Annotated in this window: 30 protein-coding genes (1 of these 30 running past the window's edge); 26 read left to right on the top strand and 4 right to left on the bottom strand. The window is 62.3% G+C overall.

Annotated elements, in window-relative coordinates:
• The 8 genes from mftF to eutC all read left to right on the top strand — a co-directional run.
• On the top strand, positions 1-102 hold the 3' portion of the coding sequence (gene mftF / locus FEZ60_RS13050) for a mycofactocin biosynthesis glycosyltransferase MftF (protein WP_095887928.1). The gene continues 1296 nt to the left of window position 1, outside the view; only the last 102 of its 1398 coding nucleotides appear in the window; the start codon falls outside the window, past its left edge; the stop codon is at positions 100-102.
• The gene (gene mftG, locus FEZ60_RS13045) at positions 99-1586 is read left to right on the top strand and encodes a mycofactocin system GMC family oxidoreductase MftG (RefSeq protein ID WP_095886674.1); all 1488 of its coding nucleotides are present in this window, start codon (positions 99-101) and stop codon (positions 1584-1586) included. The genes mftF and mftG overlap by 4 nt, the downstream gene beginning before the upstream one ends.
• A gap of 73 nt (positions 1587-1659) precedes the next feature.
• Positions 1660-2967, top strand: coding sequence for a helix-turn-helix domain-containing protein (locus tag FEZ60_RS13040; protein WP_033236962.1), 1308 nt, complete (start codon positions 1660-1662; stop codon positions 2965-2967).
• Between the two features lie 209 nt (positions 2968-3176).
• A complete protein-coding gene (gene adh / locus FEZ60_RS13035) occupies positions 3177-4700 on the top strand; it encodes an aldehyde dehydrogenase (RefSeq protein ID WP_172936254.1) in 1524 nt (507 codons plus the stop codon).
• A 58-nt stretch (positions 4701-4758) separates the two neighbouring features.
• Positions 4759-5331: a DUF779 domain-containing protein gene (locus tag FEZ60_RS13030; protein ID WP_172936253.1), complete on the top strand. Its 573-nt coding sequence runs from the start codon at positions 4759-4761 to the stop codon at positions 5329-5331.
• Positions 5332-5449: 118 nt separating this feature from the next.
• The gene (eat, locus tag FEZ60_RS13025) at positions 5450-6907 is read left to right on the top strand and encodes an ethanolamine permease (protein WP_045071238.1); all 1458 of its coding nucleotides are present in this window, start codon (positions 5450-5452) and stop codon (positions 6905-6907) included.
• Positions 6904-8316, top strand: a complete 1413-nt coding sequence (locus FEZ60_RS13020) for an ethanolamine ammonia-lyase subunit EutB (RefSeq protein WP_045070874.1) — start codon at positions 6904-6906, stop codon at positions 8314-8316. Before eat ends, FEZ60_RS13020 begins: the two co-directional genes overlap by 4 nt.
• Positions 8313-9086 (top strand): ethanolamine ammonia-lyase subunit EutC, encoded by a 774-nt coding sequence (gene eutC / locus FEZ60_RS13015; RefSeq protein WP_095886672.1) that lies wholly within the window; start codon positions 8313-8315, stop codon positions 9084-9086. The genes FEZ60_RS13020 and eutC overlap by 4 nt, the downstream gene beginning before the upstream one ends.
• Before the next feature lie 15 nt (positions 9087-9101).
• Here the strand turns inward: eutC and FEZ60_RS13010 are convergent, their stop codons facing one another.
• A complete protein-coding gene (locus FEZ60_RS13010) occupies positions 9102-9977 on the bottom strand; it encodes a glycosyltransferase (RefSeq protein ID WP_172936252.1) in 876 nt (291 codons plus the stop codon).
• A 186-nt stretch (positions 9978-10163) separates the two neighbouring features.
• Here FEZ60_RS13010 and FEZ60_RS13005 point away from each other — a divergent pair, with 186 nt between their 5' ends.
• The 6 genes from FEZ60_RS13005 to FEZ60_RS12980 all read left to right on the top strand — a co-directional run bounded on the left by FEZ60_RS13005 (position 10164) and on the right by FEZ60_RS12980 (position 18520).
• Positions 10164-10709: a hypothetical protein gene (locus tag FEZ60_RS13005; protein WP_033236954.1), complete on the top strand. Its 546-nt coding sequence runs from the start codon at positions 10164-10166 to the stop codon at positions 10707-10709.
• 219 nt (positions 10710-10928) lie between these two features.
• Complete coding sequence (locus FEZ60_RS13000) at positions 10929-12278, top strand: MFS transporter (protein ID WP_172936251.1); 1350 nt, start codon at positions 10929-10931, stop codon at positions 12276-12278.
• 166 nt (positions 12279-12444) lie between these two features.
• On the top strand, positions 12445-14082 hold the full coding sequence (locus FEZ60_RS12995; protein WP_095886669.1) for an AMP-binding protein: 1638 nt from the start codon (positions 12445-12447) through the stop codon (positions 14080-14082).
• Between the two features lie 3 nt (positions 14083-14085).
• Positions 14086-15753 carry a helix-turn-helix domain-containing protein gene (locus FEZ60_RS12990; protein ID WP_172936250.1) on the top strand — a complete coding sequence of 556 codons (1668 nt, stop codon included), beginning with the start codon at positions 14086-14088 and terminating at the stop codon, positions 15751-15753.
• Positions 15754-15860: 107 nt separating this feature from the next.
• Positions 15861-17360 (top strand): aldehyde dehydrogenase family protein, encoded by a 1500-nt coding sequence (locus tag FEZ60_RS12985; protein ID WP_033236968.1) that lies wholly within the window; start codon positions 15861-15863, stop codon positions 17358-17360.
• Positions 17361-17407: 47 nt separating this feature from the next.
• Positions 17408-18520: an NDMA-dependent alcohol dehydrogenase gene (locus FEZ60_RS12980; RefSeq protein ID WP_033236951.1), complete on the top strand. Its 1113-nt coding sequence runs from the start codon at positions 17408-17410 to the stop codon at positions 18518-18520.
• Between the two features lie 36 nt (positions 18521-18556).
• On the opposite strand, the gene FEZ60_RS12975 is transcribed toward FEZ60_RS12980, so the two are convergent.
• A complete protein-coding gene (locus tag FEZ60_RS12975) occupies positions 18557-20020 on the bottom strand; it encodes a hypothetical protein (RefSeq protein ID WP_172936249.1) in 1464 nt (487 codons plus the stop codon).
• Between the two features lie 107 nt (positions 20021-20127).
• Between FEZ60_RS12975 and FEZ60_RS12970 the strand changes: the two genes are divergently transcribed.
• The 4 genes from FEZ60_RS12970 (at position 20128) to FEZ60_RS12955 (ending at position 25892) form a co-directional block, all read left to right on the top strand.
• Positions 20128-22362 (top strand): MMPL family transporter, encoded by a 2235-nt coding sequence (locus FEZ60_RS12970; RefSeq protein ID WP_045070865.1) that lies wholly within the window; start codon positions 20128-20130, stop codon positions 22360-22362.
• Positions 22363-22473: 111 nt separating this feature from the next.
• Positions 22474-23904: a hypothetical protein gene (locus FEZ60_RS12965; protein ID WP_095886667.1), complete on the top strand. Its 1431-nt coding sequence runs from the start codon at positions 22474-22476 to the stop codon at positions 23902-23904.
• Positions 23901-25265 carry a PQQ-binding-like beta-propeller repeat protein gene (locus tag FEZ60_RS12960; RefSeq protein WP_172936248.1) on the top strand — a complete coding sequence of 455 codons (1365 nt, stop codon included), beginning with the start codon at positions 23901-23903 and terminating at the stop codon, positions 25263-25265. The genes FEZ60_RS12965 and FEZ60_RS12960 overlap by 4 nt, the downstream gene beginning before the upstream one ends.
• 366 nt (positions 25266-25631) lie before the next feature.
• Positions 25632-25892 carry a GlsB/YeaQ/YmgE family stress response membrane protein gene (locus FEZ60_RS12955; protein WP_045070861.1) on the top strand — a complete coding sequence of 87 codons (261 nt, stop codon included), beginning with the start codon at positions 25632-25634 and terminating at the stop codon, positions 25890-25892.
• Between the two features lie 83 nt (positions 25893-25975).
• Here the strand turns inward: FEZ60_RS12955 and FEZ60_RS12950 are convergent, their stop codons facing one another.
• On the bottom strand, positions 25976-26704 hold the full coding sequence (locus tag FEZ60_RS12950; RefSeq protein ID WP_092801705.1) for a GTP pyrophosphokinase family protein: 729 nt from the start codon (positions 26702-26704) through the stop codon (positions 25976-25978).
• Between the two features lie 67 nt (positions 26705-26771).
• Positions 26772-27371 carry a TetR/AcrR family transcriptional regulator gene (locus FEZ60_RS12945; RefSeq protein ID WP_033236945.1) on the bottom strand — a complete coding sequence of 200 codons (600 nt, stop codon included), beginning with the start codon at positions 27369-27371 and terminating at the stop codon, positions 26772-26774.
• A 98-nt stretch (positions 27372-27469) separates the two neighbouring features.
• Between FEZ60_RS12945 and FEZ60_RS12940 the strand changes: the two genes are divergently transcribed.
• From FEZ60_RS12940 to FEZ60_RS12905, 8 genes are all read left to right on the top strand, one after another.
• Entirely contained in the window at positions 27470-29059 is a 1590-nt protein-coding gene (locus tag FEZ60_RS12940) for a carboxyl transferase domain-containing protein (RefSeq protein WP_045070858.1), read from the top strand.
• A gap of 5 nt (positions 29060-29064) precedes the next feature.
• Entirely contained in the window at positions 29065-31104 is a 2040-nt protein-coding gene (locus FEZ60_RS12935) for an acetyl/propionyl/methylcrotonyl-CoA carboxylase subunit alpha (protein WP_172936247.1), read from the top strand.
• Entirely contained in the window at positions 31104-32267 is a 1164-nt protein-coding gene (locus tag FEZ60_RS12930; protein WP_033236942.1) for an acyl-CoA dehydrogenase family protein, read from the top strand. The genes FEZ60_RS12935 and FEZ60_RS12930 overlap by 1 nt, the downstream gene beginning before the upstream one ends.
• Positions 32268-32278: 11 nt before the next feature.
• Positions 32279-32773: a MaoC family dehydratase gene (locus FEZ60_RS12925; RefSeq protein WP_033236966.1), complete on the top strand. Its 495-nt coding sequence runs from the start codon at positions 32279-32281 to the stop codon at positions 32771-32773.
• Positions 32770-33588, top strand: a complete 819-nt coding sequence (locus tag FEZ60_RS12920; protein ID WP_033236941.1) for a CoA ester lyase — start codon at positions 32770-32772, stop codon at positions 33586-33588. Before FEZ60_RS12925 ends, FEZ60_RS12920 begins: the two co-directional genes overlap by 4 nt.
• A 12-nt stretch (positions 33589-33600) precedes the next feature.
• The gene (locus FEZ60_RS12915; RefSeq protein WP_172936246.1) at positions 33601-34356 is read left to right on the top strand and encodes a CoA transferase subunit A; all 756 of its coding nucleotides are present in this window, start codon (positions 33601-33603) and stop codon (positions 34354-34356) included.
• Positions 34353-35003, top strand: a complete 651-nt coding sequence (locus FEZ60_RS12910; protein WP_317823415.1) for a 3-oxoacid CoA-transferase subunit B — start codon at positions 34353-34355, stop codon at positions 35001-35003. The genes FEZ60_RS12915 and FEZ60_RS12910 overlap by 4 nt, the downstream gene beginning before the upstream one ends.
• 495 nt (positions 35004-35498) lie before the next feature.
• Positions 35499-57671, top strand: a 22173-nt coding sequence (locus FEZ60_RS12905; RefSeq protein ID WP_172936245.1) for a non-ribosomal peptide synthase/polyketide synthase, incomplete at its 3' end; no start/stop codon positions are given.

Below are 57671 nucleotides of genomic sequence, written 5' to 3'. Positions count from 1 at the left end.
TTGTTCAAACGGGCCGACGACGTCGCGTACGGATTCGGCCTGTGGCGTGGTGCGATCGAGGCGCGCGACCTGGCGGCATTGAAGCCCCGAATCACCAAGTGAGCGTTCCGGATCGCGCAGACTTCGTGGTGGTCGGTGGCGGCACCACGGGCTGTGTGGTCGCGGCGAGACTCAGCGAGGACCCGGCCGCGCAGGTGCTTCTTCTCGAGGCAGGAAGTGGATATCGTTCGACGGTTGATCTTCCGGGTGTCCTCGATGATCCGTATTTGCTCCCGGTGGGACCGGCTAGTGAACACACCTGGACGTATCCGGTCGAATTGACGCCAAGTCGACGTGCCACCGTCTCGCGTGGGCGAACTCTCGGTGGGAGCGGCGCGGTAAATGGTGCGTACTTCGCGAGGGCCACGCGCACAGATTTTGACCTCTGGCCCGATTCCTGGAGTTACGAGAAGGTGCTGCCGTACTTCCGGAAGTCGGAGACCGATCACGATTTCGGCGGGCCGTATCACGGTGACAATGGTCCAATTCCGGTGCGTCGGCGCCAAGTCGACGACATGCATCCATTCAGCAGTCGGTTCCATGACGCGGCACTTGCAGCGGGTTTCCCCGAGGACGCCGACAAGAATGCGCCGGATTCGAACGGCGTCGGCCCGGTCCCGTTGAATATCTCGGACCACCGTCGTATCAGTAGTGCGGTCGGCTACCTGTTGCCGGCGATGGGGCGTCGTAATCTCACCGTCGATGTCGGTGTCACCGTGCTGCGGATCGTGTTCTCCGGGACGCGGGCGGTGGGCGTCGATGTCCTCGACGGCACAGCGTTGCGGCGCATCCGCGGGCGCCACATCGTGGTGTGCTCCGGCGCGGTTGCCACGCCGCTCCTGCTCCTCAATTCCGGCGTCGGATCGGCTGATCAGCTTGTGGCTCATGATGTTCCGGTGGTGGTCGACCTTCCGGGCGTGGGGCAGGGTTTTGTCGATCACCCGGAAGTGCTGCTGCCTTACCGGTATTCGGTTCCGGAGGCATTGCGGCCGCAGACCCCGGTGCTGGAAATGGCTCTGAACGACGCGGACCTCGAAATACGTCCGTACACAGCGTCGTTCACAGATTTGGTACCCGGAATTCCACAGATGGATCATGGGATCGGAGTGGTGCTGATGGCTCCGCGCAGCCGCGGAACCGTCGAGCTCGATCCGAAGGCGCCCGGTGGATCGCCGCGGATTCGATACAACTACGTCGACTCAGCGCACGATCGTCGAGTCCTCCGGCGGGGAATGCAGATCGCGGAGGACCTGCTCGAAACCATTGCGAAGACCGGGATGATCCGGCGGCCCGAGATCGAATATTCGGACGAGTGGATCGAATCGCGGTTGGGCACGTCGCTGCACATGTCGGGAAGTTGCGTCATGGGTTCGGAGTTCGATCCGGATGCGGTTGTCAACGATCGATGCAGTGTCCTCGGCGTCGAGGCACTCAGTATTGTCGACACATCGATCATGCCGGTGATTCCCACTCGCGGTCCCCATGCAACTGCGGTGATGCTGGCTGAACGAGCAAGTGAACTGGTGCGTGACGCTGCGCGGGCGTGAAGAGCAACCGACCATCTTCACCATTGTGATGTGATCGGCACTACAGTGGCAGGGGAGCGGAGGAACGCAGAATATGGCACGTGAACAGGCTGTGTACGGCAACCCGTGGGTAGCAGTGCGGCCCGGAGATGACGTAGCGGTGCTGGCACGTCGACTGTCGAGTGCCCATCAATCCTTTATCGACGCCCACGACGGGGCTGCAATAGCGGACGATTCGCGCGTGCGGTCCGTTGTGCTCGAATCCTGGATGCGTAGTCGAAACAAGGGCGTCGATCCTGACGTCGTCGGTGCTCCGGAGATGCTCGAGGGGCTGGATCTCGAGAGTTATCGCTCGTCCCATCCCATGTCTCTCATCCGGCCGGTGGTTCGAAAACTGCTGGTAGAGGATGCAGCGGATACAGGCCTGCTGATCGCGATCAGCGACGCACACGGTCGGTTGCTCTGGGTGGAGGGCGACAGTGCCGCCAAGGACCGGGCACTGTCGATGAATTTTGTCGAAGGCGCCGACTGGAGTGAAGACCGCGTCGGCACCAATGCTCCGGGGACGGCACTCGCGCTCGATCATTCGGTGCAGATTTTCGGTTCGGAGCATTTCAACCGCACCGTGCACGACTGGAGTTGTTCGGCCGCGCCTGTCCACGACCCCACCACCGGACAGATTCTCGGCGCCATCGACATCACCGGTGGACCTCGGGTTGCCGTCCCGGAAGTGTTGTCGTTGATTCGTGCAACGGTGGCCGCCGCCGAATCGGAACTGCGGTTCCACCTGCTCAACTCGCCGATTCCGCTCACTGCCTCAGCTCCGAGGCTGGAGACGTTCGGCGGCGGACGGCCGACTCTCGTACGTGGCGGTGAGCGGATTCCGGTCTCACAACGTCATGCCGAGATCCTGCTTCTGCTCGCGGAACATCCGGAAGGGCTCAGCGCCGATCACCTTGCGGTTCTCCTCGACGAAGGTGAATTGGACGGTGTCACTGTTCGCGCCGAGATGTCTCGCCTTCGTAAGGTTTTCGGCGCCGATCGGTTGGCGTCGAGGCCCTATCGCATCATTACCGAGTTCGCCACCGACGTCGACGACGTCCGCAAGGCTCTGGATCGCGGTGACGCAGCGACGGCCTTGCGCTTGTATTCCGGCCCGGTCCTGAGTGGATCCACCGCTCCGGGCATCGACGCAATCCGGGACGAACTGCGCACTCGGGTTCAGGCCGCGCTTCTTCGCGGCGGCGACGCCAACCTTCTCGCCAAATGGACCACGTCGGTACATGGCCGGGAGGATTCGGTCGTCTGGGAGGCGTACCTGTCGACGCTCGACCCGAAATCTGCACTGTATTCGCAGGTCAAGGCAAAAATTGATCTTCTGGACCGGCAACTCGGACTCTGAGGAACGGGCGCGTTGCACCGACCGAACGGGCGCGTTGCACCGACCGAACGGGCGCGTTGCACCGACCGAACGGGCGCGTTGCACCGACGCAACGTAGTTGCAACGTTGCAACTCCTAGTGTTGTGAATCACACCCCGCCGGGGGGTGGGACTGCAGTCACCGATCTCGGGACTGTGCCCAGGAAGATCACGTTTACATAGGAGCTTGCAATGACCGTGTACGCCCGCCCAGGTACCGCCGACGCGATCATGTCCTTCCAGTCTCGATACGACAACTGGATCGGCAACGAATGGGTTGCTCCGGTCAAGGGTCAGTACTTCGAGAATCCGACGCCGGTGACCGGACAGAACTTCTGCGACGTGGCACGTTCCACCGCGGAAGACATCGAGCTCGCTCTCGACGCAGCACACGCGGCGGCACCGGCCTGGGGCAAGACCTCTGTTGCCGAGCGCGCAATCATCTTGAACAAGATCGCCGATCGCATGGAGGAGAACCTCGAATCCATCGCGCTTGCCGAGTCCTGGGACAACGGCAAGCCGATTCGTGAAACCCTCAACGCGGACATCCCGCTTGCCATCGACCACTTCCGCTACTTCGCGGGAGCGATTCGCGCACAGGAAGGTTCGCTCTCGGAGATCAACTCCGACACCGTGGCGTACCACTTCCACGAGCCGCTCGGTGTAGTCGGTCAGATCATTCCGTGGAACTTCCCGATCCTCATGGCCGTGTGGAAGCTGGCTCCCGCACTTGCTGCCGGAAATGCCATCGTCCTCAAGCCTGCCGAGCAGACGCCCGTCTCGATCCTGCACCTCATCGGCATCATCGGTGACCTGCTGCCTGCCGGTGTTCTCAACATCGTCAACGGATTCGGCGTCGAGGCCGGCAAGCCACTCGCATCGAGCCCGCGCATCAAGAAGATCGCGTTTACCGGTGAAACCACCACCGGACGCCTGATCATGCAGTACGCGTCGCAGAACCTGATCCCGGTCACCCTCGAACTCGGTGGCAAGAGCCCCAACATCTTCTTCTCCGACGTGCTCGCCGCCAACGACGACTACCAGGACAAGGCGCTCGAAGGCTTCACGATGTTCGCGCTCAACCAGGGCGAGGTATGCACGTGCCCGTCGCGTTCGTTGATCCAGGAAGATATTTTCGACGACTTCCTCGCAACGGCTGCCATCCGCACCAAGGCTGTGCGCCAAGGTGATCCGCTCGATACCGACACCATGATCGGCGCGCAGGCCAGCAACGATCAGCTCGAGAAGATCCTGTCCTACATCGAGATCGGCAAGGCCGAAGGCGCCAAGGTCATCACCGGCGGCGAGCGGGCTCAACTGGGCGGCGACCTCTCCGGTGGCTACTACGTGCAGCCGACGGTCTTCACCGGCAACAACAAGATGCGCATCTTCCAGGAAGAGATCTTCGGCCCGGTCGTATCCGTCACGTCCTTCAAGGATTACGACGAGGCCATCGAACTTGCCAACGACACCCTCTACGGTCTCGGCGCCGGCGTCTGGTCGCGTGATGGTGGAGTTGCCTACCGTGCGGGCCGTGACATCCAGGCCGGCCGAGTGTGGACCAACACGTACCACCAGTACCCGGCACATGCCGCCTTCGGTGGATACAAGCAGTCCGGTATCGGTCGCGAGAACCACCTGATGATGCTCTCGCACTACCAGCAGACCAAGAACCTCCTGGTCAGCTACGCGCAGAAGGCTCAGGGATTCTTCTGATCCTCGCTTCGCGCACCAGGTAAAGACAACACGAGAATACGAACACACGGAGGCTGGAATGGACGCTACTGATGTCACCGCAACTGATGACACGGCAGGCGTCGTTCCACCCCGTCTCGTGACCACCGCTGGGGCGGCTGATCTTCTGCGCCGCCTCAGCGGAAACCACGGCGAACTGATGATGCACCAATCCGGTGGATGCTGCGACGGCAGCGCACCGATGTGTTATCCCGCAGGCGAATTCATCGTCGGTGACCGTGACGTACTGCTCGGCGTCATCGATCTGAGGCTTGGGGTCGGTGAGGTTCCGGTCGACCTGCCCGCGGGTGCGGATGCCGTTCAGGTCTGGATTTCCGGATCCCAATTCGAAGCGTGGAAGCATACCCAGCTGGTTCTGGACGTTGTGCCCGGTCGTGGCAGCGGTTTCAGTCTGGAGTCTCCTGAAGGGTTCCGATTCCTCAGTCGAGCACGGGCTTTCACGCAGCAAGAGAACGATGCGCTCAACTCGTCCGCGATCTTGGTCGGCGCGCAGTGGGAGGCCGGGGTGCGTCCCCTTCCGCCAACAGTTCCTCAGGTTGTGGCCGAAGCGGTGGACGCTTGCCCGGTTCCGGGCATGGCCGGCCGAGCCTGAGCGTTTTACAGTCCCGTCATCACCGCGGCGATTGCCAGTTACTTCTCACCCATACTGTTGAGCCACGCGGCGCCGGGCACTGGCGTCGTTGAATTCTTGACCGATTCAGAGGATGGACATGTCTCTTTCCGAGCACGTGCCGGACAAGTCGACGGGCGCGCACCACGACGGCGCCGATTTTCATGCAGAAGACAATTCGTATCTCGAAAAACGAACACTCCGCAAAGGCACGGCAGGATGGGTGCTGCTGGCCGGATTGGGAGTCAGCTATGTGATTTCCGGCGACTATGCCGGATGGAACAACGGACTGGCCGAGGGCGGATTCGGCGGTCTGTTGATTGCTGCAGTTGTCATCGCCGGCATGTACTTGGCGATGGTGCTGGGCATGGCCGAGATGTCGTCGGCTCTCCCGGCTGCTGGTGGCGGGTACACGTTCGCCCGTCGTGCCTTGGGTCCGTGGGGTGGATTTGCCACCGGCACTGCGATTCTCATCGAGTATTCCATCGCACCGGCTGCCATTGCGACGTTCATCGGTGCGTACGTCGAGTCGCTCAATCTGTTCGGAATCACCGACGGTTGGTGGGTCTACCTCGCGGTGTACGCGATCTTCATCGGCATTCACCTCACCGGTGCCGGTGAGGCGCTCAAGGCGATGTTCGTGATTACCGCCATTGCTCTCGTCGGCCTTGTCGTCTTTGCGGTTTCCGCTGTGGGACTGTTCGATTCGTCGAATCTCACCGACATCGCCGTCGATACTTCCGCGGCCGGGTCGTCGTCGTTCCTGCCCTTCGGGTTGATCGGAATCTGGGCGGCAGTTCCCTTCGCGATCTGGTTCTTCCTTGCGGTGGAAGGTGTTCCGCTCGCAGCCGAGGAAGCGCGCGAGCCGGAGAAGAACGTCCCGCGCGGCATCATCATCAGCATGCTGATCCTGATCGTCACGGGCGCAGCCGTTCTGTTCCTGGCGACCGGCGCATTGGGTGCCGACGCGTTGTCCACGTCCGGAAACCCGCTGGTCGAAGCGCTCGGTGACAGTGGCGCCGCCAAGGTTGTCAACTACATCGGGCTCGCCGGCCTGGTCGCGAGTTTCTTCTCGATCATGTACGCGTACTCCCGTCAGACCTTTGCGCTCTCGCGTGCCGGATACCTGCCCAAGAACCTGTCGGTGACGAACAAACGCAAGGCCCCGACACTTGCGCTCGTAGTCCCCGGAGTCATCGGGTTTGCCCTGTCGCTCACCGGAGAAGGCGCGATGCTGCTGAACATGGCGGTGTTCGGCGCGGCTGTCAGCTACGTGCTGATGATGGTGAGCCACATCGTGCTTCGCAAGCGGGAGCCGAACATGCCCCGTCCGTATCGGACTCCCGGCGGAATTGCCACCACTTCATTTGCTCTTGTCGTCGCAGCGATATCCGTGGTCGCCACGTTCCTGGTCGATCCGATCGCAGCACTTCTCACGCTCGTCGCGTTCGGTGTTCTCATGGCCTATTTTGGTCTCTACAGTCGACATCATCTTGTTGCCAACTCGCCGGACGAGGAGTTTGCTGTACTTGCACAGGCGGAAGAAGAACTGGAATGAGCATGTACCACCAACAGGTTTCGGGCACGACTTACTCGTTCGAGAGTCTCGTCGACCTCATGGCCAAGGCGACACCACTTCGATCAGGTGACGAACTGGCCGGTTGCGCGGCGCACTCCGACGCGGAACGCGCTGCTGCCCAGTGGGTTCTGGCAGATCTTCCGTTGAAAGTATTTCTGGAAGATCTCCTGGTTCCGTACGAGGACGACGAGGTCACTCGGCTCATCATCGACAGTCACAACCGTCTGGCGTTCCAACCGATCGCGCACCTGACCGTCGGCGGCTTGCGGGACTGGCTCCTCGAGACTGCGTCGGCGCCAGGTGCCGCGGCACAACTTGCGGCGGTGAGTCCTGGATTGACCCCGGAGATGGTAGCGGCGGTCAGCAAGATCATGCGTAATCAGGATCTGATTGCGGTCGCGAAGGCGATCAACGTCACCGCAGGCTTCCGGACCACCATCGGTCTGCCTGGTCGGCTGAGCACCCGGCTACAACCCAACCATCCCACCGACGACCCGCGGGGAATCGCCGCGGCCACGCTCGACGGTCTCCTCCTGGGTTGCGGCGACGCCGTCATCGGGATCAACCCGGCAACGGACTCTCCGCAGGCCACATCGGATCTGTTGCACCTCCTCGACGACATCCGGCAGCGATTCGAGATTCCGACACAATCCTGCGTGCTCTCCCACGTGACCACGACGATCGGACTGATCGAATCCGGTGTACCGGTCGATCTCGTCTTCCAGTCGATTGCCGGCACCGAAGGCGCCAATTCCGGCTTCGGAGTGAGTATTCCGCTGCTCCGAGAAGGTAACGAAGCCGGTCGGTCCTTGAACCGGGGGACTGTCGGGAACAACGTCATGTATCTCGAGACCGGGCAGGGTTCGGCGCTCAGTTCCGGCGCTCACCTCGGCACCGGCGGCGCTCCCGTCGATCAACAAACTCTCGAAACGCGCGCGTACGCGGTGGCACGCGACCTCGAACCACTCCTGGTCAACACCGTCGTCGGATTCATCGGGCCCGAGTACCTGTACGACGGTAAACAGATCATCCGAGCGGGCCTCGAAGATCATTTCTGCGGCAAGTTGCTCGGACTGCCGATGGGCGTTGACGTGTGTTACACCAACCACGCCGAGGCCGACCAGGATGACATGGACAACCTGTTGACCCTGCTCGGAGTGGCGGGTGCGGCATTTGTGATCGCGGTTCCCGGGGCGGACGACGTGATGCTCGGGTATCAGAGTCTGGCATTCCACGACGCGTTGTACGTGCGCCGGGTGTTGGGGCTGCAACCTGCCCCGGAGTTCGAGGCATGGCTGCACGGTTTGGGGATGACGGACGGCGATGGACGATTATTGCCCGTAGACGCCTCCCTCTCGCCGCTGCGAGCCCTGACGGTGAACCGATGAGCGACGACGCGGCACCGGTTGTCGATTTCTGGAGTCCGCTCCGTTCGACAACGCAGTCTCGAATCGGGTTGGGCCGCACCGGAGATTCGTTGCCCACCACACGAGTGCTCGAGTTCAAAGCCGCTCACGCTGCCGCGCGGGATGCCGTTCACGTACCGCTCGATTCTGAGATTCTCGCTCGACGAGTCGAAGCCGTCGGAATCGGAGCGCCCGTGGTGGTGACCAGCGGCGCGTCCACCCGGAGCGAGTACTTACGCCGACCCGATTTGGGACGCCGGCCGGCTGATCTGCGTGCGATCGAAACGTCGGACCAGGACATTGGATTCATTCTCGCGGACGGACTTTCACCGCGCGCCCTCATGGATCACGGTGAGCAGTTGCTTGCGGCGCTTGTTGCCGTGCTGGGAACGACGTATTCGATTGCGCCGCCCGTCATCGCGACCAATGCGAGGGTTGCGTTGGGTGATCACATCGCGGCGGCGATGGGTGTGCAGACTGCGGTGGTCCTGATCGGCGAACGGCCCGGACTCTCGGTTGCCGACAGCGTCGGGATCTATCTGACCCATCTTCCTCGAATCGGACGCACTGACGCGGACAGAAACTGCATCTCCAATATCCATCCACCGGAAGGTCTGGGCTACGAGCAGGCAGCCCGCGTTGTCGCGGGTTTGGTGGCCGGTGCCCGGAAGCTGGGGCGTTCCGGTGTGGACCTCAAAGACACGTCGCGGGCAGACCAGTTGGCATCTGGTGAGGTGCTGACCCTCGAGTAGCGCCCAGAACAGTGCTCAGATGAAGAGCACTCGATATCTGATGCTTCCCTGAACCTTCCCCACCAGATTGCCGGCGTGGACGAACCACTTACCGCGAGGCATTGGGCAAATCCGTTGGGGTACAAGTGGGTTGAAGAGAAGCAAGGCAAGGAGGGTCGCGGCGACGATACGAGGAGCAGTCCGGCGCTGACCGTGTTGACGGAACCGTGAGTACAACTGCGCCGTGGCGATTCCGTAGGCGCGGGTTTGATTCCAGGTTCCGCGATACGTGTCACGAAGGCGGTAGGCAACCACGGCATCGGGTGCGTGTGCCAGCGTCATGCCGGCCAACTGCAGGCGCCAGCAGAGGTCGATATCCTCGCCGGAATTGACGTATCGGAGATCAAATCCGTCGACCTTGTCGAATGCTGTGCGCCAGATGCCGAAGGTGCAGGTAATGCCGTAGGGGAGGAAATCCTCACTGCCGAACTGCGTTCCGGTGAAAGTGCGCCACGTGGCAACCTCGCTCGAGTTGATCGACGCGGTTTCCACCACTCCGCCAACGGCATCCGAGTTCTCGGCGGCGCGGACGATCGCACTGAGCCACGACGGGTGGACGCGATCGTCTGCGTCACAGAATGCGATGAAATCGCCACTGGATGCGGCAACCCCGACGTTGCGTGCGTAGCCGCCGCCCCGTCCGGCCGACGCATCCACCAGGCGGAGGGAAAGGGCATCGGTCAACGGATGGGTCGCGATGAACGCGGCGAGTCCGTCGGTGGAACCGTTGTCGGCAACGACGACTTCGAACGCACCCTCGTAATCCTGCGAGGAAAGGGCGGTCAACTGTTCGCCGATGTGGTCCATGGCGTTATACGCAGGGATTACCACGGACACAAGGTGCGGTTTCACGCGCCAAAGATACCGTATGCCTGGTAAAGCCGCTGCGTCGGATTTGCTGCTGGTCGCAGGTAGCAGCGCTGGTGTGGCCGCTCCTGTGATGTGATTGCTGTCGAGCCCGTCAGGGCTTGCGATTCTGTTTCGGTATGTCGCACCAGTGTGAGAGCCGCCAAGGCGGCACGTGATGAGGAGAGAACGATGGCCTTTGCCGGCAACGTGGACGAATTGGCGCTGCTTCAGTCGGTGCGGCTCAAGGAACGCGTCGGATCGGGTGTTCTTGCCGAGCACCTGGGAGTGAGTGCGGCATCCGGACAGGCCGCGTACGACGCCCTGGTCGAACAGGGTAAGGCTGTGGAGAGCGACAATGAGATCAGTCTGACGGACAAGGGTCTCGCCGAGCTGAACGATCAGCTCGATGCCGAGCGCGTGTCCATCGACGAGGATTCGATTCTCGAGGTCCTCGAAGCCTTCTTGCCGTTGGACGAGGAATTCTCAGCTCTCCTCGCCAGTGCTGACGCCGCGTCGCTGGCAGAGCTGGATCGCCGCGCGTCCAACGTGTTCGACGATCTGTCCGCGTTTGTTCCGCGCCTGTCGCGGTATCAGGACTTGTTCTCCGACGCGCTTGCGAAAGTTCAAGCGGGGGAGTCGAAGTGGATTGCGGAACAGGGAATCGACTCGTATGCCACGGTGTGGGTGGAGATCCGCCAGGAGTTGTGCGAGGCGGCTGGCAAGTCGGAAAACTGAGCGTAGTTTCTCGCAATTGGCCGTCCGTCTCCCCCGGGAGTCGGACGGCCTTCGTCGTGTCACAGCGAAGTGAAACTCGTTACTTCAGGACATGAAGCGTGATGCGCATCACCCCCCACCCCCTTTCGGGGGTAGTGCGGGGGTGAGCCGGATCACTACCTTTCCTCTTATCGACGGTGATGCCCACAGGGCAACACCACCGGACCACGGAGGAATCGAGTGACCACAGTCTCTCCAGCAGGGGGATCGAGTGCCGCAGGCACTGCGGCAGCCCCCGCGAAGACAACGAGTGTGCGGCGAGTTGCCATCGCCAGTTGTATCGGCACGACCATTGAGTTCTACGACTTCTTCATCTACGGAACCGCTGCGGCGCTTGTCTTTCCGACGGTCTTCTTTCCGGCGCTCGGGGCCACTGCCGGCACAGTGGCGTCGTTCGCGACCTTTGCCGTTGCCTTCATCGCACGGCCGGTCGGCGCAATGTTGTTCGGGCACTTCGGAGATCGCATCGGTCGCAAGAAGACACTGATCTCCACTCTGTTGCTGATGGGTATTTCGACGCTGCTCATCGGTTTGCTGCCCGGCGCTGAGACCATCGGCGTCGCAGCTCCGATCATCTTGGTGCTCCTGCGATTCGGTCAAGGATTTGCAGTCGGTGGTGAATGGGCGGGCGCAACCCTGCTTACCGCGGAATATGCCCCGCCCGGCAAACGCGGCCTCTACGCCATGTTCCCGCAACTCGGCCCGGCCATCGCTTTTGTTCTCTCGAGTAGCACGTTCCTCATCACCGGCGCAGTTCTCGGCGACACCAACCAGGCATTCCTCGATTACGGCTGGCGAATCCCGTTCCTGTTCTCCATCGTGCTCGTCGGAATCGGCCTCTACATGCGCCTCGCTATCGAAGAAACACCGGTCTTCAAGGCGGAGCAAGCTGATCGCGTCGCAGCGGAGAAGAACGAAGCCCCCCGCACCCTCCCGTTCCTGGATGCATGGCGTTTCCAGACCAAGGAAATTCTCCTCTCGGCCGGTGCGCTGGCCTGCCTGTTTGCCTTCTTCTACATGGGTACGGCATTCCTAACGAGCTACGGCACCAAGACGCTCGGATTCTCCCGCCCGTTCGTCCTGTCCGTCGGTATTGCGTCCGCCTTTGTCTTCGGCGCCGCGATCATCGTCTCCGCGCTGTACTCGGACCGGATCGGCCGTCGCAAGGTCATCATGATCTCGTGTGGTCTGGCTGTGGTGTGGGCACTTATTCTGTTCCCGCTCCTCGATACCGGAACCCCTCTTGCATTCATCCTCGGAATGTTCGGCACTCTGATGATCTTCGGAATCGCCTACGGCCCGTGTGGCGCACTGCTCCCGGAAATGTTCCAGACCCGCTACCGCTACACCGGTGCCGGCCTCGGCTACAACCTCGCCGGTGTTCTGGGCGGCGCGGTGCCCCCGCTGATCGCAGCCCCGCTGGCCTCGGCCTACGGGAGCATGGCCATCGGAATCATGCTCGCAATCCTCGGTGTGGTGAGTCTCGTCTGCACCTGGGCGCTCGTCGAGACCAAGGACCACGCCCTGTAAGGGCAGATGTCGGGCGGGGTGTCCGGACTTCAGACAGTTACGGACACCCCGCACCGGGAAGTATGTCGTGCATCACACCGAATCGAGTAAATTCGTAGATGAGAGGGTCCGCTGCGGCGGCCCCTCTCATAGGTGCCTGAACAGGTAACCGGAGAGGACAGAACACATGAGTACGCCGCTGCCCAGCTATACGTCCGGAGTATGGGACGGTCCGATGCTGGGCGACACCATCGGAGACAACCTCGATCGCACGGTTGCCGCGCACGGCGACCGTGATGCGTTGATCGACCATGCCAGCGGTCGACGATGGACGTACCGGGAGTTCGCCGAACAGGTGAACGGACTCGCTGCCGGACTTCTTTCCCGTGGTGTGGGGAAGGGCGACCGGGTGGGGATGTGGGCTCCCAACTGTCCGGAATGGACGTTCACGCAGTATGCGACGGCAAAGATCGGCGCGATCCTGGTCAACATCAATCCGGCGTATCGCTCGCATGAGTTGCAGTACGTGCTCGAGCAGGCCGGAATCTCGACACTGGTGTCTGCGGCCAGCTTCAAAACTTCGGACTACGCGTCGATGATCGAGACGGTGCGGCCGCAGTGCCCTGATCTGACGTCGGTGATCCTGCTCGGTTCACCCGAGTGGGACGGCGTGCTGGCGGACGGGTTGGCGGCGCAGGCAAGCGATCCGGCTCCTCTCGCCGCTGCGCAGGCTGCCTTGTCTGCGGACGATGCGATCAACATCCAATACACCTCGGGCACTACCGGTTTCCCGAAGGGCGCGACGCTCAGCCATCACAACATTCTCAACAACGGCTACTTCGTCGGCGAGTTGTGCCACTACACCGAAATCGACCGCGTGTGCATTCCGGTGCCGTTCTATCACTGCTTCGGCATGGTGATGGGCAACCTTGCGTGCACCAGTCACGGTGCCGCGATGGTTATTCCGGGTCCGGCCTTCGATCCGCGTGCGGCACTCGAGGCTGTGCAAGCGGAGAACTGCACGTCCCTCTACGGTGTGCCGACGATGTTCATCGCAGAGTTGGCGTTGCCGGAGTTCGATACATTCGACCTGTCGAGCCTGCGAACCGGAATCATGGCCGGCTCACCCTGCCCGGTCGAGGTGATGAAGCAGGTCATCGATCGCATGGGGATGGCCGAGGTATCCATCTGCTACGGCATGACAGAGACGTCTCCCGTGTCACTCCAGACCCGCTCGGACGATTCGATCGCGCAGCGCACCGAAACGGTCGGACGCGTCGGGCCGCACCTCGAGATCAAGATCGTGGACCCGGCAACAGGATTGACGGTGCCGCGCGGAGAACCTGGCGAGCTGTGCACGCGTGGATACTCGGTCATGCTCGGCTACTGGGAGAACGCGGAGAAGACCGCGGAGGCGATCGACGCTGCCCGGTGGATGCATACCGGCGACATCGGTGTCATGGACGAGGCCGGGTACGTCGCGATCACCGGACGGATCAAGGACATGGTCATCCGCGGCGGCGAAAACGTCTACCCCCGCGAGATCGAGGAGTTCCTCTACACCCACCCCGACATCCTCGACGCGCAGGTGATCGGCGTGCCCGACGCCAAGTACGGCGAGGAGTTGATGGTGTGGATTCAGATGCGCGAGGGCGCACGCGAACTGGACGCCGACGCCGTACGTGCCTACTGCACAGGTAAATTGGCGCACTACAAGATTCCGCGGTACGTGCATGTCGTCGACGAATTCCCCATGACCGTCACCGGAAAGGTGCGCAAGATCGCGATGCGCGAACAGGCGATGGAACTGATCGGGCAGGGCTGAGTCGTGTTCGATTCTTCAGGAACTCGCGATCCGGTTCGGCCCGAGATCGCGCTTTCCTGGAAACGCTCGCGGCTCAGCGGAGTCGACCCGTCCGCGGCAATCGCAGTGGATACCGCCGACCAGGACGCCGAGAGCCGGTTGCTGCGCGCGGCTACTCCGGTGCTCGACGAAGTTGCCCAGCAGCTCGCGGGCACCGGATTCTGTGTCCTGCTGGCAGATCGGGAGTGCCGCGTTGTCGCGTCGGTGTACTCGGACCGTCTGGTCGAGCGGACGATCGAGCGTTTGGGTGTAATCAACGGTTCACGATTCGGTGAAGAACATGCCGGCACCAACGCTCTCGGGACGCCGCTCGAGGTGGGGAGAGCCGTCGTGATCCACGGCGAGGAGCATTTCCTCGACAGCCTCAAAGGTCTCAGTTGCTACGGACAGCCGATTCTGCACCCGGTGACTCGCCGGGTCGAAGGCATTCTCGACATGACCGGTATTGTCTCGCAAGCTAACCCGCTGTTCGCGCCGTTCCTTGCGCGGGCAGCGGCGGACATCGAGAAGCGCCTACTCGAGGGATCGAAAGCGTCGGAGCAGCGGTTGGTCGACGCATTCCAGAGAGTGTCGCATCAGCGCAACATTGCCGTCGCGGCCATCGGCGACGACATTTTGCTGAGCAACCGAACGGCGTTGGATCTGCTGGACACCGCAGACCACGTATCGCTCCGGTCTTTGATCGCCGACCTCAACCCGGACCAATCGAGATTGGTAACAGTCGAATTGGCGTCCGGTGCACTCGCGCGAGTTCAAGCCGACAGAATTTCCGGCGCCGACGGTGGAGCGCTTTTCCTGGTCGAACCACTCCAGCGTGAGCGGGCGCCAATTCGTCGAACGCACGAGCGGACTCCGTCTCCGGGGGAACGACTGCGCCGCGATCTGATGCGGGCGCGGGCGTCGTCGTCCGCAGTTGCCATCTCGGGTGAAGCAGGTTCCGGTCGAACTTCGGCAGCATCGGACGTGGTCGGGAGCGTCGACGCCAGTTGGCACGATGCCACGCGAATCGCCTTCGACGGCCGTGAGCAATGGGTCACCGATCTCGTGCGAGCTGCCCGAAGGCGCTCGGGTGTTGTCGTGATCGAACAGGTGCAGCTGCTTCCCGATTCGGTGTTGCCCATGATCGCGGACTTGATCGACGCCAGCGCTGAGGGGCCGAGGATCGTTATGACCAGTGGAGCAGTAGCAGACCTACCGCCGACCATCGCGGCGTTGCTCTCGCGTTGCGCTTCCAGAGTTGTCATCGCCCCACTGCGCGAGCGGCAAGCCGAGATTGCCGAGTTGGCGCAGGCGATGCTGGAAGGGATCTCGCCCGAGCTGAGGTTGACCGCCAGTGCTGCCGAGGCGCTCACAGCGGCCAGTTGGCCGGGCAATCTCGCCGAATTGAGAGTTGTGCTGCATCGCGCCGCGGGCGATCGCGTGAGCAATCGCATCGACGTCACCGACCTGCCTGAGGACTATCGCACGACCACCAAGGTGTCGCGGTTGGCAGGACGGGAGAAAGCGGAGCGTCAGGCGATCATCGGAGCGTTGAAAGACTGCGGCGGCAACAAGGTTCACGCGTCGGCGCAGCTCGGTATCAGCCGAAGCACCCTGTACACACGGATGCGGGCGCTCGACATCACTGTGTAGTTGACTGTCCGAATTGAGTTGTACAAAGTTCGGACAGTTAGCACCCCCGGAAGCGCGGAAGTATGGCGTGCATCACATTCGCACCTCACTACTTCAGGGAGTTTCCGATGACGGCAGTAGCCGAGCACACCATCAGTTCCGCGGTACAGGGATTCCTGAACGGATCGAAAAAGCTATACATAGGCGGCGAATTCGTCGATGCCGCTTCGGGTCAGACCTTCTCGACGTACAACCCGGCTGACGGGCAGAAGCTCACCGACGTGGCGCACGGCCAGGCCGAAGACATCGATCGCGCAGTACGGGCTGCCCGCACAGCTTTCGAAGACGGACCGTGGTCGCGCATGAAGGCAAACGAGCGCGAGCGGATGATCTGGCGCGTCGGCGACATCCTCAGTGCCCGCGCCGAAGAGTTCGGTCAGCTCGAAGCTCTCGACAACGGCAAGTCCGTCGCCATCGCCACAGCAGTCGACGTGGCCTGGGCCGCAGACGTTTTCCGCTACTACGCGGGATGGGCCACAAAGATCGAAGGCAGCACGGTCAACGTGTCCATGCCCTTCTCTCCCGGCGGCGAGTTCCACGCATACACACTGCGTGAGGCGATCGGCGTCTGTGGTCTGATCGTGCCGTGGAACTTCCCGCTGCTCATGTCGTCGTGGAAGCTCGCCCCAGCACTTGCCGCCGGCAACACCGTGATCCTCAAGCCCGCTGAGCAGACCCCGCTCACCGCACTGCTTCTCGCGGAGGTCTTCGAAGAAGCCGGCTTCCCGCCCGGTGTCGTCAACATCGTTCCAGGCTTCGGCGATGCAGGTGCTGCACTGTCCGGCCACGACGACGTGGACAAGGTCGCGTTCACCGGTTCCACCGAGGTGGGTAAGAAGATCGTCGACGCCGCCAAGGGCAACCTGAAGAAGGTCACGCTCGAGCTCGGTGGCAAGAGCCCCAATATCGTGTTCGCCGACGCGGATTTCGATGCAGCGGTCGAGGGTTCGCTCAACGCCTGGTTGTTCAACCACGGTCAGTGCTGCGTCGCCGGAACCCGGCTGTACGTCGAGGACTCCATCTTCGAGAAGTTCACCGAAGCCGTCGCGCACGCTGCGAGCCAGGTCAAGATCGGTCCGGGCCTCGATCCCACCACCCAGCTCGGACCGCTGGTGTCGCAGGAGCAGTTCGACAAGGTCACCGGATACCTTCGCGAAGGAATCGCCGACGGCGCACGCGCACTCACCGGCGGCAACCGCTGGGGCGATCAGGGCTACTTCGTCGAGCCGACTGTCTTCGTCGACGTCAAGCCCGAATTCTCCATCGTTCAGGAGGAGATCTTCGGACCCGTCGTGGCAGCGCTGCCGTTCAACGCGGACGACGGACCGATCACTGCCGCAAACGATTCCATCTACGGCCTGGCCGCCGGCATCTGGACCCGGGACATTTCCAAGGCCCATCGCACAGCCAAGCGTCTCAAGGCCGGCTCGGTGTGGATCAACCAGTACAACGGCTTCGACACCGCGATGCCTTTCGGCGGATACAAGCAGTCCGGCTGGGGCCGCGAACTCGGCGCATCCGCCATCGACCTCTACACCCAGACCAAGGCCGTCAACATCGCCCTCTGACCGACCCCATCGCACATTCTCTCGTCCGACAATCAAGGAGATCACCAGTGAAGACCAAAGCTGCTGTACTGCTCGAGCCCGGAAAGCCTTTCGAGATCATGGAACTCGACCTCGACGGCCCGGGCGTGGGTGAGGTACTGATCAAGTACACCGCTGCCGGACTGTGCCATTCGGATCTGCACCTGACCGATGGTGATCTCCCGCCGCGTTACCCGATTGTCGGTGGGCACGAAGGCTCGGGCATCATCGAAGAGGTCGGACCCGGCGTCACGAAGGTCAAGCCGGGCGATCACGTCGTGTGTAGCTTCATCCCGAACTGCGGCACGTGCCGCTACTGCTCGACCGGTCGTCAGAACCTGTGTGACATGGGCGCCACCATCCTCGAAGGTTCCATGCCGGACGGGTCCTTCCGGTTCCATGGCAACGGCCTGGACTTCGGCGGAATGTGCATGCTCGGAACATTTTCCGAGCGGGCCACCATCTCGCAGCACTCGGTCGTCAAGATCGACGACTGGCTTCCCTTGGAGACCGCAGTGGTCGTCGGTTGCGGTGTGCCGTCTGGCTGGGGAACCGCCGTCAACGCCGGTAACCTCCGCGCCGGTGACACTGCGGTGATCTACGGCATCGGTGGCCTCGGTATCAACGCGGTCCAGGGCGCCGTTTCGGCCGGCTGCAAGTACGTCGTTGTGGTCGATCCGGTTGCGCTCAAGCGGGAGACCGCACTGAAATTCGGTGCAACCCATGCCTTTGCGGACGCCGAGAGCGCTGCCGTCAAGGTCAACGAATTGACGTGGGGCCAGGGCGCAGACGCCGCACTGATCCTGGTCGGCACCGTCGACGAGGACGTCGTCAGTGCAGCGACGGCCGTAATCGGCAAGGGCGGCACCGTGGTGATCACGGGACTCGCCGATCCTGCCAAGCTGACCGTTCACGTGTCGGGTACCGACCTGACGCTGAACCAGAAGACGATCAAGGGCACGCTGTTCGGATCCATGAATCCGCAGTACGACATCGTGCGCCTGCTGCGTCTCTACGATGCGGGTCAGCTCAAGCTCGACGAACTGATCACCAACACGTACAGCCTCGAAGACGTCAACCAGGGCTACCAGGATCTGCGTGACGGTAAGAACATCCGTGGCGTGATCATTCACGACAAGTAGGACAAACTGCTGTGCGCCTTTGTTAACCGCGGTCGGTTAATAAAGGCGCACAGCGGTTTTTGCTTTTTTCAGGATCTGCATCAGCTTCAACAATGCCGAGAATTTCGCGAACACCGTCCGCCCGACTACCGAGCCGAACGCTGCGGAGTCCGTTGCGTCGAGGGCGTCGAGTAGATCGCGGAAGCTCTGGACTTGTTGCGCCATAACGTCGATGTCCACGTGTGTGGCTGTGTCCGGTTCGCGTAACGCCAGCAGGTATTGCGGCGCTGTCACCAACGCGACAGCCGGAATCTTGCGCTCGAACAGCGGTTCACCCTCACCGAAATGAATGACGGGGCCGGGGGCGACGATTCGACGGTCGCCGCTACCGATGTCGCGCCACAGCGGTGCGACGATATCGTGGACTTCCCGACTCGTCGCGTACAGCAGTTCCGGTTCCGGGGTCGCGTCCAACGTATAGGTGCCGAGTACGGTGTCCTCGGTGTCGCCGAGAGCGCCCAGATGCTCGATTGCTATCCCGGCCACCGCACGCGCCTGGCCCGATTCGCCTTTCCACATGTCGGGGTGGGCCTCCAGCCACGTCGACGTTGCCTGTCCGTGTTCGGACACCGCGGGAATACGCAGGTGACCGGTGGTCAGAACAAACACGTACGACCGTCGATGTGGCTGTGTAACGGCATGGCGAGCCAACTCCATCATGCCGAGGTGGCCGTTCTCCTCGACCCCGTTCGTCCCGTCGCTGTGTGTGATGACCAGAATCGTTTCCGATGGTGAAGTGCCGGGGGAGACGGCCCAGACGGTGTCGGTTGTTGTTCCGGGATGCAAGGTTGCGTCCAAAACGAGAGTTGCCTGCTGACCGGAATGGGCGGCAGCAACGACCTGTGCGCCCTCGTCACCCGCCACCCACACTGCCGGAATATCGTGATACGGCTGAGTGAACGGAAGATACTGTCCCAGAGCGTTGTCCGGCGCAATGCCACGCCACACCGCGATCACGCCGAGGACACCGGATTTGCGGGCCTTCTCGAGTTTCGGCCCCAACAGCGTCGCGGAGAGCACCGGATTGCGCAGGGTCTCGTCCGTCACCATCGGTCCCCACTCACTCACCAGCAGCGAGCGCGGGAGGTCGACGTGGGGAACCTCGATCACAGCGATAGCACCTTTGGCCTTCGACCACGAGGGGCGCTTGGCATTCAGGTAGACCAGACGTGCGGTGATCCCAGCCGGTCCGGTGAGTCCGGAGTAGGGGAATGCGGACGAGACTCGCACCGGTCCGGTCGGCAGTTCGATGCGCAGTCCGTCGGCACGCTGAGGTAGATCCCAACGCTCGAAGGTATGTGAATCACGGTGTACCTCTAGTCCGAGATCCACGAACTCACGGGCGACTTCCTCGACCACCGCATGATGTGCGTCAGTGCCGGTCAATCGAGGTCCCAGGGCGTCGAGGCGTTGTTGCCCGGACAGAAGTAGGTTGCGGTCGACGCTCTGGCCGCGTGTCATGCGGATGCCTTTCGTGGGGGCTTCTTGGCAAATATCTAGTGCCATAACGCGAATCGGACCGTACCGTATGACGTGGCACCGAGAGTCCACGGCGAGAGAGGCTTACGTTGGCTACCTATTTGTACAGGCTTGGGAAGTTTGCATTCCGTCACAAGTACCTTGTGTTGGCAACGTGGGTGATCGTCATCGCGATTGTCGGCGGCGCGATCGGCGCTACCAGCCCGACGTTCTCGAAAGAATTCAATCTTCCCGGCACGGATTCCCAGCGTGCCACCGAGCTGATGAACGAGAATTTTGCGGCTGCGGCGGAGCAACAAAGTAAGGCATCCACCAGCATTCTTGTCGCGGCCGACGACGGACTTGCTGCGCACAGTGATCAGATCGACCAATTGATCGCGCAGGCAAAGACTCTCCCGGACATCGTTGATCCCGAAACGATCGTCAATCCGGTCGCCCTCGCGGCGGCTGAACCGGCGCTTGCCAGTGCCGTACTGGGCGACGACGGCAAGGTGGGGTTGATCCAGCTCAACCAGTCGATCCGCATCGAGGATCAGACGCAGGCCAACAAGACGGCTTTCCTCGATCTGATGGCCAAGTTCCGTACCGGCGGTTTGCAAGTCGAGGGCACCGGTTCGTTGATGCAGGTCCAGACTGCTGGCGGATTGTCGGAGATGCTTGGCTTCGCGGTGGCGTTCATCGTCATGATCGTGGCCTTCGGTGCACTGATCGCGGCGTTCATTCCGCTGTTCACCGCGATACTCGGCATCGCACTCGCAACGCTGACCGTGACGCTCGGGGCGGGATTCTTCGACATCAACGAGGGTGTCACGGGCATCGTGACGATGATCGGCATTGCCGTCTCGATCGACTACGCGCTGTTCATCGTCTCGCGGTACCGCAGTGAACTCAATCTGGGTGGTAGTAGGGAGGCAGCAGTCGGTCGTGCGGTGGGCACAGCCGGCTCGTCCGTCGTTTTTGCCGGCCTGACCGTTGTGGTTGCCTTGGCAGCGCTGGCCGTGGTGGGTGTACCGATGATCACCCAGATGGGAATCTCGGCTGCGATCGCCGTGATTATCGCGGTGTTGGGCGCGATCACGTTGATCCCGGCTGTTCTCGGGGTGTTCGGCCGCTTTGCCTTCTCGCCGCGCATCCCCGGCCTGCGTCACGGTGACGAGCCCGAATCGATGGAATCGAACGGGCACCGGTGGGCGAAGGTGGTCACCAAGTACCCGTGGCCTATCGCCGGCATTGCGTTGGTTCTGCTGGTGATCGCCGCGATTCCGATGACAAAACTCGAGCTCGGGCTTTCCTTCACTCAGGACGAGGAGCAACCGGCACTCGCGCTGATGCAGCGAGGTTTCGGTGAGGGTGTCAACGGCAAGTTGTTCGTTGTGCTCGACTCTCCCGAGGGGACAGACATCACGCCCGTCGCAGCCAAGACGATTGCGTACATCAAGGGTCTGGACAACGTCGCCACGCCGGATCTCCTGATGTGGACCGGCAACGGCCCGGACGCGGCCAACCCAACCGTTGGGGCAAACTCCGCCCTGATCGCCGTAACTCCGCAGCTATCGCCGAGCGGTCCCGAAACACACGAGTTGATGGATCAGATCCGCGAATACGGGTCGACGGTGAAAGCCGAGGGCGCTGAACTTGGCGTCGCGGGTCAGACGGCGATTGTTGCCGACATGTCGTCGAAACTCAGTTCCGCCCTCATTCCGTATCTGATTGTGGTCGTCGGGCTGGCGTTCATCATCATGATGGTCGTCTTCCGTTCGATCCTGGTTCCGCTGACTGCAACTCTCGGATTCCTGTTCTCCATCTGCGCCACGTTCGGTGCCACGGTGGCGATCTTCCAAGAGGGCGCATTCGGGTTGATCCAGCACACCCAACCGATCATCTCCTTCCTGCCGATCTTCATGATCGGTGTGGTCTTCGGTCTGGCAATGGATTACCAGGTATTCCTCGTGACTCGAATGCGCGAGGAATACGTGCACGGGTTGTCGGCAAAGGACGCCATCATCTCGGGGTACACCCACGGTGCGCGAGTGGTCGCGTCAGCGGCGATCATCATGATATCGGTGTTCGGCGCGTTCATGTTGTCGTCGGAAACCACCAGCAAGATGATGGGCTTCGGACTTGCTGCTGCAGTCTTCTTCGACGCCTTCATCATTCGCATGATCGTGATTCCCGCGGTCATGTCGATTCTCGGAGACTCGGCGTGGAAGCTGCCGGCCTGGCTCGACAAGATCCTGCCCAACGTCGATATCGAGGGCGAAGCGATCCGGCTCATCCCGATCGAACAGGATCCAGACGCAGATCCGGTGCCTGTCGGGGTGTAATGACTTCTCCAATGGAAACCATCCGGTTGGTAACAAAAGTCGGTGCCGCCGCGACAGGTCCGGGGAGAGGCAACGCCTGCCTGGCGTGCCCTGAGGAAACTGCGAGGGCTGGTGGCCGACAAGAATTCCGGTTCCGATCGGACCGAAAAGTGGACGGTCGCACTCACGGTGGTCTCGTTGATGGCCGGCGGCATCGTCTTTGCCGGAGTAGTCGATCGATGGAGCGGTTCGGACTCCGGTGAACTGACTGCGTCGTCCGTCGGAACGACGCAGTCGACCGAGGAGACGCAGGCCGAGGAGAATTCGGAGTACACGTACGTAACACCAACGGTGGTGTACCCGACGAGTATCCCGGGATGCACCAGCGTCGAGTCGCCTGGCGACGGCTTGTCATCTATCTCGTACTGGTCGACCGGGGCACAAACGTACGACGATCCACGGTTCCCGTGGTTCTCCGCGCCCAAGGCAACGGTGATGTCCGAAGCCGTCCAGCGGTCGCTGCCGGCTGTCGCCGAGATCGAGTTCGCAAGCCCGGAACGATCGTTGAACTTCGGGCCCCTCCACGTTCCGTCGGAGTCGTCCGAACTGCCAGAGGGGTTCTCACTCGAGGAGATGGCGGATACGACGGCATCCGCGACGCTGGTACGGGACGGAAAGGCCGGAGCACTCGACATCCGGGTGACGTCCCATACGGGCCCGGTTCCCCCGTGTATTGCAGGCTCGCTCGTCGAGCGCCGCACCCTCGCTGACGGTTCTGTCGTGGACGCGCAGGACACGTGGAGCGAAACCAACGGCGTTCGCACCCTGTCGCGTTCAGCGCTTCTGTACGGCGCGGATAAAACATTCATCCAGGCGAGCGCGACCGACGCGGTCTATGCCGGTAGCCCCGGGGTCGAGATCAGTGGAGTCGTTCCGTTGACCGTCGAAGAACTGATCGCTTTGGTCAGCCTTCCGCAACTGCGCATTACGGCGCCGGTTCCACCCGGTACGGCACCTATCCAGCCCGGTTGCCAAGGATCGACACTCGACCCGTCCGGGCGGAAGCTGGATCGTGGCACCGTCGACGAGCTGGGAAGAGCTCTCCAATCAGGTTGGCGTGCGGCACCTCCCGGAATGCCAGTTCTCGAACCTGCGCTCGGGAGATTGGTTCTGGCCGAGAGCGACACCACGACCGCCTGTCAGGATCTTGTAGCGCGATCGGGCGGCAACGAGTCGGATCTGACTATTTCGATCACCAGCGGGCAGCCACTTCCCAAGGCGCCGAACAAGTACGACCCTTCGTACGACGGGCATCCGAAATCGGTGGTGACCGCCGAGGACGGCGCTGTGATCGTGCGCGACGAGCGTCATTACTCGGTCATGCCGATGGGGAATGGTGAAGGCACTCGCGAGGCAACGAGTGAACAGAGTCGGTCGGTAACGCTGACACAGCCCAATGGAACGCGGGTGTCGGTTCGTTCGTCGGCGGCGTCGCCGAACATGCCGATGACATACGAGCAATTGGAATTTCTCGCAACGATCGACGGGCTGGAGATTCGATGACCGAGCGGTTCTCTCCACGGGCACGTCTGGGCATCGCGGCACTTGCCGCGATAGTCACCGTTACCGCAGCAGTGGTCACCGTGATCGATGCCGGGAATCGTGCCCATTCCGTTGACGTCGGGGCGCCGCTGTGGGCCGTCGACGCCGCCGAGGTCCTCGGACGGGAGTTCGCTGTCTTTCGCAGCCCGCTCGGCGGAACCGAATTCAACATGGAGATGGGCGGATTCATCGACGCGGACTCGGTTGTCGTGACAATGGCAGGTATGCCGGACCGGCAGACGTACTCCCTCGACGACGCAGAACTCGTTGCGCTCGATGCCGAAGACGGCTCGGTGCGCTGGCGCGCGTCGGCCGTCGATATCGGTGGGTGTTCTCCGGCATTGCTGGACGGTTCGCTGCTGTGCTACTCCGGGCCGTATGTCTCTGCCGCCGCGTACTCGGTTTTCGACATCGAGAGCGGCGAGCGTCGAGACGTTGTCACGCCGTGGTCACCGATCATCGCGGTTGTCTCGGGCGATGACGTCCTGGCCCTCGAAGGTGATATCGAGAGCAACGACGTTCGTGTCCACAGTGGAAGTGTCGACGATCCGGAAGCCAACTGGTCCAAGGCATTCGACGTCGGCGGATCGTGGGAATCCGGCTACGTCGAGCCGGTGATGTCGGTGCGCGGCGATCTGGGCCTGATTTCCCTCGACGAGACTCTGGGTTTCGATCCGGAGACCGGCGATCAACGGTGGTTGTACGGCTACACCACGTGCTCGACCACGCACACATCCTCTGACGGTGTCACTTTGGTTTTAGAACGTGATTGCCAGAACGATGGGCAGGTGACAAGAGCGTACGCAATTGATCAGTACGGGCACGAATTTGCCAGTGCGGATTTCGTGTCTTCCGGATCGGGATCGTATTTCAGTTTGCGTTACAGCCGTGACCAACCTGCCGGGGATTCGACTCCGATTATTCTGGGGGACAGCGGTTTCGACAGAAAGACCGGTGAGAAGCTGTGGACCAACCAGGAGGTGCTCGGTTCTGCGCAATCCTTGGCGGTGATCGGAGATGTGGTTGCTGTGACGAGCGCCGACGGTACGATCCGGTTCGTTGATCTGTCCAACGGGGAGGTCCTGTGGGATACCCGTACCGAACGTACCGGCGAGATTCTGTGGGACGGTGATCTCGTCGTAGACGAAGGAATTGTGTACGGAGTGAATCCGCGAACGGGTCAGCGCACCTGGGAGGTTCGCGTGGAACCGGATGGAGACGATGGTGTTGGCACCTGGGTGCAACCGCGCGAGTTGTGGGGAGGAGAGCGGGTGCTGTTGCGCTCGAGCGAGGACCGCATCACTGCGTTGAAGCGCTCGTAAGTGCACCGGCCTGCGGCGCCGGAAATGCTCTTTCCGGTGAAGGGATCAATCTCCTCCTCCTCGAGCGGTGGAATTCCTGGCGGCGCTCACACCGGTGACGGTGGACTGCGACAAGATAACTGCAGGGTGTACGGCAGGGTGGGAATCGAACTTCTTCAGTGTTCCAGGGCATCGTAGTGTGTATTGCTGATGAGTCGCCACGTGTAGTGCGCTGTGTGTCGGTCGCATCTGGCGGCCGTGTATTTCAGGTTGCATCTCGGACAATAATTTGGACAACAGGCGACTGTTACCTGTGACTGTGGTTATTGTTCGACTGGGCGGAGATTTTTCGGCCGCACGCATGCACGACATGTGAGAGGGGCTGTCATGGGACAGATCATCGGGACCATTATTTTCGGTGCAGTAATCGGAATCCTTGCGCGCCTGGTGCTGCCAGGTAAGCAGCAGTACGGGATGATCATCACCATCGTCCTCGGTGTCGCCGGTGCATTGATCGGATACTGGGTTTGGGGCGCCATCTCGGACAAGGGTGATACCGACGGAATCGACTGGATTCGCTGGATCATCAGCATCGCGGCAGCTGCAGTTCTGTCCCTCGGCTACAGCGCCGTGACGGGCAAGAAATAGGCATATCGCTTGGTCTGAAAAGTGCGCCCTCCCCATAGAGGAGGGCGCACTTTTGCCTGGGCAGAAATCTGTCTAGGCAGTGATCAGAGCCCGCGCTGTAGACGCAGGGCATTGAGAAACTGAGTCGGTAGTTCGAGTTCGACGCTCTCGTCGTCGGGATGGGGGAGAGCCTTGATCTTGGCGAACTCGTCGTTGAGTCGCTCCATCTTGACGTCCAGACGGTGTGCGGCGGCTGCGGCTTCGGTGAGCTCGTCGAGCAGTTCGGCCGGCACGTCCCGGTTGTACTTGTAATAGATCTTGTGCTCGAGACTGGCCCAGAAATCCATTGCGATGGTACGGATCTGGAGTTCGATCGGCACGTAAGAGACGCGGTCGCTCATGAAGACGGGCACTTCGACTATGAGGTGCAGACTCTTGTAGCCGTTCGGCTTGGGGTTGGCGATGTAGTCCTCGCGCTCGATCACCCTCAGGTCCGACTGGCTGGTGAGCATTTCGGCGATCCGATAGGTGTCGGAAATGAAGCTGCAGGTAATGCGCACGCCCGCGATGTCGAAGATGTTCTTCGAGATGTCCTCGATGGTGATCGGGATGCCGAGTCGCTCGGCCTTGCGCATGATGCTCTCCGGTGTCTTCACCCGAGATGCGACGTGTTCGATGGGACTGTACTGATTGATGTGGGTGAACTCGTCCTTGAGGATATTCACCTTGGTCATCAGTTCGGCGATACCGAATTGGTACAGCATCATGAATCGGGAGAACTCGGTTCGCAGTTCGGCGAAATCTGTTCGACTGATTGCACTGCTGTCTTCCACGTTCGGCACGGCACCCTCATCTGTTAGCTGGTGCAACCAGTCTGCCACTGATTTTGCAGTGTCCGGTTCAGGGTGTGCGTAGTGCGGCGAGCGTCATAGCGCGCAGGACGCGGCGCGTTCGGGCAGGCGACGCCGGGTTGGCGCTGTGCGGAGTTGAGTTGATCAGGCCGAATGTGGCGTGGGCCTTGATTCGCGCATCGGCTTCGTCGAGTGTCGGATCGAGCTGTTCGAGGACTCCGACCCACAGTTCCACGTATTTGCGCTGCGTCTGGCGGACTTGCCGTCTCGCGTCGGCCGGCAGGCTTTCGAGGTCGCGATCCTGGATGCGGATCAGGTCCGGTTCACCGAGTGCGAAGTCGAGATGGAACTCGACGAGGGCGTCGAGCGCTGACGTCGGGGAGTCGGCTGTCTCGGTTGCGGCCGAACCGCCCTCGTACAACCGGGTGCTGATCCCGACGAGTAGTTCGACCAGGACGGCATCCTTGTTGGGGAAGTGCCGGTAGACGGCAGGTCCGCTGATTCCGGCGGCGGCGCCGAGATCTTCGAGTCGAACGCTCACGAATCCACGTTCGGCGATCAGGCGTGCGGCGGCGCCGAGGAGTTGACGTCTGCGATCTGCCTTCATCTGATCGCGCCGGGTCGGAGCCGTTACCTGCTCAGAGGGCATTCTTTTGATCTTTCTTCGCGTGTGACCTGGACAACTCAGTTAATCATAGTTAATCTAGTTTCAGTTATCGAGCATTAACTCATGGCGAAGGCGGCGGGATGACTCCCAGTGGAATCACGCAAGGGTCGGGATACCGATCCGATCACACCGTTCTGGTGGATGAACTGAAGAAGAAACTGGCTCAAGCCGCCCTCGGCGGCAACCAGAAATCGAGGGATCGGCACGTCAGTCGAGGGAAACTGCTTCCCCGGGATCGGGTGGATTCACTGCTCGATCCGGGCAGTCCCTTCCTGGAGTTGTCCCCGCTGGCCGCAAACGGCCTGTACGACGACGAGTGCCCCGGTGCCGGCGTGATCACGGGAATCGGCCGGGTGTCGGGGCGCGAATGTGTCATCGTGGCCAACGACGCAACGGTCAAGGGTGGCACGTACTACCCGATGACGGTGAAGAAGCATCTGCGTGCGCAGGAAGTGGCGTTGCAGAACAACCTTCCTTGCATCTACCTGGTCGACTCCGGTGGCGCCTTCCTGCCGCGTCAGGACGAAGTCTTTCCGGACCGTGAACACTTCGGCCGGATCTTCTACAACCAGGCGACTATGAGCGCCAAGGGGATTCCCCAGATCGCTGCAGTTCTCGGTTCGTGCACCGCCGGCGGCGCCTACGTACCGGCAATGAGCGACGAGGCAGTCATCGTTCGTAATCAGGGCACCATCTTCCTCGGTGGACCGCCGCTGGTGAAGGCTGCGACCGGCGAGATCGTGACAGCCGAGGAGCTTGGCGGCGGCGACCTGCACTCCAAGGTCTCGGGCGTCACCGACCATCTTGCCGAGGACGACCGCGACGCACTTCGGATCGTGCGCAACATCATTGCCACACTTGGCCCCCGCTCCGAGCGCCCGTGGGACGTGATCTCGACAGTTCCGCCCGTCGCCGACCAGAGCGAACTCTACGATGTTGTCCCGACCGATCCCCGTACGCCGTACGACGTTCACGAGGTGATCACCAAGCTCGTCGACGGTGGCGCGTTCCAGGAGTTCAAGGCTGAATACGGCAAGACGCTCGTGACCGGTTTCGCCCACATCGAGGGCCATCCGGTCGGAATCATCGCCAACAACGGCGTGCTCTTCGGCGAATCCGCCATGAAGGGTGCACATTTCATCGAACTGTGCGACAAGCGCAGTGTTCCGCTGTTGTTCCTGCAGAACATCGCCGGCTTCATGGTGGGACGCGATTACGAGGCCGGCGGCATCGCCAAGCACGGCGCCAAGATGGTCACGGCCGTCGCGTGTGCACGGGTTCCGAAGCTGACGGTGGTCATCGGCGGTTCGTACGGCGCGGGCAACTACTCCATGTGTGGACGCGCGTATTCGCCTCGGTTCCTGTGGATGTGGCCCAACGCGCGCATCTCGGTCATGGGCGGCGAGCAAGCCGCGTCGGTGCTCTCGACAGTTCGCAGCGAACAGCTCGACAGCGCTGGTAACCCGTGGTCGGCTGACGACGAAGAAGCGTTCAAGGCGCCGATCCGTGAGCAGTACGAGGCGCAGGGCAATCCGTACTACTCCACTGCTCGACTCTGGGACGACGGCGTGATCGACCCGGCAGATACCAGAACTGTTCTCGGCCTGGCTCTTTCGGTGTGTGCAAACGCGCCGATCGAGCCGGTCTCCTACGGCGTCTTCAGGATGTGAGAGAGATGACTGAGCTTCGCACCATAGATACCGTCCTCGTTGCCAACCGTGGTGAGATCGCTGTTCGTGTGATTCGCACGTTGCGGGAGTTGGGAATTCGCAGCGTTGCCGTCTACAGCGACGCCGACGCCAATGCGCGCCACGTCCGAGAAGCCGATACTGCCGTCAACATCGGGCCTGCACCGGCACGCGAGAGCTACCTCGTCATCGACAAGGTGATCGACGCCGCCAAGGCCACCGGTGCCCAGGGTATTCACCCGGGTTACGGCTTCCTGTCGGAGAATTCGGCTTTCTCGGCAGCCTGCGCTGCGGCCGGAATCGCGTTCCTCGGGCCAAACGAGCGTGCCATCGAGGTGATGGGCGACAAGATCACCGCAAAAAACGCGGTGGCAGCCTTCGACGTGCCGGTGGTTCCGGGTATCGCGCGACCGAATCTGACCGACGAAGAACTGATCGCGGCAGCCGAGGACATCGGTTACCCGGTACTCGTCAAGCCGTCGGCCGGCGGCGGCGGTAAGGGGATGCGGTTGGTCGAAAATCCGGCCAATCTGGCGGAAGCGCTGCGCAGCGCTCGGCGCGAGGCCGCGTCGTCGTTCGGTGACGACACGCTGTTCCTCGAACGATTTGTCCTGCGGCCCCGGCACATCGAGGTCCAGGTTCTCGCCGATCAGCACGGCAACGTCGTTCACCTCGGTGAGCGTGAGTGCAGCCTGCAGCGGCGTCACCAGAAGGTCATCGAAGAGGCGCCGTCACCCCTGCTGGATCAGGTGACGCGCGACCGCATCGGCGCAGCAGCGTGCAATACCGCTCGCAGCGTCGACTACACCGGTGCCGGCACCGTCGAGTTCATCGTTTCGGCCGACAAGCCGGACGAGTTCTTCTTCATGGAGATGAACACCCGACTGCAGGTCGAGCACCCGGTCACCGAAATGGTCACCGGACTCGACCTGGTCGAGTGGCAGGTACGCGTCGCGGCCGGGGAGAAGCTGGCTTTCGAGCAGAGCGACATCACCTTGACCGGGCACGCCATCGAAGCCCGCGTGTACGCCGAAGATCCGGGACGCGGATTCCTACCGACCGGTGGCAGCGTCGTCGGTCTCGTCGAGCCGTCGGGATCGGGCGTACGCGTCGATTCGGGCCTGCTCGAGGGAACCGTCGTCGGCAGCGACTACGACCCGATGCTCAGCAAGGTCATCGCACACGCTTCCGACCGCGCCGGTGCTTTGCGCAAGCTCGATCGTGCGCTCGGCGACACCGCGGTTCTCGGCGTGGTCACCAACATCGAATTTGCACGCTTCCTCCTTGCCGATCCGGATGTGATCGCGGGCAACCTCGACACCGGCCTGCTCGATCGTCGGGTTGAAGACTTTGTCGCGGCAGACGCCACGGACGAGGTCCTCATTGCCGCTGCGGCCTATCGCTGGCTGGCACGGTGGACGACTGCAGCATCGGTAGACCCTTGGGACGTTCCCAGCGGATGGCGCGTGGGGACTCCGGCTCCGACCAGCATCCGCCTGTCGGCCGGAACCCGGATTGCGCATGTGTCGATAGTCGGGACTCCCACAGACGCAAAGGTCGAGGTCGAAGGATCGCAGCCGCAGGCTTTCAGTGCCGGCTTGACGGGATCGGAACTGGCTGTGGTGATCGACGGGCGTCGGCGCACGTTTGTCGTGGCCGAGACCGAGGGTGGGTTGTGGCTGGCAGGCGGCGGAACCTGGCATGTCCGCGAAGTTGCCGAGGTCAGCGTCCGAGGCGACGACGCGCACGCCGGTGATGCCGAAATCGCAAGTCCGATGCCGGGTGCGGTGATCGCGGTCAACGTCGAGAACGGCGCAGCCGTGTCGGCGGGGCAGTCACTGGTGGTCGTCGAGGCCATGAAGATGGAGCACTCGCTGACCTCGCCGATCGACGGAACCGTGGAAGTGCTTGTCCGTCAGGGCGATCAGGTGATGGTGGATCAGATTCTGGCCCGCGTCGTACCCACCGCCGAAGCAGACACTGCAGAAGAAGACACCGAGAACACGACTCAGAAGGAAGAAGCCTGATGTCCGATTACCTTGCCACCGGAGCGCTTCCGGACGAGTACCAGCAGTTGGCCAAGACCGTTGCGGACTTCGCCAAGACAGTTGTGGCGCCGGTTGCCGCCGAGCACGACGCCAATCACACCTTCCCGTACGAGGTTGTTGCCGGGATGGCGGAGATGGGCCTGTTCGGTCTGCCGTTCCCCGAGGAGTACGGCGGAATGGGCGGCGACTACTTTGCCCTGTGCCTCGCACTCGAGGAATTGGGCAAGGTGGATCAGAGTGTCGCGATCACTCTCGAAGCCGGAGTGTCCCTCGGCGCCATGCCGATCTACCGATTTGGCAACGACGCGCAGAAGGAAGAGTGGCTGCCGCAGCTCACCAGCGGAAAGTCGCTTGCCGCCTTCGGATTGACCGAGCCTGGCGCCGGTAGCGACGCCGGTGGAACCAAGACCACCGCCAAGTTCGACAGCGGCGAGTGGATCATCAACGGCAACAAGCAGTTCATCACCAACTCGGGCACCGACATCACGAAGCTCGTGACGGTCACCGCGGTTACGGGTGTCAAGGACGGCGGCAAGAAGGAAATCTCGACGATTCTCGTGCCGACCACGACGCCGGGATTCACCGCTGAGCCTGCATACAACAAGGTCGGCTGGAATGCGTCCGACACCCACCCGCTCACGTTCGCGGATGTTCGTGTCCCCGAAGAGAACCTGCTCGGTGAGCGTGGCCGGGGCTACGCGAACTTCCTGCGCATTCTCGACGAAGGCCGTATCGCTATTTCCGCGTTGAGCGTCGGCGCCGCCCAGGGTTGCGTCGACGAGTCGATCAAGTACGCGAAGGAGCGCGAGGCATTCGGACGCCCCATCGGTCAGAACCAGGCCATCGCGTTCAAGATCGCGCGCATGGAAGCTCGCGCCCACGTGGCCCGCACCGCGTACTACGACGCGGCCGCATTGATGCTGTCCGGCAAGCCGTTCAAGAAGCAGGCATCCATCGCCAAGCTCATCTCCTCCGAAGCTGCCATGGACAACGCCCGCGACGCCACCCAGATCCACGGCGGATACGGATTCATGAACGAATACGCAGTCGCGCGGCACTACCGTGACAGTAAGATTCTGGAGATCGGCGAAGGCACTACCGAGGTGCAGTTGATGCTCATCGCACGTGAGGCGGGGTTGTGACGAACTCTCAAATGAACAACGCAGAGACCAAGAAGATCACTCAGCGCGGACTCTGGTTCGAGGAGTTCGAACTTGGCGCAATCTACGAACACCGCCCAGGCCGCACGGTCACCGAGGCCGACAACGTACTGTTCACGACGTTGACAATGAACACGCAGGCACTGCATCTCGACGCCGCGTACAGCGAGGACACACAGTTCGGTGTGCGCCTGGTCAATTCGATGTTCACGCTGTCGACGATCGTGGGACTTTCGGTTGCACAATTGACGCAGGGAACCATCGTGGCAAATCTCGGGTTCTCGGACATCAGTTTCCCGAAGCCGCTCTTCCACGGCGATACCCTGTATGCGGAGACGTTGATCGCCGACAAGCGTGAATCGAAGAGCCGCCCGGGTGAAGGCATCGTGACGTTGGTCCACACCGGTCGTAATCAGCACGGCGACGTCGTGGCCGTGGCAACTCGTAAAACGTTGGTGCAGTTGAGGCCGCAAGGAGAATCGTCGTGACGTGGATTCCGCCGGGGCCGGCGTGGTTGTTCTGCCCGGCAGATCGCCCGGAGCGCTATGCAAAAGCTGCGGCGGCAGCCGACGTTGTCATTCTCGACCTCGAGGACGGCGTTGCCGCTGACGACAAGGAGGCAGCGCGCACCGCGCTGATCGACACACCGCTCGACCCGGAACGCACGGTGGTGCGCGTCAATCCCGTTGGTACTCGCGAGCACGAACTCGACCTGCTTGCCCTCGACGGCACGCATTACACGCGTTTGATGCTCTCCAAGTGCGAATCGGCCGACGACGTTCTCTCGCTGGCCCCCGCCGAGGTCGTTGCGTTGGTCGAGTCGCCGCTCGGCGCACTGGCCGTGCAGGAAATCGCTCTGGCGGCCAACACCATCGGCGTGATGTGGGGCGCTGAGGACCTGATCGCCGGTCTCGGAGGCAATGCCAGTCGTCATCAGGACGGTTCGTACCGCGACGTTGCGAGGCACGTTCGCTCGAATACTTTGCTGGCAGCGAAGAGCTACGGCCGACTGGCTGTCGATTCCGTGTACCTCGACATCAAGGACCTGGTCGGACTTGGCGTCGAATCCGCCGACGCCGTTGCCGTCGGGTTCGACGTCAAGGTTGCGATTCACCCCAGCCAGGTTGATGTCATCCGCGCAGCGTTCGCGCCGTCGGAGTCGGAAATCGACTGGGCACAAAGGGTTCTTGCGGCAGTGGCCCACGAACGTGGTGTGTTTGCCTTCGAAGGCAAGATGGTGGACGCGCCCGTTCTGCGTCACGCCGAGAAACTGCTGCATCGCGCCGGTATCCTCCCCGAGTAAGGAGAACAACGCATGAGCAAAGTTGTGAGTTCGGCACTCGACGCGGTTGCCGACATCGCCAGCGGGTCCACGCTTGCCGTCGGTGGGTTCGGACTGTGCGGAATTCCCGACGCCTTGATCGCGGCTATCGCCGAGGGTACCGCCACCGATCTGGAAGTGTTCTCCAACAACTGTGGTGTCGACGATTACGGTCTCGGAATTCTCCTGAGCGCTCATCGCATTGCCCGGGTGACGGCGTCGTACGTGGGGGAGAACAAAGAGTTTGCACGCCAGTACCTTTCGGGTGAGCTCGAAGTGGAGCTGACGCCGCAGGGGACTCTGGCAGAGCGTCTGCGTGCGGGCGGCGCCGGCATCCCGGCGTTCTACACGCCGGCCGGCGTGGGCACTCCCATCGAAGAGGGCGGGTTGCCCTGGCGTTACAACTCCGACGGATCCATTGCCGTCGCTTCTCCGCCCAAGGCGACCGCCGTTTTCGGGGATCGCCGCTATGTGTTGGAAGAATCGATTACCGCGGATTTTGCATTGGTGCATGCCGATTACGGCGATACCGAAGGCAACCTCGTCTTCAACAAGACCGCGATGAACTTCAATCCTCTTGCCGCAATGGCTGGTCGGATCACCATCGCACAGGTGGAACATCTGGTCCAGCCCGGCGAAATCGACCCGGCACACGTTCACCTTCCCGGTGTGTTCGTCCAGCGGGTCGTACATACGGGTGTGCAAGACAAGAGGATCGAGAAGCGAACCGTCTCAGGAGGCACCAAGTGACCAGTTCGGAGGAAACTCGTGTCGGTTGGACTCGCCACGAGATGGCCGCACGTGCGGCTGCCGAGATGCGGCCGGGCGAATACGTCAATTTGGGAATCGGACTGCCGACACTGATCCCGAGCTATCTTCCTGAGGGCGTGAGGGTCGTCCTGCACAGCGAGAACGGCATCCTTGGCACCGGGCCGTACCCGACCGAGGATCAGGTCGACGCCGACCTCATCAACGCGGGCAAGGAAACCGTCACCGTCAATCCAGGCGCCGCGTTCTTCGACTCTGCACTGTCGTTCGGCATGATTCGTGGCGGCCACATCGATACTGCCGTTCTCGGTGGCATGCAGGTGTCGAGTACCGGTGATCTCGCCAACTGGATGGTGCCCGGCAAGATGGTCAAGGGCATGGGCGGCGCGATGGACCTTGTCCACGGCGCTCGCCGCGTGATCGTGGTGATGGAGCATACCGACCGGGAGGGAAACCCGAAGATCCTCGAGCGGTGTACTTTGCCGTTGACGGGCCAAGGTGTGGTACATCGCATCATCACCGATCTGTCCGTGCTGGATGTCACACCGGAGGGCATTGCGCTGGTGGAGCTGGCACCGGGCGTCAGCGCTGAGTACCTGCAGAATGTGACGGGCGTTACGCTCGTGTGAATGCGTTGTGAGGTACGGAGAAACGCGTCGGCGCATAGCCGGCGCGTTTCTTCGTGAGTAGGACCCGACCGAAGTCCGAACCGGCTGACGGCGGTCGATTTGTCTGGATAAAAAGGCCCGTGAACTGCGCGATTCCTCGCGAATTGCCGAGCCTGTACATTTATCGGGCGGTTACGCGGGGATTCGCGCGCGCGATAGGCCCGTGCGCGGAACTGCTTCGATCGTGCCCGTCGGAACGGTAGTGAGGGAGGGGGTTGTCCGCTGCGATTGTCGGATCCTGAGACGAGCCTTCGCGGTGGGCGAATTGTGGCTTGTTGCTGTAACGAACCTTCACTTCAAACTCGATATGTCTGGGTGTGGCTTTGTCATGCCTGCGGCCCATCGGAGATGATGGATCGTTCTGGCTCATTGAGGGTAGATGAGATCGGTACAAGTTGTGGCGGCGAGATGTGCGTCACAGCGTGTGCGTAATGGTGTGGAAGAGAGGCTGTGGGCGTGAAGTCGCTGGGAAACGGAAAACTGGAGAGCGGTAAGTCGGAGGTCGGCAGCTCGCCGGAAGAAGTTCAGCGATCTGGCGCATTCCCACTCTCGGCCGCACAGCTCGGTATGTGGTTCGCGCAGCACCTCGATCCCAGCGTCCCCGTCAACATCGCGCAGTACGTCGAACTTCGTGGCGCGTTGCAGCTGAACGTGCTCCGGGCGGCGTGCGCCGACGCCGGCCGCGAAATCGGTTCGGCCTTCGTTCGGATCATCGAAGTCGATGCACAGCCTTTCCAGATCATCGACGACACCCTTGACGACTCGGTCGGCTATGTCGACGTCCGCAGTGAGGCCGACCCCCACGACGCGGCAATGCGGTGGATGCGCGCAGACCGAAGCCGTCCCGTGGACATGCTCGAAGACCGGTTGATCTCGGCAACCATCCTGCGCCTCGAACAGGACCGCTACTACTGGTACACCCGGGTCCATCACACGATCCTCGACGGTTTCGGCGCGTCCACATTTGTCACTCGAGTCGCCGAGTTGTACTCGGCCCGCGTCGAAGGCCGTGAGCCCACGCCCAACGAGGCATCCGACCTGCGCGACGTGTACGAGGTCGACAACACCTACCGCAATTCCCATCGGTTCGACACCGACCGCACTTTCTGGGCCGAGAAGATCGCCGACCTCGACGAGATTTCGAGCCTGGCCGGTCGCAGCGCCCCGCCGACGCCGGTCAGCCGCATCAACAGTGCGGCGCTGTCCAACCATGTGGAAGCGTTGCTCGCGCGATTCCTCGAACGCGTCGAGAAGACGACGGTCGCCGGCACGGTGGTCGCAGCGTTTGCCGCGTACCTGGCCCAGATGACCGGAAGCGAGGACGTGTCGCTGTCGCTGCCCGTCTCGGGCCGCACCACGGCAGTGCTCCGCCGATCCGGCGGAATGGTGTCCAACGTGGTGCCATTGCGCTTGAGGATCACCTCGACGACAACCGTCCAGGAACTTCTCGACGCTGTTGGCAGTGAGATGTCGGGCGCCCTGCGCCATCAGCGATACCGGCACGAAGACATGGTCCGCGACGGTGACGGACCAGGTCAGGGCGGATTCTTCGGCCCGTGGATCAACATCATGATGTTCTCCACCGAACTTGCCTTCGGGCCACTGGTCGGTGAATTACACATCCTGTCAACGGGTTTGATCGAAGACCTCGGTGTCAACCTGTACCAGAGCGTCGGCGACACCCGGACGCACATCGACTTCGAGTCGAATCCCAACCTCTATTCGGCGTCGGTCGCCGAGCGTAACCACTCGCGCTTTGTCGAGTTCCTCGAAAAGTTCATCTCCGCCGAAACATCTCGCCGAGTGTGGGACCTGCCCATTGCGTCCGAAGAGGAGCGCAAGAAAGTCGCGCTCTGGAATCGCACCGGGTACCACGTACTTTCGCAGTCCATCACCGAGCCGTTCGAGCGTCAGGTCGATCGAACCCCGGACGCCACCGCGCTGATCTTCGAGGGGAGCTCACTCACCTACGCGGAGTTCGACGCGAAGGTCAACGGCCTCGCTCGCAAGCTCATCGACATGGGTGTTGGTCCGGAATCCCTTGTGGGATTGGCTATTCGGCGTTCCCTCGACCTCATGGTCGGACTGTATGCGATTGCAAAGGCCGGCGGCGCTTGGGTGCCGGTCGATCCAGACCATCCGGCAGATCGAACGGCGTACATCCTCGATTCCGCACGGCCGGTGTGTGTTCTGACCACCGCTCGGGATCAGGTGGACCTGCCGCTCGGAACCCGAGTTCTCGAAATCGACCAACTCGACGACGCGGAACTCGACACCAGTCCAGTCACGGATTCGGATCGGGTGTCGCCCCTGCGGTATTCGAATACGGCCTATGTCATCTACACGTCGGGTTCGACCGGTCGCCCGAAGGGCGTTGCGGTCACACATGCGGCGATCAACAACCAGCTCCAGTGGATGAACTCCGAGTACCACCTCGGCGCATCGGACGTATACCTGCAGAAGACAGCTACTACGTTCGACGTGTCTCTGTGGGGATTCTTCATGCCATTGCGGGTCGGTGCGACCCTCGTGGTCGCGACCCCCGACGGCCATCGTGACCCGATGTACGTGGCTGCCAAGATTGCCGAGCATCGTGTCACCGTCACGGACTTCGTCCCGTCGATGCTCACCTTGTTCACCGCGAATGCCCCTGCCGGGTCATGTGATTCACTGCGCCACGTCTTTGTCATCGGTGAGGCATTGCCGCCCGAGACGGCTACGGCCTTCCGTGAACTGTGCAGCGCGGATCTGCACAACCTGTACGGCCCCACCGAAGCTGCGGTCTCGGTAACCTACTACGAGGCGCGCAGGTCCGACACTACGTCGGTCCCGATCGGCTTGCCGCAGTGGAATACTCAGGCCTACGTCCTCGATTCGCACCTCCGCGCAACGCCGATCGGCCAGCCGGGCGAGCTGTACCTCGCCGGAGTGCAGTTGGCCCGCGGATACGTCGGTCGACCTGACCTCAGCTCCGATCGTTTTGTGGCAAACCCCTACGGTCCCGCCGGGGAACGGATGTACCGAACCGGCGACCTCGTGCGTCGACGTGACGACGGAAACCTCGACTACATCGGACGCACCGACTTCCAGGTGAAGTTCCGCGGCCAGCGCATCGAGCTCGGCGAGATCGAGACCGTGCTACTCGCGCATCCCGACGTCTCGCAGGCCGTCGTGTTGGTGGTGCAGACACCGACCGGCGACCAGTTGGTCGGCTACATCGTGCCGGGTCCTGGCCGTTCCGTTGATTCGGCTGCTTTGAGCGAATTTGCGGGTCGAAGCCTGCCTTCGTACATGGTTCCGGCTGCACTGATGGTCTTGGAAGCGTTGCCGCTCAACACCAGTGGCAAGCTTGATCGCGCAGCGCTCCCGGAACCTGTCTTCGCCAGCGCCAAGCAGTACCGGGAACCGCGCACCGATACCGAGCGAGTTGTCGCCGACGTCTTTGCCGACGTCCTCGGTGTGGAGCAAGTGGGTCTCGACGACGATTTCTTCGAGCTCGGTGGAAACTCCTTGGTGGCAACACAAGTGGTCACCAGAGTGGGCTCCGCGATGGGTGTCCAACTCGGTGTGCGCGAGCTCTTCGAATCGACCACAGTGGCGACGCTTGCCGCGCGGGCCGAATTGCTGGCGGGAAATGTTCGGCCGCTGGCGCCACTCGTCGCAAAGCCGCGTCCCGACGTCATTCCGGTGTCCTTGGCGCAGCAGCGAATGTGGTTCCTCAACAAGCTCGACCCGTCGACGCCGGTTTACAACCTTCCGTTCACGGTGCGATTGACCGGCGCTGTCGATCCCGCGGCCTTGCACGCCTCGGTGATGGATCTTCTCGAGCGGCACGAGTCGCTCCGCACGCTCTATCCCGACACCGACGGCACCGCGCAGCAGGTGATTCTGCCGATCGACCAGGTGTCCATCGATCTCACTCCGCGGCGAATCTCCAAGCGTGAGGTGCAGGCCGCCGCTGTCGAGATCGCCGGACGCGGATTCGACGTGGCAACCGAGATCCCGTTGCGCGTCACGTTGTTCGAGGTCACAGCCACCGATTTTGTCCTTGTCATGGTGTTGCACCACATCGCAGCAGACGGCTTGTCGTTCCGTCCGCTGGCCCGTGATCTCCTGGTCGCGTACTCCGCACGTAGCGAGCACACCGCACCGGCCTGGACGCCGCTGCCCGTGCAGTACGCGGATTATGCGCTCTGGCAACGCGCCGCCCTGGGATCCGAAGATGATCCTTCGTCGGAGTCTGCACGTCAGATCGCCTTCTGGCGTGAGTCACTCGCTGGGCTTCCCGACCAGCTGGATCTGCCGACCGACCGCCCCCGCCCGGCCGTTGCCTCCAATCGCGGTGCCAAGCACCACTTCCACATCAGTGAGCGCACGACGCGCAAATTGAACGCGTTGGCACGTTCGAAGAACGCGTCGCTCTTCATGGTCCTGCAAACGGCGTATGCGGCGCTGCTCAGCCGACTCAGCGGTACCTCGGATATTGCCGTCGGCGCTCCCGTCGGCGGTCGAAGCGACGAAGCGCTGAGCGATGTCATCGGTATGTTCGTGAATACCTTGGTGTTGCGGACCGAGGTAGACGCAGGCGAAACGTTCGAAGACTTGCTTGCCCGGGTGCGCGAGTCGGGACTGAGCGCCTACGGACACGCGGACGTGCCGTTCGAGCGTCTTGTCGAGGTCCTGAATCCGGCGCGGTCCCAGTCGCGTCATCCGTTGTTCCAGGTCGCGTTGACCGCCGAGATCAGTGGACGTCGCCAGTTGCAGTTCTCGGGGATCACTGCGGTCGCCACCGAACTGGAAGTTCCGGTCGCCAAGTTCGATCTCGAGCTGATGGTGTCGGAAAATCCTGAAGGAAGCGATGATTCAGATGTCCTGGACGCTACCTTCACCTATGCCACGGATCTGTTCGATGCATCGACCGTAGCTACGTTCGCCACTCGCTTCGTCCGGATTCTCGACGCGGTCACGGCTCGGCCGGCGACCACGGTCGGAGATCTCGAACTGCTCTCGCCGACTGAATTCGTCGACCTCACTTATGTCGCGTCCGACGACGCGATGCCGCGAGCGAGCCTGGCCGACATCCTCACTGCAGGTACGGCTGATCCGGAATCGGTCGCAGTGCGATTCGAGGGACGTTCGGTTACCTACCGTGAGCTCGACGAGCAGTCGTCACGGTTGGCCCGGGCGCTCATTGCACGTGATATCGGTCCGGAAACCACTGTTGCGCTGGCATTTCCACGGTCTTATGACATGGTTCGCGCGGTGTGGGCAGTGGCAAAGACCGGCGCCGCCTACGTTCCGGTAGATCCGAACTACCCGGACGACCGTGTTCGCCACATGCTGTCGGATTCCGCGGCACGAATCGGTTTGACGTCATCGGAGTTCCTGGGACAGCTGCCTGCCGCCACCGAATGGTGGGCACTGGACGATCCGTCCACCGTGAACCTCGTCGACGCCCAATCGGGTGCCACGGTCGTCGATTCCGAACGAACCACGCCGCTGCGCGACGAACATGTTGCGTACCTGATCTACACCTCCGGTTCTACCGGAAAGCCCAAGGGTGTCAGCGTTACCCACGGCGGGCTCCGTGGTGTTCGTGATGCCGCGCAGCGTCGGTACGGGGTCGACGAGGAGTCCCGGTTCCTGCACATCTGTTCACCGAGTTTCGATCCGTCGGTTCTCGAATGGATGGTGGCATTCTCCGCCGGCGCCACCCTTGTCATCGTTCCACCGGCGATCATCGGTGGCCCCGAACTGACCACACTGTTGCGCGACGAGCATGTCACCCACGCGATCATCACGCCCGCAGTGCTCGGCACGATGGACGCAGCCGAGCTGCCGGAGTTGGCCGTAGTCTCTGTCGGCGGCGACGTGACCACACCGGAACTGCTGGCAACGTGGGCACCGGGACGCGAGTACTTCAACGGTTACGGTCCTACCGAAACCACCATCATTTCGTCGTACGGGCACCTCACGGCAGGTCTGCCAATCGACATCGGCCGCCCCGTCGAGGGAATGTCGGCGCTTGTCCTCGATGAGCGACTTCACCCCGTCCCGGTCGGCACCAGGGGTGAACTCTATTTTGCGGGTGCGGCATTGGCCCGTGGGTACCACGATCGCTACGCGCTGACATCGGAGCGGTTTGTCGCCAACCCGTACTCGTCGGACGGCTCCCGGATGTACCGCACCGGCGACGTCGTGCGGTGGACCGGCACTTCTCGCGAGGGTGAGCAGGGCGTCCTGGAGTACATGGGCCGCAGCGACTTCCAGGTCAAGGTGCGTGGTTTCCGCATCGAACTCGGCGAGATCGACGCCGCGCTGACAGCACACGAGGACGTTCGTTTCGCCGTGACTCTGGGCCGTGAAGGCATCGCGGGAGTCATGGCCCTGGTCTCTTATGTCCAACTCGAAGGCGATGCGAGTTTCGACGCCGAACGCCTCGCGGGTTTTGTCGGTGAATCCCTGCCGAGTTACATGGTTCCGTCGGTCATCATGGCCTTGGACGAGGTTCCGCTGACTCCGGTCGGAAAGCTCGACCGGGACGCGCTGCCGGAGCCGGTGTTCGAGGTGCGTGAATTCCGCGCGCCCACAACGCCGGTCGAGGAAATCGTCGCACAGATCATTGCCGATGTTCTCGGGGTGGAACGAGTCGGACTCGATGACGACTTCTTTGCTCTCGGTGGCAACTCGCTCGTCGCCACGCAGGTCACCTCGCGCTTGGGCGCTGCACTCGACACCACGGTGCCGGTCCGCACATTGTTCGACGTGTCGAGCGTCGAGGCACTCGCCGCACGGGTGGAGACACACGCGGGCAGCGGTGGGCGCACCGCACTCGTCGCGCAGCCGCGTCCGAGCAGCATTCCGTTGTCGCTCGCCCAGCAGCGCATGTGGTTCCTCAACCGCTACGACACGGCGTCTGCGGCGTACAACATCACCTTCGCGCTTCACTTGAGTGGAAATCTCGACGTCGCCGCGATGGAAGCAGCGTTCGAGGACGTGCTGGCTCGGCACGAGGTTCTTCGCACGGTGTACCCGGATGCCGAATCCGGTCCGGTGCAGTCGATTCTCGACGTCGACAATGTGTTCCAGGGTCTCGATGTGGTGTCCGTCGACACCGGTGAACTCGACGACGCCATTGCCGCAGTCGGTTCGACAGCACTCGACATCACCGTTGACGTGCCGATCCGCGTGCGTCTGTTGACGTTGAGTGACACCGAGCACGTGCTGGCGATCATGGTTCACCACATTGCCGCAGACGGGTGGTCGATGGCGCCGCTGGGCCGCGACCTGATGATTGCGTACTCGGCTCGCAAGGACGGGATTGTTCCTCAGTGGCAACCGCTTTCGGTGCAGTACGCCGACTACGCGCTGTGGCAGCGTGCGGTCCTGGGTTCCGAAGACGACGCATCGTCACTGATGTCCCAGCAGATCTCGTTCTGGAGCGAGACGCTCGCGGGTCTGCCTGACCGGATCGAACTGCCCGCCGACCGGGCTCGACCCGATGTGGCGTCGATGCGCGGCGAACGATTCGCCTTCGACATCGCGCCCGAGTTGCATGTTCGCCTCGATTCACTTGCACGGGAGCACAATGCAACGCTGTTCATGGCGCTGCATGCCGCACTTGCGCTGCTGCTCGCCCGCCTGAGTGGGACATCGGACATCTCGGTGGGTACTCCGGTCGCCGGCCGCGGCGAGGCAGCGCTCGACGATCTGGTCGGCATGTTCGTCAACACTCTGGTCCTGCGCACCGAGGTCGACACGTCGGCTCCGTTCACGGAACTGCTTGCGGCGTCGAGCGATGCCGCGCTCAGCGCATTTGCCCATGCGGACGTCCCGTTCGAGCGGTTGGTCGACGTCCTGGCTCCCGCCAGGTCCCAGGCCAGGCATCCGCTCTTCCAGGTTGTTCTCTCGTTGCAGAATCTGGCGCAGACCGAGCTGGAACTTCCCGGCCTGGCAGTCAAGGCTGCCGAGATCGACACGACAACAGCGAAGTTCGATCTCGAACTGTCGGTATCCGAGTCCATCGGAGTGCACGGCGAACTGCAGGGAATAGCCGCGGAGTTCACCTACGCTGCCGATTTGTTCGACAGCGGCACCGTCGAGGGCTTTGCTCGCCGACTGGTGCGCATTCTGGAATCCGTGGTCGCTGCCCCCGCAGTCGCTGTGGGCGACATCAATATTCTCGAGTCTTCTGAGCGGCTCGAGCTGACCGATGTGCGCGGCGCACAGGGTATTTCGGGAACACTGGCCGGAATTCTCACCGATGCCGCAGCCGTGAACCCGGACGCGCAAGCTATCAGTTACGCCGGTGAAACGATCACCTACCGTGAGCTCGACGAGCGCTCGTCCCAGGTGGCTCGTGTCTTGATCGGCCGCGGTGTCGGCGCCGAAGATCGAGTGGCCATTGCCATTCCGCGATCGTCAGATTCCGTGCTCGCATTGTGGGCGGTAGCCAAGACCGGCGCCGCCTTCGTGCCCGTAGACCCCACTTATCCGGTTGATCGCATCACTCACATGGTCTCGGACTCGGGTGCCACAGTCGGTCTTACGACGGAAGAGTTCGTGTCAGCGCTTCCCGCCGGATCCAACTGGATCACGCTCGAAGACCCTGTCATGGCCGCGGAGTCCGGCGCACCGATTCGCGCCGAGGAGCTGCGGGGCGTCGTCCGCGCGGAAAACGCGGCATACGTCATCTACACCTCCGGTACCACCGGGCTGCCCAAGGGCGTTGTCGTCGACAACGCCGGAGTGGCGAATTTCTGTGCCGTACAGGTCGAACGTTACGAGTTGACCGCAGACGCACGGACCCTGCACTTCGCGTCCCCGAGCTTCGACGCGTCGGTGTTGGAACTGCTCATGGCATTTGGCGCCGCATCGACCATGGTGATCGCGCCGACCACCGTCTACGGCGGCGCCGAACTGGCAGAAATCCTGAACTCCGAGGCTGTGACGCACGCCTTCATCACGCCCGCCGCTTTGGCGTCGGTGGACCCGGCCGGCCTCGACGCCCTTCGCGTTGTTGTCGTCGGTGGCGAGGCAAGCCCGCGCGCTCTGGTCGCCAAGTGGGCCGTACCGCTGCCGGACGGCTCCGTACGCGGCTTCTTCAACGCATACGGTCCCACCGAATCCACAGTTGCCAGCAATATCAGTGACACGCTGACCGCATTCGACCGGATGAACATCGGTGGACCGGTTCGCGGAATGTCCGCTCGCATCCTCGACGACCGGATGCAGCCTGTCCCGGTCGGTGTTGCAGGAGAGCTCTACGTGTCGGGCATCCAGGTCGCCAGGGGATACCTGGGTCAGCCCGCTCTGACGGCAAGTCGATTTGTTGCCGACCCGTTCGGCGACGCCGGTGATCGGCTGTACCGCACCGGCGACGTCGTCCGCTGGATCGACGGCCGCGCAGTGGAGTACGTGGGCCGCAGCGACTTCCAGGTGAAGATTCGTGGATTCCGCATCGAGCTGGGCGAGATCGAAGCAGCACTGTCTCGTTGCGAGGGAGTTGCACAGGCTGTTGCAGTAGTCCACACCGACGAAGAATTCGGTGATCGACTTGTCGGTTACGTGGTTCCCGATGCCGGGGCTGCCATTGAACCTGCCACAGTGATCGATTCCGTCTCGAAATTCCTCACCGGGTACATGGTTCCCGACACAGTCCTGGTGCTCGATTCCATTCCGTTGACCACGGCAGGCAAGACCGACACCAAGGCGCTCCCGGCGCCGGCCTTCGCGGCCAAGGCGTATGTCGCGCCGGTCACCGCAGCTGAATCGATCGTGGCCCAGGTGTTCTCCGAGGTATTGGGTGTTTCGCCGGTCGGCCGTGACGACGACTTCTTCGACCTCGGCGGCAACTCTCTGATTGCAACTCGGGTTGCCGCAAGGCTGGGCGAGGCCCTCGAGACCACGGTACCGGTGCGGGCGCTGTTCGAGGCGTCGACCGTGCAAGCCCTTTCTGCTCGGCTCGAAGTCCATGCAGGCTCCGGCGCGGTTGCGCCGCTCGTTCCGCAGACCCGGCCGGAGCGGATCCCGTTGTCGCTTGCGCAGCAACGCATGTGGTTCCTGAACCGTCTCGAACCGGAATCCGCGGTCAACAACATTCCCGTCGCGATTCGTATCGCCGGCGATCTGGACGTGGTGGCGCTGAGCGCCGCTGTGCTCGATGTGATCGATCGGCACGAGGTATTGCGGACCGTCTATCCGGACATCGACGGCGTCGGATATCAGGAGATCCTGCCGATTGCCGACGTTGCACTCGACTTGGTACCCCAGCCGCTGACGGCTGCCGAATTGCCTACTGCCGTGACGACGTCCGCGATGGCGGGTTTCGATGTGAGCGCGGATATTCCGTTGCGGGCAGCGCTGTATCGCGTCGACGAGGCTGATTACGTACTGCTGTTCGTCGTTCACCACATCTCCACCGACGGCTTCTCCATGGGACCTCTCACCCGTGACGTCATGGTCGCTTACGAGGCACGCACTCGCGGCGGCGCTCCGTCGTGGGCACCGCTACCGGTCCAGTACGCGGACTACACGCTGTGGCAGCGCGACGTACTCGGTTCCGAAGGCGATCCGCAGTCGACGATGGCACGCCAGATCGGATTCTGGACCGCTACGCTCGCCGATGCTCCGGTACAGCTCGAACTACCCACGGATCGTCCACGACCGGCGCAGGCTTCGGGTCGAGGACATGCGTATACCTTCGACATCGACGCGGCGACTCATCGTGGAATGTCCGAGCTGGGCCGTGCAAACGGCGCATCGTTGTTCATGGTCGTGCACGCGGTATTCGCGTCGCTGTTCGCTCGATTGGCCGCTACGGACGACGTGACGATCGGTACTCCGGTCGCCGGTCGCGGAGACGCCGCGCTCGACGATGTTGTCGGTATGTTCGTCAACACCCTCGTGCTTCGCACCGAGGTCCGTTCCGGCGTTACATTCGAGGACTTCCTGACCCAGGTACGCGGCACCGATCTGGCCGCATTCGCGCATGCGGATGTGCCGTTCGAGCGGTTGGTCGAGGTGCTCGATCCGGAGCGGTCGAGGTCACGTAATCCGTTGTTCCAGGTGATGTTGGCTTTCCAGAACTTGGATCGTGTCGACTTCACGCTGGGCGGGCTCGAGGTCACGACCTTCGAACCGGAGTCGGAGAGCGCAAAATTCGACCTGTCGATTACGGTCACCGAACGGGTCGGCGCCACGAATGGCGATGCCGGGCTGCACGTGCAGATGGTCTACGCGACTGACCTGTTCGATGAAGCCACGATGGCCGCTATGGCGACGCAGTTCGTTGCGTTGGCACAGGCATTCGTTGCCGATCCGAGTCTGGTGCCGAGCGATGTCGACATTGTCGACGACGTGGAACGCAGCGTGCTGTCAGGTGTATCGGCCGGGATGACAGTGCCGACGGACAACAAGACCTTGGTCGATGTACTCGATCGGGGAGTGGCGGGTTCATCGACTGACCTTGCAGTAGTCAGCGGCGATCTCGCTCTCACCTACGCTGAATTCGATGCACACGTAAACCGTTTGGCGCGTCAACTGATCGATGTCGGCGTCGGCCCCGATTCGCGAGTCGCGCTCGTGATGCGCCGCTCGGTCCATCAGGTGATCGGCGTGTACGCGGTGCTCCGTGCCGGTGCGGCATATGTTCCCGTTGATCCCGAGCAGCCAGCCGAGCGCAATCAGTACATCGTGGCGTCGGCAGCGCCGGTCTGCGTGCTGACCACGGATTCCGAACGCGGTGACGTCCCCGCCGGGTGGCCGGTACTCGGTATCGACACCCTTGACCTGCAGAGTTACTCGCCGGCGCAGATCAGTGACGACGAGCGCCGTGCCCCGCTGCGCCTGGACAACATGGCATACGTGCTGTTCACGTCCGGATCGACGGGGCGTCCGAAGGGCGTCGGAGTCACACAGGCGGCCGTTGTCAACCAGTTGTCGTGGATGCAGGCCACTTACGGCCTTACTCCTTCAGACGTTGTGCTGTACAAGACACCCGCGACTTTCGACGCTTCGGTGTGGGAGCTGTTCTGGCCCTTGATGGTCGGTGCTCGAATGGTGATTGCGGAGGCCGGCGGTCACCGTGATCCCGCATACCTGAGCGGTATCATTGCAGGTGAATCGGTGACGGTGGCTCAGTTCGTGCCATCGGTGCTTGCAGCAATGGCCGACGAGTTCGAGACTGCGGCGCCCACTTCCTTGCGTGCGACGTTTGCGGGCGGCGAGCAGTTGAACAGCGCTCTCGCGGCCCGCTTCCGCGCGCTGACCGGTAGTGATCTCCACAACCTGTACGGACCGACCGAAACGACGATCCAGGTCACGAGCCATCGCAGTTCGGATCTCGACGGCGATGTTGTGCCCCTCGGTGGCCCGGCTTGGAACACCGGATTGTGGGTGCTCGACTCCAGAATGCTTCAAGTACCACTCGGTGTTACCGGTGAGTTGTACGTATCCGGCTCTCAGTTGGCCCGGGGATACTTCGGTGACGTCGTTCGCACTGCGGAGCGCTTTGTTGCGCATCCGTTCTCGGAAGCCGGCGAGCGCCTGTACCGGACCGGTGACCTCGTCCGCTGGACGCGCTCGGGTTCACTCGAATTTGTCGGACGTTCCGACTTCCAGGTGAAATTGCGTGGCCAGAGAATCGAACTCGGTGAGATCGAAACACTGCTCGCGGCACAAGACGTTGTGTCCCTGGCTGCGGTCGCGGTCATCGAGGACACGCTGGTCGCGTATGTGGAGCCGGCCAGCGGTGCCGTGATCGATGAGACGGAACTGCGCCGGCGCCTCGCCGACTCTTTGCCCGGCTACATGGTTCCGGCAGTCTTCATGGTGCTGGGCGCCCTGCCGCTCAACGCCAACGGCAAGGTGGATCGGCGAGCATTGCCGGTGCCCGCGTTCGAGGCAGCAGTGTTCCGGGCTCCGGTCAGTTCTGTGGAACAGGCTGTGGCGCAGGTATTCTCCGATGTTCTAGGAATCGAACAGGTCGGCCTGGATGACGATTTCTTTGCGCTCGGCGGTAACTCGCTGATCGCGACACGGGTGATGTCTCGTCTGGGGCAGGCGCTCGAAACCAAGATTCCGGTCCGGGTGCTGTTCGACGCGTCGACGGTGGAAGAACTTGCTGCGCGCATCGAAGCACACGTCGGTGGCGACGGCACACGAGCATTGACCGCGCAGGTGCGTCCGGCGCAGGTGCCGTTGTCGCTGGCGCAGCAGCGTATGTGGTTCCTCAACCGCTTCGATACCGCGTCGGCCGTCAACAACATTCCTGTTGCAGTGCGTCTCACCGGCAACCTGGATTCAGGTGCGCTTCACTCGGCGATTACCGATGTCATTGCGCGTCATGAGGTTCTGCGTACGCTGTATCCGGAAACCGACGGTGTCGGCTACCAGGAGATCCTCTCGCCGGAGGATGCCTCGATCGAATTCGAGACCGTACGCATTGCCGAGGGCGACCTTCAAGCGGAGCTCTATGCATTCTTCGTCGAGGGATTCGACGTCACTGTCGAGGTTCCGTTGCGGGCCAGGCTCTTCCAGCTCGCCGACAACGAATTCGTGTTGTCCTTCGTGGTGCATCACATCTCCACCGACGGTTTCTCGATGGGCCCGTTGACCCGCGATGTGATGACCGCGTACTACGCGCGCTCACAGGGACAGACCCCGACGTGGGCTCCGCTGCCGGTGCAGTACGCCGACTACGCGTTGTGGCAGCGCGAGGTCCTCGGCTCCGAGGACGAGCCGACGTCCGTCATCGCGCAGCAGATCAACTATTGGTCCGACGCCCTGGCTGATCTGCCCGAGCAATTGGACCTGCCGAGTGATCGCACCCGCCCCGAGATCGCAACGGGACAAGGAGCGAACCACGCCTTTGTAATCGACCCGCAGTTGTGGGCCGATGTGGAAGCAACAGGTCAGGCGGCGGGCGCAACTCCGTTCATGGTCGTCCACTCGGCACTGGCCGTGCTACTGGCACGGTTGTCCGCGACAACCGACATCGCAATCGGCGCTCCTGTCGCAGGTCGCGGTGAAGCGCAGCTCGACGATCTGATCGGCATGTTCGTCAACACTTTGGTGCTGCGCACCGAGGTTGATCCGTCGATGTCGTTCGCGGATCTGTTGGCTTCTGCGCGTGAGGTTGATCTGCAGGCGTTTGCGCATGCCGATGTTCCGTTCGAGCGGATCGTCGAAGCGCTCGATCCGGTGCGCTCGCAGGCACACCACCCGCTGTTCCAGGTGGCATTGACCTTCCAGAACCTTGGCGAGAGTGCTCTCGAACTGCCCGGACTCACCGCCGCTGCTGTGGAATTCGACGCAGCACTGGCCAAGTTCGATCTGCAGTTCACTCTTGAAGACGCTGCTGACGCCGGTATGTCCGGCACCCTGACTTACGCGACGGACCTGTTCGACGCGTCGACAGCGGCCGAGTTCGCTGATCGATTCGTGTCCGTCCTCCGTGGCGTTGTCGCGGACCCGACTGCCGCCGTGGGCGACGTGGATGTTCTGACTTCAGGTGAGTTGGATCGTGTTCTGGCGTGGAGTGACAATGGTATCGACAGCGGTGTGGAGTCGACGTTGCCGGCGTGGTTCGATCGTGCTGCTGCGGAGTTCGGTGATCGGATCGCGGTGCGGTTCGGTGATGAGTCGTTGACGTATGCGGAGCTGTCGGTTCGGTCGAATCGGTTGGCGCGCAGGTTGATTGCGTTGGGCTGTGGTCCGGAGACGTTGGTGGCGGTGGCGTTGCCGCGGTCGGCTGATCTTGTGGTGGCGTTGTTGGCGGTAGTGCAGTCCGGTGCGGGGTATCTGCCGGTGGATCCGTCGTATCCGAGTGACCGTATCGAGTTCATGCTCGCCGATGCTGCTCCGGTGTGCGCGATTTCGTGGTCCGGGCGTGAGTTGGTGTTGCCTGCTGGTCTGCCGGTGGTCGATATCGACGCGGTGGATCTGACCGAGTTCGATGGTTCGGTGGTGGCGGATGCTGATCGTGTGTCGCCGTTGCGTATCTCGAATGTTGCGTATGTGATTTACACGTCGGGTTCGACGGGTCGCCCGAAGGGTGTGCAGGTTCCGCACATCACGGTGGCGAAGTTGTTTGCGAATACCGAGAGTGTGTACGGGTTCGACGAGTCGGATGTGTGGACGATGTTCCACAGTTATGCGTTCGACTTCTCGGTGTGGGAGTTGTGGGGTCCGTTGCTCTACGGCGGCACGTTGGTGGTTGTGGATTATGTGACGTCGCGGTCGCCGGAGCAGTTCCTGGAGTTGCTTGCTGCTGAGCGGGTGACGGTGCTCAATCAGACGCCGTCGGCGTTCTATCAGTTAGCCGAGGCTGACCGGTTGGCGTCGGAATCCGGACAGGCCGCCGAGTTGTCGTTGCGGTGGGTTGTTTTCGGTGGCGAGGCGCTCGAGCTTCGACGCTTGTCGGACTGGTACGGCCGCCGCGGTGACAGCGCGCCGACGTTGGTGAACATGTACGGCATCACGGAGACGACGGTGCATGTGAGCCATCGCGTGCTGGACGCTGCGATGGCGGCGGATGCGTCGGCGAGTGTGGTGGGTCAGGCTATTTCGGGTCTGCAGGTGTTTGTGCTGGATACGCGTTTGGCTCCGGTGCCCGTCGGTGTTGCGGGTGAGATGTATGTCTCGGGTGTGCAGTTGGCTCGCGGTTATCTGGGTCAGCAGGGGTTGACGTCGACTCGGTTTGTGGCGAGTCCTTTTGCTGCTGGTGAGGTGTTGTACCGCACGGGTGACGTGGCTTCGTGGAACAGCGCTGGTGATCTGGAGTATCTGGGTCGCGCTGATGATCAGGTGAAGATCCGTGGTTTCCGGATCGAGATCGGTGAGATCGAGTCTGCGGTGTTGGCGGCTGTGTCGGTGGCGCAGACGGCGGTGGTTGTTCGTGAGGATTCTCCGGGTGATCAGCGGTTGGTGGCGTATGTGGTTCCGGCTGCGGGTGTGAGCGTTTCGGTCGACGATCTTCGGGTGTCGGTGGGTTCGTTGTTGCCGGAGTACATGGTGCCGTCGGCGTTTGTGGTGTTGGATGCGATTCCGTTGACGGTGAACGGGAAGTTGGATCGTCGGGCGTTGCCGGCTCCGTCGTTGCAGGTTGCGGTGTTCCGGGCTCCGACGTCGGTGGTGGAAGAGGTTGTGGCGCAGACGTTTGCGGACGTTCTGGGCATTGCGCGTGTCGGTTTGGATGACGATTTCTTTGCGCTCGGCGGTAATTCGCTGATCGCGACGCAGGTGACGTCGCGGTTGGGTCAGGCGCTGGATGCTGCGGTGTCGGTGCGGGAGTTGTTCGAGGCGTCGACGGTGGAGGGTTTGGCCGCTCGCCTCGGTTCTCATGTCGGTGGTGGTTCGCGTGCGGCGCTGACTGCGCAGGATCGTCCGGCGCAGGTACCGCTGTCGTTTGCGCAGCAGCGCATGTGGTTCTTGAATCAATTGGACCGCGAGTCGGCAGCCAACAACATTCCGATGGCGATCACGCTTACCGGCGAGTTGGATGAGGCGGCGTTGTACGACGCTGTCATGGACGTAGTGAAGCGTCACGAGGTCCTGCGCACGGTCTACCCCGAGGTCGACGGAATCGGCTACCAACGGATCCTGCCCGCGGCGGCAGTTCCGGTGAATCTGGCTCCCGTTCAACTCGAAGCATCCGACATCGTCGCGGCGGTGACGGAGTTCGTCTCATCAGGTTTTGACGTCACGGCTGAGGTTCCGTTGCGGGCCAAGCTCTTCCAGCTTGCCGAGGACTCGTTTGTACTGGCGATAGTGATTCACCACATCTCCACCGACGGTTTCTCGATGGGCCCGTTGATCCGCGACGTGATGACCGCGTACTACGCCCGCTCACAGGGTCAGACCCCGACGTGGGCGCCGTTGCCGGTGCAGTATGCCGACTACGCGTTGTGGCAGCGTGGTGTTCTCGGTTCCGAGAGTGACGCGGAATCCGTACTCGCAGAGCAGATCGGCTACTGGGCTAAGGCTCTCGACGGAGTTCCAGACCAGATCACCTTGCCCAGTGACCGCGCGCGTCCAGCCGTGTTCACCGGCCGGGGAGCCACCTACAGCTTCCCGATTTCCGCGGATGTTCACCGCGGACTGGCCGCTGTGGGTCGCGAGCACCAGGCATCGCTGTTCATGGTGATGCACTCGGCGTTGGCAACACTTCTTGCCCGGTTGTCCGGCACCACCGACATCGCAGTCGGTACCCCGGTGGCCGGTCGCGGCGAAGCCGAACTCGACGAACTGATCGGCATGTTCGTCAACACGCTCGTGCTGCGCACCGAGGTCGATCCGGGGATGCGTTTCCTCGATCTGCTTACGTCGGCGCGTGAGAGTGATCTCGCGGCTTTCGCTCACGCAGACGTGCCGTTCGAGCGACTGGTCGAGGTTCTCGATCCGGTGCGTTCGCAAGCGCACAACCCGTTGTTCCAGGTTGCCTTGGCATTCCAGAACCTGGGGCAGAATCACCTGACGCTGCCAGGACTCGATATCACCGAATTCGATATCGCGGAAACCGTAGCGAAGTTCGACCTTCAGTTGACCCTGGTGGAAGCTGCCGATGGTCACGGAATGACTGCGACCTTCACGTATGCGACGGATCTCTTCGACGAGGGGACAGTTGTCTCCTTCGCCGAGCGGTTGACTCGGATTGTCGAAGCCGTCGCCGTGGATGCGACGCAGGCTGTCGGCGACATCAACATCCTCGAAGCGCCTGAGCGCATCGAATTGACCAGTCGCCGAGCGTCCTCGGGCATCGAACCCAAGCCGTTGGCCGACATCCTGGCCGAGACCGCGTTGCGATACCCGTCCAACGAGGCTCTTCGCTATCAGGATCGGTCGATGACCTACTCCGAGGTCGACGAGTGGTCGTCGCGCCTCGCCCGCGTCCTGATCGCTCACGGTCTGGGCGCCGAAGACCTGGTCGCAGTGTCGATTCCGCGTTCCATCGAATCGGTCCTGCTGGTGTGGGCGGTATCCAAGACAGGTGCCGCGGTTGTTCCCATCGATCCGCACTACCCGGCCGACCGCATCGCGCATATGGTTTCCGACTCGGGCGTCTCGGTCGGTCTGACTCTCGAAGCTGAACTCGCAGGGCTTACCGACACCGTCGAGTGGCTCGCGATCGACAGTGCTGCTTGCGCGGAACTGATGGCAGCGCAGGATAGTTCACCGATTCGCGAAGGCGAACGTGTGCGCCCCGTCCTTCCGGCGCATCCGGCCTGGGTGATCTACACGTCGGGCACAACAGGCTTGCCCAAGGGTGTTGTTGCTACGGGAGCAGGCCTCGCGAGCTTCAGTGCAACGCAGGCACAGCACTACCTGGTGACGCCGAACTCCCGCACGCTGCACTTCGCGTCGCCGAGTTTCGACGCGTCGATGCTCGAACTGTTCCTGGCTGTCGCGACAGGCGCTGCCATGGTGATCGTCCCGACGTCGATCTTCGGCGGCGACGAATTGACTGCGCTGTTCCAGTCCGAACGCGTCACACACGCCTTCATCACGCCCGCGGCGTTGGCTTCCATGGATCCGTCGGGCCTGAACGATCTCGAGGTGGTTGGTGTCGGCGGCGAGGCGTACTCGCCGGAGTTGATGGCCAAGTGGGCGGATCAGCCGAACCGTCGACGCACATTCCTCAATGTCTACGGCCCCACCGAGACCACTATCGTCACCAATGTCAGTGTGCCGCTGATGCCGGGCGACCGGATGACCATCGGTGAAACCATCGGCGACATGGCCGCGTTTGTTCTCGACACGCGTCTGCAGCCCGTTCCGGTTGGTGTTGCCGGTGAGCTGTACCTGTCGGGCCCTCAGGTCACCCGCGGCTATCATCGCCGGCCGGGATTGAGTGCGGATCGGTTTGTTGCCAACCCGCACGGCCTGCCTGGTGAGCGCATGTACCGCACCGGTGACGTTGTGCGTTGGACTGACCAATATCAGGTTGAGTATGTGGGCCGCAACGACTTCCAGGTGAAGATCCGTGGCTTCCGTATCGAGCTCGGTGAGATCGACGCCGCCCTTACGGCACATTCGGACGTCGAGTTCGCTGCGACGATGGGCACCACGCTGGCGTCCGGTGCTCCGGCACTGGTGTCGTACGTGTTTGTCGGCAAGGAATCTGCTGTCAGCTCGGCGGATCTGAGTGAGTTCGTCTCACGCACCCTGCCGGCGCACATGGTGCCTGCGTCGATCATGGTTCTGACCGACATGCCGCTGACCCCGGCCGGCAAGCTGGATCGAAAGGCTTTGCCGGAGCCGGTATTCGAGGTCAAGGAGTTCCGTGCTCCCACCACCGAGATGGAACGCATCCTCAGCGAGGTCTTTGCCGACGTTCTCGGCCTCGATCAGATCGGTACCGACGATTCGTTCTTCGCTCAGGGCGGAGACTCGATCATGTCGATCCAACTGGTATCCCGGGCCAAGGCCCGCGGTGTTCTCTTCACGCCCAAGGACGTGTTCGAGAACAAGACGGTGGCAGAGTTGGCAGAGGTTGCCGTCTTCGGCTCCGACGCCGACGCGATCACTGTTCTCGCCGAGATCGAAGGCGGCGGCATCGGTTGGATGCCGCTCACTCCGATCAAGCGCTTCATGTTCGAACGGCCCGGCAGCTACCAGCGTTTCAACCAGCTGTTGACGTTGGAATTGCCGCTGGGAATCGACAGGACCGGTGTTGTCGAAACGTTGACTGCGGTCATCGATCACCACGACATGTTCCGTTCGCGTCTGGTCGATGATCAGCGTGGTCCGGGCATGGCTGTGTCCGCGCCCGGAACCGTCGACGTGGATTCTTTGGTGCGCCGGGTGCAGGTGGACCCCGCGATTGCGGATACAGAGCTGACGGCCATCGCGTCGGGCGCTCTCGACGACGCTCTCGGCCGGTTGGATCCGGCCGCCGGTGTCATGGCTCAGTTCGTGTGGATCGACTTCGGCGATACACGCACCGGCCGATTGATCGTGGCTGCGCATCACCTGATCGTCGACGGCGTCTCCTGGCGAATCATCGTGCCGGACTTGATTTCCGCGTGGGCCCAGCGCAGTGGCGGAAGTGTGCCCGTGCTCGAACCGACGGGCACGTCCATGCGTACCTGGGCGCACTCGCTGGCTGCGGAATCACGATCCGACAAGCGACTGGCAGAACTGCCACGTTGGCGTAAGACGCTGTCGACTCCGGACCCCATTCTCGGTTCGCGTGCGTTCGACCCCTCCGTCGACGTTGCGGCAACAGTCGAGCGTGTGCGCGTGGAGGTGCCCACAGACGTCACCGAGACGCTGCTGACCACCCTGCCCGAGATGTTCCGCGGCGGAGCCAACGACGGTTTGCTGGCCGGACTTGCTTTGGCACTGGTGCGCTGGCGGCGTGACCGGGGCATCGACACCGAAGCGGCACTGCTCCAGCTCGAGGGCCACGGCCGCGAAGAGGGCGTCGTCCCGGGTGCCGATCTTTCGCGCACCGTCGGCTGGTTCACGGCGGCCTTCCCCGTCGCCCTCGACCTTGCCGGTATCGACATCGACGACGCCTTCGGCGCCGGAGTTGCTGCGGGAGCGGCGATCAAGGCAGTCAAGGAGCAGTTGCTCGCCGCTCCCGACAAGGGTGTCGGCTATGGACTGCTGCGGTACGTCAACGACGACACCCGCACCGAGCTGTCGAAGCTGAGCAGCGGGCAGGTCAGCTTCAACTACCTGGGCCGCATTGTGGCGGAGGATATTCCGGCTGCAGCGCAAGGCCTCGGATGGATTCCGGCACGCGACTTCTCCGATGTCGCTGCGCCGGAAGACCCGGACATGCCGGCCAACAAGGTTGTCGACATCAATGCCATCGTCAACGACGGCCCTGACGGCGCGGTGCTCGAAGCATCGTTTGCCTTCCCGAACGGATTGCTGAGCGCCACCGAGGTGCAAGCCCTGGCCGACCTGTGGGTCGGAGCACTCACAGCGCTGGCGCAGCACGCACAGGCCGTCGGCGCAGGCGGACTCACGCCGTCGGACGTGCCGCTGGTAACGCTGACCCAGCAGGATCTCGACGGGTTCGAGCAGCGTTTCCCGGCGGTGCAGGACGTCTGGCCGCTGGCTCCGCTGCAGTCGGGTCTGCTGTTCCACGCTGTCATGGCCGAGTCGACCGTCGACCTGTACTCCGTGCAGATGGTTCTCTCGCTGTCCGGCCGCGTCGACGCGGATCGCCTCCACGCCGCAGCACAGGCCATTATCGATCGTCACCCGAACCTGCGCACCGCATTTGTGGTCGACGGAACGGGTACGCCGGTCCAGGTAGTTCTCGGTGACATCGACGTGCCGTGGCGCGAACTGGATCTCACCACAATCGCTGACAGCGAAGAACGACGCCGCGAGTTGGATCGGATTCTTGCCGAGGACCAGGCCACGCACTTCGACATGTCGAACCCGCCGTTGATCAAGTTCACGCTGATCAAGATCGCGGCGAGCGAATACCGCCTTGTTGTGGCAAACCACCACATCATCCTCGACGGCTGGTCCATGCCGCTGCTGCTCCAGACGCTCCTCGGCCACTACGCCATGCGTGGGAACATTCCCGCTCAGACGCGGTCACTGAGCTACCGGAACTACCTCGCGTGGCTGGTCCAGCAGGATCGCAGTGTGTCCATGGATGCCTGGGCGAAAGCGCTGGGCGGCGTCGAAGAGCCGACGTTGCTGGCTCCCACCGTCGTTGGTCAGGAATTCAGTGCGCTGTCGCAGAAGTTGCAGATCTCGCTCAGCGAATCGGTGACCGCGACATTGACCGGTTTGGCATCGAGGACCGGCGTTACCGCCAACACGATCGTCCAGGCTGCCTGGGCAATTCTGCTGGGACGCATGACCGGTCGCCAGGACATCGTCTTCGGTGCCACGGTCTCCGGCCGTCCGCCACAACTCGACAGCGTCGAGAAGATGGTGGGCCTGTTCATCAACACGCTGCCCGTGCGTGTCCAACTGGATCTGGCCGAGTCCGTCGAGGCATTGCTCTCCCGGGTTCAGATCGAACAGGCGGGATTGCTCGATCACCATTACCTCGGCCTGACCGACGTGCAGAGCGCCGCGGGCGTCGGCGGACTCTTCGACACTCTGGTGATCTTCGAGTCCTACCCGGTCGACCGTGACGGTCTTGCAGCGCAAGCAGAGTTCTTGGACGGCATGGTGATCGACGACGTCGCCTCCGACGATTCCACGAACTACCCGCTCACCCTGCTGATCGGTCTCGACGACCAACTGCACTTGACGCTTCGTTACCTACCCGACTTCTTCGACGAGTCGTACGCGCAGGCCCTGCTGGGTCGCCTCGAGACTCTGCTGACAGAAATCGGTGAAACTCCGTCTACTGCAGTCGGTGACATCGAGATCATGACCGCGCCTGAGCGTGCTTTGGTGCTCGAAACCTGGAACGACACGTCTCGTCCGGTTGTGGGTGGGTTGTTGTTGGATGGTTTTGATTCTGTGGTGGGGGTTTCTTCGGGTTCGCGGGCGGTGGTGTGTGGGGATGTGGTGCTTTCGTATGGGGAGTTCGATGAGCGGGTTAATAGGTTTGCGCGTTATTTGATTGGTTTGGGTGTTGGGCCGGAGTCGTTGGTGGGGTTGGCTGTTCGGCGGTCGGTTGATTTGTTGGTTGGTTTGTATGCG

Origin of the sequence: Rhodococcus sp. MS16 (assembly GCF_013277795.1) — a bacterium.
Lineage (GTDB): Bacteria > Actinomycetota > Actinomycetes > Mycobacteriales > Mycobacteriaceae > Rhodococcus_F > Rhodococcus_F globerula.
The sequence above is the reverse complement of the archived record's forward strand: the minus strand, read 5'-3'. Positions and strand labels throughout refer to the sequence as shown.

Bases quoted from the DNA above. Each gene is read 5' to 3' on its own strand.
- FEZ60_RS13040 (WP_033236962.1), top strand. From the start codon at position 1,660: ATGGCACGTGAACAGGCTGTGTACGGCAACCCGTGGGTAGCAGTGCGG.
- eat (WP_045071238.1), top strand. From the start codon at position 5,450: ATGTCTCTTTCCGAGCACGTGCCGGACAAGTCGACGGGCGCGCACCAC.
- FEZ60_RS12975 (WP_172936249.1), bottom strand. From the start codon at position 20,020: ATGACACGCGGCCAGAGCGTCGACCGCAACCTACTTCTGTCCGGGCAA.
- adh (WP_172936254.1), top strand. From the start codon at position 3,177: ATGACCGTGTACGCCCGCCCAGGTACCGCCGACGCGATCATGTCCTTC.
- FEZ60_RS12955 (WP_045070861.1), top strand. From the start codon at position 25,632: ATGGGACAGATCATCGGGACCATTATTTTCGGTGCAGTAATCGGAATC.
- FEZ60_RS12960 (WP_172936248.1), top strand. From the start codon at position 23,901: ATGACCGAGCGGTTCTCTCCACGGGCACGTCTGGGCATCGCGGCACTT.
- FEZ60_RS12930 (WP_033236942.1), top strand. From the start codon at position 31,104: ATGTCCGATTACCTTGCCACCGGAGCGCTTCCGGACGAGTACCAGCAG.
- FEZ60_RS12915 (WP_172936246.1), top strand. From the start codon at position 33,601: ATGAGCAAAGTTGTGAGTTCGGCACTCGACGCGGTTGCCGACATCGCC.
- FEZ60_RS13030 (WP_172936253.1), top strand. From the start codon at position 4,759: ATGGACGCTACTGATGTCACCGCAACTGATGACACGGCAGGCGTCGTT.
- FEZ60_RS13020 (WP_045070874.1), top strand. From the start codon at position 6,904: ATGAGCATGTACCACCAACAGGTTTCGGGCACGACTTACTCGTTCGAG.
- FEZ60_RS13005 (WP_033236954.1), top strand. From the start codon at position 10,164: ATGGCCTTTGCCGGCAACGTGGACGAATTGGCGCTGCTTCAGTCGGTG.
- FEZ60_RS12940 (WP_045070858.1), top strand. From the start codon at position 27,470: ATGACTCCCAGTGGAATCACGCAAGGGTCGGGATACCGATCCGATCAC.
- eutC (WP_095886672.1), top strand. From the start codon at position 8,313: ATGAGCGACGACGCGGCACCGGTTGTCGATTTCTGGAGTCCGCTCCGT.
- FEZ60_RS12945 (WP_033236945.1), bottom strand. From the start codon at position 27,371: ATGCCCTCTGAGCAGGTAACGGCTCCGACCCGGCGCGATCAGATGAAG.
- FEZ60_RS12925 (WP_033236966.1), top strand. From the start codon at position 32,279: ATGAACAACGCAGAGACCAAGAAGATCACTCAGCGCGGACTCTGGTTC.
- FEZ60_RS12995 (WP_095886669.1), top strand. From the start codon at position 12,445: ATGAGTACGCCGCTGCCCAGCTATACGTCCGGAGTATGGGACGGTCCG.
- FEZ60_RS12985 (WP_033236968.1), top strand. From the start codon at position 15,861: ATGACGGCAGTAGCCGAGCACACCATCAGTTCCGCGGTACAGGGATTC.
- FEZ60_RS12935 (WP_172936247.1), top strand. From the start codon at position 29,065: ATGACTGAGCTTCGCACCATAGATACCGTCCTCGTTGCCAACCGTGGT.